Source organism: Calothrix sp. CBUCES-K 9914 (assembly GCF_059640475.1).
This window is the reverse complement of the sequence record NZ_JBXXZH010000029.1, coordinates 1-57,671: the sequence shown is the minus strand read 5'-3', so window position 1 is coordinate 57,671 and position 57,671 is coordinate 1. Positions and strand designations below refer to the sequence as shown.

Here is a 57,671-nt window from a genome sequence, read left to right as displayed (position 1 = left end):
TATATTTGAACCGCATAGTAAAGGGTTTCCTCCATCAGCGGGTTTGGTGGTTCGTAGGGATGCATGGAAGGATAATGTGCCTGCGAAGTTGTTTTTAGTTGGTAGAGTTGGTAATTCGATGATAGGTAGTGAAGATGCGGAGGCTTTATTTTATATTCATAAAGCTGGTTGGGAAATTTGGTACAACCCTGCGATGGAAGTAGACCATGTTATTCCTGCTTGGCGCCTGGAGAGGAGTTATTTAGTTAATTTAATGCGTGGAGTTGGGTTAGCACGGTTTTATTTAAGGATGCTGTTACTCAAAGCTTGGCAAAGACCTTTTGCTTGTTTTGTTTATATTGTGAATGATTTTCGGAAGTTGTTGGTGTATTTTATCCGTAATTATAAGGTGATGAGAAGTGATGTTTTAGTAGCTTGCGAGATGGAAAGGCTACTTGGTACTTTTATGAGTCCATTTTATCTGTTTAGAAATGTAATCTTGAGTTTAATCCCCCCAACCCCCCTTAATAAGGGGGGCTAAGATTTGTTTGTATACGAGGCTAATATTTTTATTTTATTATTATTATTATTTTTTATTCTTTTTCCCCCCTTATTAAGGCTGCCGTGTACACACAAGTCTCTAAAAGTTACTTTTTTCTCTTTCTTTGTGTTCTTTGTGTCTTTGTGGTTCATAAAAAGAATAAACCACAAAGGCACAAAGGGCACAAAGGAGGGATGTTGAGGAGAGTTATAAAGATGTGTGTACACGGTAGCCTTATTAAGGGGGGATTCTTTAGGATATTACAATAATTTTACAAACAAATCCGCAAATAAACTGAGCCATTTCGCGACTGATTAAAATTAGTATATCAATTATCTTGCTAAATTTAATTAATATTATATGCCTGTTATCTCAGTTGTAATTCCAGTATATAACGGCGAAAAAACTATTAAAAAAACGATTGATAGTGTTTTGAGACAGACTTTTACAGACTTTGAATTAATTGTAATTGACGCAGGTTCTACTGATTCAACATTTTCAATAGTTTCACGAATTCAAGATTCTCGACTTCGTGTATACTCATATCCAAGAGCAAATGTAGCGGTTAATCGTAACCGTGGCTTTGAACATTGTAATAGCAAGTTTGTCAGTTTTTTAGATGCAGATGATATTTGGGCGCCAGATAAGCTGGAAGCGCAGTACAATGCCTTAGTAAAAAGTAATGCTATCGTAGCTTATAGTTTTACTGATGGGATAGATGAGAATGATAATTTTCTGCGTCCATGTAGTCATGCAGCGTGGGAAGGTGATGTTTTCTCACAACTGCTATTGGATGACTTTATTGGAAGCGGTTCAAATGTAATGATACGCGCGGAGGCATTTTCTAAAGTTGGTGGTTTTGACGGTTCGCTTTCTAACGCGCAAGATACTGACTTGTGGTTTCGTTTAGCTACAGTAGGTGAATTTGTTGCCGTGAAAAAAGTCCAAATTTTATACCGTATTTCTGCAAATTCTATGTCCTCTAATGTATTGGGATTAGAAAAATCTAACTTGCAAGTTATTCAACGAGCTTATGAACATCCCAAAGCATCCCAGTACAAGCATTTAAAATCAGTCAGCATCGCAAATCTATATAAGTATCTCAGTTATAAAGCACTTTCGGCGCCACCTGGACAACATAACGCCCAAATTGTAGCAAGATTTTTAGTTACAGTGGTAAAGCATGATAAAACTTTTTTATTTAAACCTATTTTATATAAAGCTTTATTAAAACTGGCTGCAATGTCGTTTTTATCTCCGCAAGGTGCAACTGAATTACTAAATAAATTTCCTCGTCTTTCAGATACGAGTACCTTTTTTGGTTATATAAAAGTTAATGGCAACGGATGTAACAGATAGCTTACTTAACGTATTAATGGTGCGTGAAAGCACTGTATTTGGCGTTACATTGCTTGATAGTAATAGCTTTCACGCACCCTACCCAATGCGCGTTGGCGCTTCAAAATGCTTAAGTAAGTGCCATTCCACGTAGGGTGCGTGACGCTACTAAAATTTTGAAACGAAGAGCAAATCTAATAGCGTCACGCACCTTACTTTTGTTTGTAACTTCAGCACCTTACTTTTGTTTGTAACCAATAATTCATCCGTTGCAAAGCACACTTCAGACAGGCGCCAACTTTTATTAGTGCCAGTAAAGAATCTGTCATATCACTTAGCATTCAGACGTATTTCATAGTATTTTAATGCTATTAGAGCGTTGAAGTTGTTAACCAGCTACCGCTTCAGCCTCTGTGTAATGTTTCACCAGGGTGAAGAATGAAACGAGACCCAATATTTTATAAACTTTTTCAACAATCTCCAAGTGCGCTATTTCAATTACTCAAAACGGCGCCACCGAACGCAAACGCATATAGATTTGAATCAGTTGCTGTAAAAGAGCCAAAATTTGAAATCGATGGGGTATTTTTGCCACCAGAAACAAAAGAACCCGGAACTGTTTATTTTTGTGAAGTTCAGTTCCAGAAAGACGAAGTATTGTATGAAAGATTATTTGCCGAGTCTGCACAATATTTCTACCGTAACAGCGAGAAATTTAGCGACTGGCAAGCGGTTGTTATTTACCCCTCGGAAAGTATCGAGCAAAGCAAGGTTTACCCCCATCGCTCACTACTCAATGGTGGGCAGGTACATGTAATATATTTGGACAAGCTAGGAAATATTCGTAGCTTACCAATATGGGTAGCGCTGATGGTGTTAACTACACTCGGTAAAAAAGCGGCACCTGTTGAGGCAAGGCATTTGCTCGAACGATCGCAGGAAGAAACTCCAGCATTGAGTGGCGCCATAATTGATATAGTAACGTCAATAATGGCTTACAAATTTAAACAACTGAGTCGAAAGGATATAGATACTATGTTAGGCATCACACTGGAAGAAACACGAGTTTTTCAAGAAGCTATAGAGATAGGAGAAGAAAAAGGAGTTGCTAAAGTCATCTTCCGCCTGTTGAAGAAACGATTTGGTCAGGAAGTATCAGAAGAAATGCGCGCGCGAATACAGAATTTACCCTTAGCTACTCTCGAAAAGTTAACTGAAGCTTTATTAGATTTTAATTCTTTAGCTGACTTAAAGCCTTGGTTAGAGGCTCAGTAAATTTGACCCCTAACCCTTTTATTTTGGGTTAGGGATAATTGTTTACTATACGAGTGAACAACTGAATCGAAAGTCGAAAATCGAAAGGATATAGATACTATGTTAGGCATCACACTAGAATAAACACGAGTTTTTCAAGAAGCTAGAGAAGAAGGACGCGAAGAAGGACATGCTAATCTCATTGTCCGCCAGTTAAAGAAACGATTTGGGCACTCAGTATCTGAAGAAATGCGCGCGCAAATAGAGAGTTTACCCTTAGCTACTCTCGAAAATTTGGGTGAAGCTTTATTAGATTTTACTTCCTTATCTGATTTACAACCTTGGTTGGATGCTCAATAAATTTTATCCCCCAACCCCTTTATTTTGGGGTTAGGGGATAATAATTTAGTTTATATACGAACAATTTAGCAAAAAGGATGTAAATACTATGTCATACACAACATTAATAAAGCATATGCGAGTTGATCAAGAAGCTAGGGAAGAGGAAGGTGTTGATGGTATTTTGCGAGCCATTTATATCTAAAAACTATGCACGTCAAATCGAACAAAAATTAAAACAATCAAACGCCTAGATAGCATTATCTCCAAAAAAGATAGTATCAATAGCCTATGTATAATGTAAACAGCCATTAAGTGTTGTGGAATGATGAAAATTGGAACATGTTTCCACATTAAAAGCATATTTTTAACAACATAAAACTCTATTTATGCCAGTATAATCTCTGTCATAATCACTCAATATTCAAATATTTACTTATAGTATTATATTAATATTAAAGCCTTGAAAGCTTAAACCCTACCTCATAGAGGCATCAAAAATATTGTTACCAGGGTAATTCATGAAGCGAGATTCTATATTTTGCAAACTTTTCCAACAATATCCATCTGTACTGTTTCAATTACTTAAGGCACCACCAGCAAATGCGGACGGTTACAGCTTTGATTGTGTCGCAGTTAAAGAGTCAAAGTTTGAAATTGATGGTATATTCTTGCCACCGGAGAGCGAAGGTCGTGGAATTGTGTATTTTTGTGAGGCACAATTTCAGAAAGAGGAAATGTTGTATGAAAAGTTGGTTTCTGAAGCAACCCTATACTTCTACCGCAACCGCGAAAAGTTCAGTGACTGGCAAGCTGTTGTAATTTACCCGTCAAAAGGGGTAGAGCAAAGTGACATTGATGCACATCAAATGTATTTTGAGAGCGGGAAAATACATCGAGTATATTTGAATGAACTAGGAGATATACGTAAACTGCCGATATGGGTGGCATTGATGGTTCTGACTGCAAAGAGCGAAAAAACGGCGCCAGCAGAAGCGAAATATTTACTCTCACGCTCACAGCAAGAACCGGAACCATTAAGTGGCGCCATACTGGAGATGGTAACGTCGATAATGGTAAGTAAGTTTGAACAATTAAGTCGAAAGGATATAGATGCTATGTTGGGTATAACACTGAAGGAAACACGGGTTTATCGAGAAGCTAGGGAGGAGGAAGCTGCTGATGGTATCTTGCATCTGTTGAAAAAAAGATTTGGGCAGGAATTATCCGAAGAGATGCGCGCGCAAATAGAGAGTTTACCTCTAGCGACTCTGCACAATTTGAGAGAGGATTTATGGAATTTTACTTCTTTCGCCGATTTACAACCTTGGTTGGACACTAACGCGAGGGTAATCTGATTTTCCCACAGCCCCCAGTACGCTCTTCGGGGGCTTTTAATAATGGTAAGCAAGTTTGAACAATTAAGTCGAAAGGATATAGATGCTATCTTGGGTATAACAGGAAACCCGCTCATGAGCAAGTTGCTTATCTCATCGTCTGCCTTTCAAAGAAAAGATTTGGCCAGGAATTATCTAAGGAGACGCGCGTGCAAGTAGAGGGTTGACGCTTACCAGTTCTTCACAAATTAAGTGAGGATTTATTAGATTTTAGTTATGCGTGCTGATTTACGAACTTGGTTTGAGGGTCAATCAACTTGATTTTTCATGCTTGTTAAGAACCTCTCCCCCAACCCCTCTCCTAGAAGGAGAGGGGAGTAAATTTGTTCCCCCTTCCCTTGAAGGATACTGCTGGCTAATAGGGGGTGGCACCCATCATTTAAGAAAAACAGGCGTGTAGAGACGCGACATGTCGCGTCTCTACATTCGCGGAAATGACGTAAAATCGTGAGACTGAGGGGTCAGACCTACCATGAGCCAGCGGTATCCTTGAAGGGAAGGGGGTTAGGGGGTTAGGTATTTTACACATAACAACCATTATCCGGCACCCACTTGGAAAAAATAACATTACACGGCGCCTGTTTGGGAAGAATAACACTTGGGGCGCCCGTTTGGGAACAATAACAATATCCGGCGCCTGCTTAGTATATTTGATACATGTATTATTGAACAAAAATTATGAAAATGAAACTTGCCTATATTACAGAATATAACGTATTAGACAAAACATCGTGGTCAAGAAACCATCAAGGACTTTGTGCAGCAGGTAATTACATAGCACAACAATTAATAGAGCAAGATGTATCAATTGATTATATAGGCTTCCTTGCTAAAAAACATAAATTTATCACACGAGCTAAGTGGAGCTTATATAGACATATTTATAAAAAAGATTATTACCGCTGGGCAGAACCATTAGTCTGTAAAAACTATGCTTATCAAATCGAACAAAGATTAAAGTTATCAAACGCTAATATTGCGTTGTGTCCTGAAAATATAGTACCAATCGCTTATCTTGATTGTAAACAGCCATTAGTGCTGTGGACTGATGCAACAATGAGTTCGCTGATAAAGTTTTATCGGCATATGGATAATTTGTGTGATGAGAATATTGAGAATATCTATAAAATTGAAGCCGAAGCGCTCAATAGATGTGATTTAATTATGTATACATCCGATTGGGCGGCACAAAATGCAATAAAAACTTATGGCATTGATGCATCTAAAATTAAAGTAATACCTTGGGGCGCCAATTTTGAATGTAACCGCACATCAGATGATATTCGTACTTTAATCAAAGCTAAAAGCAAGCGTCCATGTAAATTACTTTTTATTGGGGTTGACTGGGTAAGAAAGGGAGGCGATACTGCACTTGGTGTAGTTAAAGAGTTAAATGAGAATGGGTTAGAGACAGAGTTGATAGTTGTTGGATGCAAGCCTCAAGTTGAGGAACCTTTACCGGGTACAGTCAAAGTTATCGAATTTATCGATAAATCCAAACCAGAGGGTATAGAACAGTTGAATCAATTATTTGCGTCAGCCCACTTTTTAATCTTACCTACTCAAGCTGATTGTACTCCCCACGTTTTTGCAGAAGCTAATTCCTTTGGTGTTCCAAGCTGTGCTACTTCGGTTGGTGGTATTGGCACCATAATCCAAGATAACCTCAATGGCAAGACTTTTTCGCTCTCATCCAGTGTCTCTGAGTACTGCGAGTACGTGCATTCATTGATGGAAAACTATGATAACTATATAGAATTAGCGTTGTCATCGTTCGAGCAGTATCAAACACGGTTAAATTGGAAAGTTGCTGTTGAGCGTGCGAAGCGTGTGATGAGCGAGTTAGTAAATTGACTATTGTATTATGGTGCGTGAAAGCACTGTATTTTGCGTGCTTATTGATTGATAGTAATAGCTTTCACGCACCCTACCCCAATTTATTGGCATCTCAAAATGCGTGAAATAGTGCCATTCGCACGTAGGGTGCGTGACGCTACGAAAAAATTTCAACGTCAATATAAGACTTGTAGCGTCACGCACCAGCTTCTGACTGTGACAATATTGTAAGTCTTGTTAAATTTCGGCATATATTTGTTTTGAGTGTTAGTTTTATAGATTTTTGGGGAACTATAGACAAAGTAACCTGCTATACAGTTAATTTGCGCGTTTAACCTTTGTTAAAAACGCACACTAAATGTTTTCAGTGTTGAACGACAAGTAAATAGTCTTATTAATAACCAAACATGCAACTAATCTCATCATTAAACCTCAAACAAGCTGAATATTTATCAAAAGACCGCTTTATTAGTTATCATCATCAGTCACGCTTGATATTTTCCCTAGGTAGTAAAGTACAAAGTATATTAGAGATAGGAATATTTAATTCATTCTTTACAGATATTTTAACCAAAATTGGTTACGACGTTACTACTGCTGATGTTGACCCGAATCTCAAACCAGATATTCTATTAGACCTAGCGTCTGATTTTTCCTTGCCATCAAATAAATTTGATGCAATCGTGCTGTTTCAAGTACTTGAACACTTACCATACGAACAGGCAGAGCAAGCTTTAAAAAAGCTAGCACAATTCTCTAAAAAATATGTTATAATTTCTATCCCTTACAACACTCTATTTTTAGGGGTACAATTGAGGTTTTCGTACAAGTATAGAGCTAGATACTTCCGAGTAGGCTTACCAAAGTTTTGGACAACAGAACCCATCTGCGATCAACACTACTGGGAAATGGGGCTGAAAGGATATCCTAAGCAAAGAATTTTAAATTCAATTGCGAGCGCAGGGTTAAAAGTCAAGCACGAATTTCTTGATCAAGTTCACCCGTACCACTACTTCTTTATTTTAGAGGCAAGGTAACTTACCGCACTGGCACCTGCAAACTTGTCTTGTTACGTAACCATTTAGGGGCGCCGGAGATGATTTTTCCGACTTACTGATATGTTCTATATAACAGGTGGGTAATATAAGTCTACTGTCTTACTAGTTTCTTCATAAAGATAGTATAAAACAAACATAATTTGAATAAAAATAAGGTAAATCTATGGCATGATTATTCTCTCTCAGCTATAAAATTATTAATTCAGCAAAAATTTTTATCAACCGAAAGATTTTTGGCAAGTAATAAAACTAGATAACTACCTTGATTATCGTTATTATTTTTCTAAGCGATTATCAAGATAGCGTTTAAAGTCTTGCGTATAAAAGCAAGTCGAAGTTTGTTTGCTTGATTAAGCAACAAAATTAAAATTACAAAGAATCAAAAAACATTTTTGAAAAAATAGCATTCAATTACTTGGCAGGGAAAGGGCTATGTCTCGAAATCGCAAGCTAGTTAAGGTTATCTGGAAATACTACAGAAAATTTGGTGCTTCTATTACTACACTCAAAAAGCGGTTTGTGTGGTTGCTACGAACTTTATTAGTTGCGAAAAACAGGCGTAGAACCGCCAATTCGGGTTTCGTTTTGCCTACGGTGGCAATGGTTTCTATAGTAGTCATATTGCTCACCGTGGCGATTATGGTTCGCTCATTTGAGCGGTCTAAGAATGCTAGTAACGTCCGTGTGAATCAAGTTGTTCTTAATGCTGCGGCACCTGCTATAGACAGAGCTAGAGCAAAATTGGATGCTTTATTTGATGATAAAACATTGCCGCGCGGAACACCGTCAGATACTTCTTTATATGCTGCTTTATTGAAAGATAAATATAGACTTGGCGATGAACAGCGTTTGAAACTGGCTTTTGAATTTAACGGAACAGCAAATATTCAGCCAGAAGAAACTCTCAAAACAGCTTGGCGGTTTGGTATTGATACAGATAACAACGGTAAGAAAGATACTTTTACCTTATATGGAATTTACTTCCGCTCACCAAGCACAAATGCGAGCGGACAAATTCTTAAAAGAAATCCTCTGAATGCAAGAACACCGCCGATGGACGTTGGTAATACAAACTCGCAGTGTGCAAATGCAGCAGGTTTTTCAACCTTAGTTGGGACTTCTAGTTGGTTTAAACTCAACGGAAATTTGAGTAAGAGTTTTTTTGTTTACGCAGTAAATATCCCAATTACAAATATTGGCACTTTATCTTCAACAGAATACGAAAATTATAAAGGTAATAAAGGTTTTAGCGCCTTAGAGTTACAACAAGATAGAACTAAAATTCCATTGCCTAATAACGCAGTGTGGTTTGAGAATGACTTAGAAATTACACCTGGTGCTGACTTAGCAATAAATGGTAGAATTCATACAAATGCAAATTTGTTAGTAGGGGGAGATGGCACACCGACTATTACTTTAAGACAAGTTAGTAGTAAGAATTCTTGTTTCTACAACCAAGAAAATGGATTCATAAGTGTTGGAGGCAATGTTGGTACTGGAAATATTGCTTCTACCACAGATAAATCCGCAGTGTACGTTGATTTGTATAAAGGTTTTGGTCAAAACATTGATCCCTTAAAAAATGGTGTAATTAACTCAAGCAATAGGTCTACTAATCAGGCAGGTGGTGTACAGATTGGATTTAACGATGCAGCATTTAATAAGCGTATTGCTAAGATGAAAGAAGTAGCAAAAGGCTTATGTCCTGGTTGTAATACAGCAACGAATGGTTTAGCTCTAAAAAATGCTGTTAATAGCAGCAGCATACCTTACCCATCTGAACTTAAGCAGACAGTTGCAGCTATAGTAAAAGATACTGATGATGCTGAAACAGCCAAAAACACTCTTTATGATCAAATAGAAATATACTTGCGAAATCGTACAAGAAGAGTACCTTTTGCTGAAGTACAAGATCCCACTGGAGCAGGTGCAGATAGTGGATTTACTAGTTTTACATATCAGCTAGACCCCCCACAAAATTGGAGAGTACCACTAGATAGCAGCAATAAGATGACTGGTACACCTGGTACACAGGTTCTAGCTGGCATAACTCCGGCGAGTGTTACTGTAGACACATCGCAGTTAGCAGCCACATATCCGGACTTGCAACAACAAAATGGTGTTCAAGATAAATTAGGTGATCGCGTCTTTGTTGGAAATAATTTACCTGCCCAATGGCTAGACAGTAGTGCATCTACATCAGCAAGTAATCCATATCTTGGTCCAAATGACAAGCAATTTATTAGCGGTGTTAACTGGACTGTACCAACCAGTTCACCTCAACAAAGATGGCGTAATACACAAATACAGGCACTTGCCGACTTAGGTATATCTGACCGGAATGGTTTCTGGGAAACAAACGCATATACGATGCCAACTGTAAACGAAGCAGATGGTGCAGGCGGAGTAAGAATTATTACAGGTGCAGGTATTTACCGTGATGATGATGGCGTTGCAGCAAAAGGAACTCCTAACTATCCGCGCAATAGTACTGCTCTATTAACAAACAATTTGTTGGTTCCAACATCAACTATCAATCTTGTAGCAGGCACCCCAGCACAATTTAACAGCCAAGACAATATATACGTGTGGCCTGATACAATGCCGATGTCTTCAATCGACCCGGCAAATACACGCAAAGGTGATTTATTAATGCGTGCGACTGCTGTTTATCACTACGCAGTTAGCTCAGGCGTTAACCAAACACCTATTGCTTGTGTAAGTAGTTATTATGACCCTACTACAAGTGATTCAGCAAAAAACCCCACAGGTTTCCCTTGGAATAGCGGAGCAAACGGGAAATCAAACAACGGAATTGTCTATAGCTTTCCAGGAAGAAGCACTTTTGATACTACTAATAGATCTTTGCTGGAGCGGCAAGCACGACTCGTGTTTCCAAATGGGCGTGTTGTAAATCAACCTTTACGAGATGCCTTATCAAAATTCACAGGTACTACTATACCAAGCACTTTACAAGCTGCTGATTACTCAGCAATTGATACAGCGCTGTGTTCAATTTATATTTTGAATAACCCAACAAGCTATGCTACTACTACTACCAGTATGCCTCCTCACGGCGCCATTCGTGAGGCATCTTTTTTAGATGGTAGAGAAGCCAAGCAGATTGGTAAATTGATTTCACCTGGCAGTAATGCAACTGTAAGTAGCGAAAGTGACTTAGCCATTGACCAACGTCAACCTTTAGAAGTTAGAGTTACAGATATTGATTTAGGACAATTAGCTAGTACTGGAATAAGCACTGACGATTTTCTATTGCCAAATAGTGGCATCGTTTACGCTAGCCGAGATGACGCGATGCGTGATAACAGTGATACAACTTCTGAATCCGAATTGCTTAGTCCAACTGACTTTAAGCTAGACCCGACTCGGCGCCCAAATGGTATACGTTTAATTAACGGTACAACATTAGCAAGAATTCCTCTGACCAGGAAGAATGTTTACAATGCTAAAGAAAAAGGTCTTATCATGGCAACAAACTTGCCAGCTTATGTAAAAGGAAGTTTTAATTTACACAAAAATACAACCAAGTCAGAAATACAAGAATTTTCAGATACTAGCAACACTTTTTATGATCGTGGTACTCCTGATACTGATTTTGCTTGCCGTGCAAACAGACCTGGTTGTCCCACCGCAGACAATAGTGGTGATTTTTGGCGCCCAGCTACAATTATTGCAGATTCAATAACACTACTATCTAATAATTTCTTAGATGGTGTCCGTAGTGAAGGCGATTTTAACCTGAACAATAACACTGGTGTTCCGGTTCCAGATTTTAAACTTTACACAACTCCTGCTGCTCCTAGTACTCCTGCAAGTCCTGTTAATGGAAGTAGTTTAGACCTAATTACAAAGCAGCGCTTGAAAAATGGCTTCTTGGAAAACGGTTTTGTTGCTAATGCAAATTGGTGGCGAACATCATTACCAACGAATAATAATGATGCTATTTACCCAAGAAACACAGGTCAAACCAATCCTCTAGGTTCCTATGCGCTAAATGGTGTTACACCAATTCAACGACGATCAATTAACGTTCCATTGTATGTAATGGAAATGTGTAGGAAGGAAGTAGTTAGCGATTGTGCATCAAGTGATTGGTATGTTGGATTTGATATCAATGGAGATAATGACATAGATGATACAGTAAACGGTATTGTTGAGAAGGATGTTAGAGCTAATCGATTGGGGTTAGCTGTTATTGCAGCAGGTGGCAGCACATCGACTTTAAGTGATTGGAATACTGCATTTGGCACTGGAAGCAAAAGTATTAGACAAAGACTTGGAGCAGGAGATACAGCTACTCAAGCATTGCAGCAAAATGACAGACTCTTCCCCCGTCGAGTCGCATTTGCGCGCGATGACAGCAATAATCTTATAACTAGCATTAGCCCTAATCCTAGTACATATCAACCGATGGGAGTTGGTTGTCCAGTGCGTACTACTGCGTACAGTACACTTCCAACTCTAGCCGAACTACGAGGAAATGGTTGTGTTTATTACGCGAGTGGCACAGCAGTACAAGGTACTAATTATGGTGCGGTAGTTAGTAACACAAGTGGTTTGTGGTTTAGAGCAACGAGTTCAGGCAGTAACCCTACTGCAATCAACAATGCTGCCTATAACAACAACAATACTCTATCTCTATTCTATTACCCTCCTATTGATGCAGATGGAGATGGCGTAGCCGATGCAGATGGACAACCAATCCTAGTACCAATTACACAGATTATTGATGCTAAACTGACATTCACCAACGGTGGCGGTTTGAGATATGATGACACACCCGGACTTCAGTCGGAATTTAGAGACAACTGGATAAATTCTGTTCCATCCGATACTATATATAATGCAACATTTGTAGTGGCAAACAGTCCTAGTAGACCAACTGAAGTCTCTGCTGGTTTTCAAAACTTTGTAAGGTTTCTAGAAATGTGGAATGGTAGAACCGCCAAAATCAGTGGAAGTTTTATTCAACTCAAGCGCAGTCAGTTTGCAACGGCACCGCTTGCTCCAATTATGGCAGCAAAAACAGCAAAAGACTCCGCAACTCTTACAACTAACCTAAGTGTATTTGACTTTTTAACTGATACTTATTCAACTCAAAACGTTTCTGGTCTTGCACCATTTTACTGGGCGCCAGCAAGACAGTGGGGGTTTGATGTTGGCTTGCTGTCTGAACAACCTGACTTATTCGCTCAAAGGTTTACATCCCCTGCAGTGGGGCGCCCAAATGAGTTCTTTAGAGAAGTCGGTCGTGATGATACTTGGGTTCAAACTTTGCTTTGCGCTGGCGTTGCAAGCGATGGAAAGGGCGAAGCTGGTGCAACGTATAGCAATGCAGTGGCAAACGAATATCGTTCAGGTTGTCAAACCATTCCAGCAGATTAAAATCCATAAACCATAAATATCCTAACTGCGCTGTTGCATACCCTCCCCTTACAAAGGGAGGGTTGAGGAAGGATACTTTATCTAAATTAAATCTAGAGAAAATTACCTAAGTTTCATAAAACTTGATTTAAATCGCTTTGTAAATAATCATGATGATAGAAAAAAAAATTAGCGACCAAAAGCTAGAACTACTTAAGTTAGTCAAGATTGCTAGATATTACAAACAATCCAAACAAAACGGCTTTACAATCATTGAAAGCTTAATGGCGATTGTTGTAGTTAGTATATTGCTCGTAGCTATTGCGCCAGTTCTTGCTCTGTCTGTAGCAAACCGTGTTCAAGCCAGACGTGTAGAGCTTGCATCTCAAGCAGCTAGAAGCTATGTTGATGCAGTTAGAACTCAGCGAATTCAAGCCCCAGCAGTAAGTAGTAGTACAAGCGTAAGAGATAGCGCTCCTACACCTTCGGGAAGCTTAAATTGTTCTGCAAACTCATACTGTACAAGCTCAGGAACATCTACTACACCGACAAATTTATACTGTATAGATGGAGATGGAGATGGTTCCTGCAATAGTAATAACACCAGAGATTTGATTGTACAAGCTATTCGATACAACCCAAGCAGCACTATTAACACAAATGGATACATTTTAGGAATACGTGTTTATAGAACTGATGCTTTTTCTGAAACTACTACACTTTTTGCTAACAGTAGTTCACAAAATCTCACACAGTCATCTTCTGGGTTTGTCAATCGTAAAGCACCTTTAGTACAAATGACAACAGAAATTAATGATATTGTGCCTAAGTACAAAGACCTTTGTACTCGAACAAATGGTAGCGCCAGTACTACTGCTGATTGTATGCAAAATTAATTTGATAAACATTTTTAACAAAAAAGGAACCTCTGTATGAGGAGTTTACTAAAATTTATCCTAAGCATTCGTTTAAAAAGCTTTAATGCACAGACTGGTAATAGTGGATTCACCTTGATTGAATTGCTAGTAGCGATGATTATAGCAGTATTGGTCATAACACCATTAATGGGTTTTATGATTGATATTTTGCGAACTGACCGTCAAGAAGAAGCTAAAGCTACTACTGAGCAGGAAATGCAAACAGCGTATGATTATATTGCACGCGATTTACAACAAGCTATCTATATTTATGATGCTGATGGAATAACAAGAATCAGGGATACTACTACTATTACTAATTCAGGTATAAAAGACCAGATTCCACCTGTAAAAAAAGCTCCTGGTTGCAATGATGCAACATGTACACCAATACTTGTTTTTTGGAAACGAGAGTTTCGTCCTAATAGTGTCGGTGTGACTTCAGCTACTGATACAAGCATAAGTAATACAAATGACGGATTTGCTTACTCATTAGTTGCATATTATTTAATTACAACATCAAATAGTAACTGGTCTCCTTCCGCGCGAATTGGTAGGTTTCAAATAACAGGTAATGTCAATATAACTAATGCCAATTCTAATGGCGATACTACTACCATTGATGCAGGATTTAATCCTCCACCGCTAGGTTCGACAATTATAGGGGCTAGTTTAAAAGCTAAAATGAATCAATGGGTGGCATCTACACCAACAACTACAAACTACACTCAACCCGTAGTTACTTTAGTTGACTATATCTATAATTTTCCTAGCGCTACTAATTCATCTTTTCAAACTTGCCCTTCTCCTAATGCTTTAGGTGATCCTAAGAGTGGTTTTTATGCTTGTGTTGATGCTAATAACACAATAGCTCAAGTTTTTTTAAGAGGAAATGCTTACGTTCGTCTCTATAACAAAAATACAATTCAGTTGGACTCCAGTAATTCAGATAAATCATATTTCCCAGTAGCAAGTGGTAGTATTCAAGGGCGTGGATTTTTATTTACGAAATAGCCTTTATCCTTTTCTAATCTGATAGTCAAAACATTGATATGAATAAGCAAATTTTAATAAATGTCAATAATTACTTTAGAAAATTGGCATTAAGAATAAATAGTCAGAGCAAATTATCAGAGAATGAGTATAAGCAAAAAAATCAAGCTGGGTTTACTCTAATAGAAATGCTTGTAGTTGTAGTAATCGTAGGTATTTTATCTGCAATTGCTGCACCATCTTGGCTTGCTTTTGTAAGTAGACAACGTGTGAATAAAGCAAACGATGCTTTATTAACTACGCTACGAGACGCGCAGCAAGAGGCAAAGAAGAAAAAAATTAACTACAGCGTTAGTTTTAAAAATAGAAATAATGTTCCTGTTGTCGCAGTTTATCAGGGTAGTACTGTACCTGCGGATACTGACTCGAGATGGAAAACTTTAGGTGAGGATATTGGATTTAAACCAGGACAAATTTTAATATACACAAACCTTGATTCTTCTACAACTAATAAAAAAGCATCTGCAAACCTAGACTTTACGGCACCAACAACTAATTCTACAACTATTACTTTTGACTATATGGGTACTTTGCCGGATGCGAATTTTGCTACAGGAGGAGGTTCAAAAGACCAATTAGGTTTTAAAGTTGCGGTTGCTGTACCTCAGTCAGCAGGTTCTACAACTGCTGGAAAATTAAAAAGATGTGTAATTGTTGACACTCTTATTGGTGGGATGCGAACAAAGAAAGACACAGAATGTAGCTAGTGATTTTTCGTGTATCACCCAATACTACTCGGTTAACGTATGTAGAGACGTTACATGTAACTTCTCTACAAGGGTTTCACATGTTGTAATTTCCTCAACCGAGCAGTATTGGTATATCACCTGTCTATTAATCTAAAAGATTCAGTAAAATAACTGAGCCGGAAGCTGCACTCAAGTTGGAAAATTAATATGTTGGGTGCAAATTTTATTTTCGTATTACTTCCCAATTCAAAAACTAGCTTATTTATATAATATGCTAGCTATTTTATGATGTCATAAATGATTTAAATACATTTAATATAAATATCTTTATTCATCATGAGTGAATATATTGACTTTACTATTGCTATTCCTACATTTAACGGTGAAACCTATTTATCGGAATTAATTAAAAGATTACAAAATCAACAAGATATTGAAAATCTTACTTTGGAAATTATTATTATAGACAACAACAGTACTGATAACACTGCCAAACTTATCAAAGATTACCAAGAACAATGGCACCACCCCTTCCCTCTAAAATATTACCTAGAAACAAAACAAGGAACTGCACACGCGCGGCAACATGCAATAGAAAAAGCGGAGGGTAAATTTATCGGTTTCCTAGACGATGATAACTACCCAGCACTCGACTGGGTAGCAGCAGCTTACAAATTTGCTCAACAAAATCCTAACGTAGGAGCATTTGGTAGTCAAGTTCATGGTGAGTATGAAATTGAACCACCAGAAAACTTTGATAAAATAGCATGTTTTTTAGCTATTAACCAGCGAGGTTCACAACCACACCGTTATGAACCCAAAAAGAAAATTCTACCTCCCGGCGCCGGTTTAGTAGTTCGTAAACAAGCTTGGTGTGAAAACGTTCCCAAACAACTGGTTTTGAACCATAAAGGTAGAGAAGCACTTTTAGCGAGTGAAGATTTAGAAGCGGTACTACACATTCAACTAGCTGGTTGGGAAGTTTGGTATAACTCAGATATGCATATCTATCACCAAATACCAGCATGGAGACTGCAAAGAGAATATTTACTTCGTCTTATACGCTGTATAGGTTTAAGTCGTCATCATCTACGTATGCTGAGAACACAACCGTTATTAAGACCTTTGGCAAGCTTGGGATATATATTCAATGATTGCCGTAAAATCTTACTTTATATTTTTAAATACCGAAGTGTATTTAGTCAAGATTTAATTGCTTGCTGTGAAAGAGAGTTGTTATTCAGTAGTTTAATTAGTCCTTTTTATCTTTTACTCATAACGAAATTTAAAAATAATTACTAAACATGATGATTAATTTAGATTTTACAGTCGCAATTCCTACATACAATGGAGAAAAACGTTTACCTCAACTATTAGAACACTTACATTACCAAGTTGGAATTGACAATATTCAATGGGAGATAATTATAATTGACAATAACAGTAGTGATCAAACTGCTGAATTAATCCAAAATTACCAATCTAACTGGAATCATAATTACCAATTAAAGTACTTTTTAGAAACAGAACAAGGCGCCGCTTTTGCGAGGTTGCGCGCTGTCCGTGAAGCAAAAGGTCATATCATCGGCTTTTTAGATGATGATAACTTACCTGCACCCGACTGGATAAAGCAAGCAATTAGCTTTGGTAATGAACATTCACAAGCAGGCGCCTGGGGAGGGCAAATACATGGTGACTATGAAGTAACTCCACCAGAAAACTTTAAAAAAATCCAAAGCTTCTTAGCAATTAGAGAACGTGGAGAAATACCAAATCAATATGACCCAGTAAATTTAAGTCTCCCTCCTGCTGCCGCAGTTGTCATTCGTAAACAAGCTTGGTGCGATAACGTACCCTCACGTCCTTCACTAAGTGGAAAGTTACCAGGGAAAATGCTACAGGGTGATGACTATGAACCATTGCTTTACATACACAAAGCTGGTTGGGAAATCTGGTATAACCCAGCAATGCATACGTACCATCAAATTCCACACTGGCGCCTAGAAAAAGATTATTTAGTAAATTTAGCGCGCGGGTGTGGTTTATGTATTTGCCAGTTAAGGCTATTAAATGCTACAAAATGGCAAAAACCGTTAATTTATACCAAGATTTTTTTAGGAAACTTACGCCGAGTATTGAAGCACTTGTTTGAAAACTTTGGAAAATTAAGGACAGATACTGTTGCACTTGTTGAGATGGAGTTTTATTTAAGTAGCATGATGAGTCCATTTTACTCATTCAAATCCTACTTATCAAAACTAACGTAAAACCCAACCTAATATTAAATTATCATATGCCACGTATATCTGTAGTTATCCCTGCTTATAATAGTGAAAAAACCATCGTAAAAACAATTGATTCTGTTTTAAAACAGTCTTTTACTGATTTTGAACTAATTGTTATAGATGATGGTTCACAAGATAAAACCTTTGATATAGTCTCGAAAATTAATGATTCTCGTATCAAAATATTCTCTTATCCAAACGCAGGTGCCAACGTTAGCCGTAACCGTGGATTATCTATTGCTGAAGGAGAATTTATTAGTTTTCTAGATGCAGATGATATTTGGACACCAGATAAATTAGCTAGCCAACTTAAAGCCTTAGAAAATAACAGTAACGCAAAAGTCGCCTATAGTTGGACTGATAATATCGATGATAACGACAAATTCTTACTTGCAGGAACTCATATTACAGCAAACGGTGATGTTTACGAACAATTATTAATTAGTAACTTTTTGGAAAATGGTTCTAACCCTTTAATTTGCAAAGAAGCTATGTTAAAATTAGGTGGCTTTGATGAGTCACTTCCAGCAGCCCAAGATTGGGATATGTGGTTACGTCTAGCTGATAAACATGATTTTGTTTGCGTACCTCAACCTCAAGTATTATACAGAATTTGCACAAATTCTCTATCTTCAAATTTTCACAGGCAAGAGAAATTTTGTTTAGAAGTATTAACAAAAGCTTATAAAACAAGACCTAATATTAGTAAGCATGTTATAAACCTCAGTCTTGCAAAGCTTTATAACTACCTTGCATGTAAAGCATTATACCAACCATATAATAGACAAAAAGGTTTATTCGCAGCGTCCTTTCTACTGAAAAATTTTATTTACGATTCCTCAAGAATAAAAAGGCTTAAGTTAACTTTAAAGCTAGTGCTAAAAATTTTAGTAATAGTTTTTCTACCTTCTACATGGTCAACAGTATTACTAACAAGTGCTAAACGCGCCAAGTCTGATAATAAGCTTGAATTTGTTAATTAAACAGAGAGTATCTATATTTTTTAATAACAAAAACTATTCAATATATTCACAGTAAGTCGGTGCGTGACACCACAAGTCTTATTACTACGTTCTAGTTTTTTCATGGTGTCACACACCCTACGATTTTTATGTGCCAGTCCCATACGGAATATACGAAGCGAAAATTCTTGTGGATATATTTATTTGAACAGAGTAAAATAAGTATAACTTTAGCTTAAATATTTAGTTGCTAGGCATTTTCCGCGCAATGAACCAAAGCTTCACCATCGCTATCCCCACCTACAACGGCGCCCATCGCCTTCCCACTCTCCTCGAACTCTTACAAAACCAAATCAACACAGAACACATAACCTGGGAAATCATAGTAGTTGACAACAACAGCACAGACGATACCGCCAAAATAGTACACAAATATCATCAAAACTGGCGCCACCCCTTCCCACTCAAATACTATCTCGAAACCCAACAAGGCGCCGCACACGCGCGTAAGCGTGCAGTATTTGAAGCGCAAGGTACACTCATAGGTTTCCTTGACGACGATAACTATCCAGAACCAGATTGGGTATATCAAGCATATACATTTAGCACACAGCATCCTAAATGTGGCGCCTATGCCAGTCAAATACATCCAGCTTGGGAAACAGAACCACCACCAAACTTTAAACGCATCACCCCATTTCTCGCCATCACCGAACGTGGTGATATACCCTTACTGTACGACAAGCGTAAAAAAATGCTGCCTCCATCAGCAGGTTTAGTTGTTCGTAAACAAGCATGGCAACAAAGCATACCAGAAAACCCAATCCTCACAGGTAGAGCCAACGGTAACATGCTTACAGGTGAAGATACTGAAATGCTCTCATATCTCCAAAAAGCCGGATGGGAAATTTGGTACAACCCAGCTATGGAAATTTACCATCAAATCCCACACTGGCGCCTGCAAAAAGAATACTTAATTCCTTTCTTTCGCGGTATCGGTTTAAGTAGATATGTAACAAGAATGGTTAATATCAAACCGCAATTAAGACCTTTTGCTTGTTTAGCTTACATGATGAATGATTTACGCAAAATCGTAACTCATCTCATTAAATACAGGCGCCGAGCTTACACAGAATTAGTAGCAGCTTGTGAAATGCAGTTGTTTGTAAGTAGTTTAGTGAGTCCTTTTTATCTGTGGAAAAATGGCTATTTGCAACGGATAGAACGGATGTAGCGAATGGTTTGTTGACGCGAAAGCATTGCTAACTGGAGTTTATGGTTGTGGGCGCCACCAATCAAAATTAACTGGAGCAGTGCTTGTTAAGGGCTTGTTACGATGTATTGGGTTCTTTCGTAGATAGCGTGCTAAATTTTAATTAAAATCTATAATTATGCTTTATTTACAAGCCTTACAGGCACTTCTAGTTTCAATTTCAGCAAAAAATACCATTTTGAAGCTAATAGTCGCTGTAAGATAATCCCAGCAATAGTTTTAATCTTATTTTCCCACAAATTTAGCACGCTAAGTACGCAAGAGCCAGTTTTTTTAGATACAGCCCCAGTTATTTACTACCTTGAGAAAACTTCTGGCTTTGCCGAGGTTGCTTATTCAATATTTAAATTGCTAACGTCTAAAATTATACTGTAGCTTTATAAAATCCCCCCAACCCCCCTTAACAAGGGCAGGGCTGTTTCATTCCCTCTCAAATCGGATTTGTCAAGATGGTTAGCTATAAAAATCATAAGTATGGGTAGCAATGAAATAGACTTTTAAGCACATAAATATAAGTGTGATTGTTTATTTTATCGGCGCCTTGGTAGCAAAATTACCAATAAAGATTTGCGCGAAACCCTTGATTTTTCAAGATTTTTAGGGAACGAATCAGCCCTGCCGCGTGGAAGGGGGGAACAAGAGCAGTTTTAAGCCCCCCTTATTAAGGGGGGTTGGGGGGATTTTATTTTCCAACACACCAAAACTATTGACACAGACCACGTGATTTAGTCCACGACCAAATTGTGGCGCCCAACACTCAACACATCATCCACTCAACACTCGTTAAGCAAATTTACGGATGTCACATAGTTTGAGGTGGGAATATAACGTAAGTAACTAGCCGTCGAAAGAAAACCATTCTTAGACAGGATGCCCTACTGCCCTATATGAGTTATGAGTAATGTTCTAACTGCTGAAAATTCTACTTTGCTAAATCAAATAGGTACTAAAGTTTGCCAAGCTATTATAGCTATTCAGGTGCAGCAGCCGGCATTACTACTCGAAAAGTATAGAGATATACCTTGGCAAAGTAGTCGTCATCAATCTGGTTTAGTAAATAAGTTAATCGAAGTACTTGCTCCAGCCAAAGACGAAAAGGTTAGACAGCAACTTTTACAGAAGTTCTTGAGAGTAGTACTTACTCCAGAGTCTTTCTCTTTACCTATATTAGATAGCTTGTTTAAGGAAGTTGCTCAACTTACGTCAACAACTAGCTCAATAACAAATAACGAACAAGCAGTAGAGTCGGTTTCATTAATAGCGAACGGGAATGGCGCCGTTCAAACTAAAGAAAACAGTCATCCTCAGATAGAAGCAGAAAACACAACTGTAGAACCTGAAGCTTCCATTACAGAAAACCCCATTTCCAGCGCTTCTCAACCCATTACTGATACCGAAACCTTAGAAGAGGCAGAAGATAATAGTGTATCCCAGGTCGAAGTAGCTGGCGCCGAGAGTGCTGAACCATCAGAGGATATTCAAAATCATACATACAATACAAATAATACAAATAATACAGGTTTAGCACAAGCTGGAGTAGCAATATTACTGTTAGATGCGGAAAACCTCCAGTTGAACAGTGAAACAGAAAAATTTTTGAGTTCAGTTTGTAATTATCCAATTCAAGTTAAAGTTGCTTTTGCTAACTGGTGTCGTAAAGGGAAATTGGACGCTGAACTGCACGCGCGTAATTATGATTTGATTCATGTTCCTTCGGGTAGAGATAATGCAGATGGAAAGATGATAACTTTTGGGTCATCGATTCATCAGCGTTTTCCAAATGCGAAAGAAGTTTTTGTTTGCTCATCAGATAATGTGATGACAAACCTGTGCAATCAAATGTTGCAAAATGGTTTAAATGTATTTAGGGTTGTAAAACACGGCAGTAATCTTACAGTCTTAAATATTCAAAGTGGTGAAACGCATGTTCATACAGTTTTACCAACGATTGAACAATTTCTCAATCAAATTAAAGATATTATTCGAGAAGAAGAATCTCGCAATGCTAATCAATGGATGAAATTGTCCAAAATCTCCAAGATATTTCACAATAAGTACCATATCGGGATTAATCACGTTGTATCACATCATTTTCGTGGTAAAACCGCTAAAGATATTTTTATTGAGAACGCGGAATTTGCAGTCCACCATTTACCTGAAGATTTAGAGACTTTCATCGCTTTATTTAAGTTGCCTCAAGCTTCAAAACAAGAAAACACCACAGAAAAAACCCGCAAGTAGGGTGCGTCAAAGCTATTAGGGTCTTCAATAAAACGAAAAATCATCTGCTTTGACGCACCATCGAGTAGTCGGTGCGTGGCGCTACAAAATTTTTCGTGAAAAGTGGAATTTTCCCGTAGCGCTACACATCCTACCATACCGTAACGGCAGGCGCCTACACACCAAAACTATTGACACAGAACAGTAGGTATAGAAGTTTGTAGAACAGGTATCCTTGCCTGTAAGAGGTTTTAGGTTAGGTGTATTCAATTATCTGAGTATTAGCTCCTTCATTAAGTAAAGGTATAAATTGACGTATTAATCCAATCGTTACTGCTGGTAATTCCAATTGCGGTGTTAAGCCAACGTTTTCTATTTTTTCAAAAATGCGGATTGCTTCTGGGTTCATTTGAGCAAAACGGCGCCCAATTTCGGGGCTTGTGAACTGAGATTTTTGTCCCCAGATTATAGCTGTAGGGGTTTTGAGTTGTTGAATATAAAGTGATAAATCAAAAGTTAAATCGCCGCGTACAAACGATAGTGCCGCATATTCAGCGTTTGGCTGCTTGGCTGATTCTAAGTATGCCTCGATAATTTCAGGAAAAATTCGGTTTTTCTCAGCAAATTGACGCTGCTCTAAAAAAGAGCGGATACCGTCTGCTGTTGCAATACCAGTAGTGTAAAGCAAACGGTCAATTATAGGTAGACTAACTATTTGAGCAAATATATTGTTACTGTAATCTTCGCCAAAATCTGCTAGTCCAGAGGGTGTTGTTAAAATTAGCGATTTGAAAAGTTCTGGATGTACGCAGGCAACTCTAATTACAAAAGCTGCTGTCAATGAAGAAGCGATTACGGTAACAGGTTCAGAAGACACTGATGTTAAAAACTCTCGAATTACCATCAAATAATCATCAACCCGGTAATTGCGTGCGGGATGCTCGGAACCTCCCCACCCAATCAAATCTGGCGCCAGTACTTGATACTCAGAGGCAAAAGCTGGATAAACTTTTGACCACTCGTAAGCTGAAGAACCACCACCAAAACCATGTAAGAATATTAAGTTTTCCTTAAGGTTTTCCTTAAGGTTTTCCTTAATATTATTTTTTTGCTCAGTCAGCCACGGAGGTGCAGCATTGGTGTAATATACCATTCTGCCAAGTGAAGTAATTATCGAACGGAGTTCAAATCCTAATGGTTGAAACATATAAATACTGGAGTGGATAACTAGAAATTGGGTTCTCAAGTACTTAAGTAACATACTTGATAGTTTAATGACCTATGCCTAATTTCTTATTCCTTGCTTAATTTGCACTTTTAAATATATTATTGCAAATATAGTTAATTAGTTATAAACTGTAGATTTTAATATATGTTAATAATGTATTTATGCAAACAAGTTAAAAATCTAGGTCGCGTAAAAGCCCAGATTCTCTACACACGTCCGAAATTAAGCGCATGTAAACGTCACCATATTGATTATGAAGTTTCAGTGATTTTTATGTCAGATATAGAGCCGATTCATAGATGTAGGCACTATGATTTTAATGCTTATACGTGTAGTACCTATTACTTATGGCACAGTCTTGGTACTAGGTTTTATGGTATTCTATCAGAAACATTACTGATAGTACACCAAGTCTGTACATAATAAGCGCTTATTTTTGTAAATCAGCCGATAACAGTTAATAACTGTGTTTTAACCTGATGAAGACCATATATTTACAAACTTTGAAATTGAAGACTTTACGCATTCTTACCGAAATTAGCGCAATTAGGTTGTATCTAAATAACATCAACAGTATTTTCTCGTTTGCAACAGAAGCGAGGGTGTCATGGTAAAACAAACTATTTTTGAATCAGATACAGATACCTTACTGAGGTTTTCTAAACATCTCGATAAGCTTACTTCCGATGATTCCATCGGTGTAGCTTCGACGACTACGCAGTCTGAATATACTTATCCTCTACAGACAGCGCCAATTAATACTTGTGTACTCAAGCAGGACACTGGGGCGCCAATTACGGGTATCGAAAGTTCGATAAACTGCACCTGTCTAAACTTAGAGACTTTGAAGTGCTTTGAAGTTGTCGAAAACCAGTATGAAGAGCTAGGAGTGACTTTTAGCAATTGCATCGCTATACAGCCATCTAACCCCGCATTTCCAACATATTCAGGCGCCGTTGTACTTATGGGGGCGCCCAAAGGTGGTTTCCTAGAAGTAGAGTTTGCACGTCCGGTCAATAGTGTCAGCGCGCGAGTAACCAGTTCGCAACGACTACTGATGTCAGCATACAACCGCGAGCAAAAAATAGTTGCCCAAGACGTGCTATCAGTCGGAAATCTTGCAAATTCTGACTCAGTGGTTGCACCGAATGCATTACTATCAGTGAAATCTGGGGAAATACATGGCATAACTTTTTGCGCGTTCGACGGACAATTTACCGTTGATAACTTTAGTTTTTGTTCTTAGCAACGAAAAATTTAACCAAGCCAAAAACTTTTACTAAACACGTAAAAAATCACTTGTTTGTTTGTATATCACATATTTTCACACGATAAATACTGAGTCGATGGTTCTCCTTAATTAAAAATTTTTGTGCATTTATACCAGAAAGTTAGTCAAATAGAATATACTTTGCAAGGTATCTCTTCTTTTAGATAGACTAGATAGCTGTATATTCTATATTGAAAGCAAAGTAATAAAGGTAAAAGCAGTGGCACAGGCTTCGTCTTTTGGACAGCAGTTACTAAACCAGATTTCTAACTGGGTGCTTTTAGTATCTAAGACAGGAGCCACAAGACAGCGTAAACAGCGAGTTCAAGAACCAGGAGGTATTCTTAGTTTCTTAACAATCGTTGTGGCGATGCTGTTGTGGAACTGGAAGTTACTACTCGCAACTAGTATTGGTGTTGGTACTATGGTATCCGTTTACTCAATGCAAAAGCGAGACTTGTCAAAGTATTGGTCACAATTAAGTCAATTTTTTGACAAGTACAATCAGCGGTTACTGATAGCTGTACTTGGTGGTGGAATTGCCACTTTCAGTAGTTACATGGCGATAGCTATCTTCCTCGGTTCAAAAAACCCTTGGATTGCAACTGGCGCCTTAATGCAAGGTGCGGGTACGCTGTTAACTTTAATTCTACTAGTATGGCTAATCACAAGCATAAATGACAATAGGCAGCAAGACCTAATTGATCAATTGTTAGAAAATTTAACTCAATCTGACCCTTTGAAGCGTCTAGTCGCGTTACGTCAACTAACAAAATTAGTAACTGTTCGTGATGTAGATGTTTCGGAACGTCAAGCTGCTGTTGATTGTTTAAAGCTTTTGTTGGTAAATGAAGAAGAAACATTGATTCGAGACGCAGCGTTTGATAGCCTCCAATTGATTGAACAGTTACAAGTTTCTAATTCAGGTGGTTCCACCCCATTAAAACCGCTTGAGATTAAAGTCAAACAAAAAGCATATTAAACGCTTGTTTCAATTTTTCCACAGCGTATTTGTACTACTCGGTGATTGCAGCGTTTTACTAGTTGCTCATCATGAGTAGTGACAATTACTGTGGCGCCAAAAGCATTTAATTTTTGAAAAATTTGTACAACTTGCCGGGAGTTATCGGGGTCAAGATTTCCAGTTGGCTCATCTGCGAGTATTAATGGTGGTGTGCTGACTATCGCGCGAGCTATCGCAACTCGCTGTTGCTCTCCTCCAGAAAGCATATAAGGAAAACTATTGGCTTTATCGAGCAAACCTACTAGTTTTAAAGTTGGTTCTAAGCGCCGTTGGATTTCTTTGCGCGTGTACCCTTGAGCTTGCAGAACTACTGTAATGTTTTCTGCTACGGTACGTTGCTGAATTAACTTATAATCTTGAAAAACAATACCAATACGGCGCCGTAGTAAAGATAAGTTGTCACCTCGCAAGCTAGATACATTACAGTCGTCAACTATAACTTCGCCATCCGTTGGTAGTTCCTCACCGTACAGCATTTTTAAAAGCGTAGATTTACCCGACCCACTAGCTCCTGTCACAAATAGGAATTCTCCTTTTTTGACTTCTAAGTTGACGTTACATAAAGCTGCGCGCGAGTTTGCGTATGTTTTTGTGACGTTACGCAGTTGCACCATATTTACTACATCTAACGTTGGCTTTTGAGAATGGGAACCGTTATTTTTTTGTTGTGGCTCTTTTAAGGTCTGATTTTGAGTTGCTGGATTTGTTAAGACGGGCATAGAGTCATTAAAAGGGGGTATTTTACTTAGAAATGTATGGTTACAAATTTAAGGATTCCCAAACAAAGCTCAACAATATCAAAATTCCAACAAATCTTTTTAAACATTGGTTTCTATATACCAACATTGTAGAGACGTTACGTGTAACGTCTCTACATTCGGTAATTACAGAGTTACTGCACTTTTTCCAGTTATAGAATATACAATTGACTTCACTGCAAATTGCGGTAAAGACATCATTCGGCGCCAACGCCAAGGTTCTTTGTATAGGCGGTATAGCCATTCAAGGTGATTATTACCCAGCCATTGAGGAGCGCGTGTTTTAATCCCCGACCAAATATCAAGACTACCACCAACACCTATCCAAATAGCTTGTGGGCAAAAGTGGCGGTTTTGGGCAATCCACATTTCTTGACGAGGTACTCCCAAACCAACAAGGATTAGCTGGGGTTGAAGCTTGGCAAGAGTTTGTTTTAATAACTGTTCTTCAGTCTCTGAATGATAACCTGAATGAGTACCTGCTACCCCTAAGTTTGGAAACTGCGATTGCCAATAGTCGGCAGCTTTTTGAGCAACTCCGGGACTTCCACCGTAGAAAAAGACTTTAGGTGTATTTACCGATACGTTTGATTGACCTAAATTTTTAAGTAACGATTCTGCTAACTCGATACCTGGGGTGCGACTCACATTTTGCTGAAGTAAGAGTTGTAAATATAAAACAACCCCAGCACCATCAGGAATCACAAGCTCGGCACGGCGAATAATATCAGCTAAAGGCTTACTACGCTCCGCTTGCATTGTCATTTCAGCATTCAGGGTGACAACATGCGCTCCCTGTCCGGATGCTAAACGTTCTTGTAACCAATTGGGGTAATTAGCCATTACATGGACTGGCAGTCCCAACACCGAAAAGGATTTAGGCAGCTTAGACATAGCCTATTTTTTATAGCCTCACACCATAGTAATCATGAAGGCTAGTTTATCAAATTTGTTCCAAATGTCATTGGTCTGAATCGTTACAAACAAAGGGTAAAATATAGTTTTTTGACGTTAAATAATATAAATTGACCTTTATAGGCGCCAAATTATATTAGGAGAGGGTTATATACTCACACGAACGTCAGCTTATTGTTCTTTTCCACAGAGAACGTCACATATATTAGTTTTGTAAAGATGTATCATCACTACATTTTGTAAAACTTTTTAGTAAACTCAACTTTACAGTCAACTACGAAACGGGCAAAAATCGACCATGAGTAAAATTCGTGTTGCTCTGATTGAAGACCATGACCTCACCCGTGTGAGTATCCGCACAGCACTACAGCAAAAAGGAGAAATTGAAGTTGTTGGAGAGGCGCCGAATGCAGCGGAAGGGTTAAAACTTCTGAGTAAGGTGCAGCCAGATGTCGCAATTGTTGATATCGGATTACCTGATAAAGATGGTATCGAATTAACGCGCGACATTAAATCGGCAGCAGGTAGCGATGAAAATAGGACTAAGGTACTGATTCTCACATTACGCGACAGTAAGGAAGCAGTCTTGGCGGCGTTTGCAGCAGGAGCAGATTCATACTGTATGAAGGATGTTAAGTACGATAATTTGCTTGAGGCAGTTCGCGTAACTTATAACGGTAACGCCTGGATTGACCCATCAATCGCCCGAATCGTTCTTCAGCAAGCGCAACAAAATCCTCCAAAAATTGAAGCTACCGAAACTAAAGAAGCAAAAGAAGCGTCCGGTGAGCAAACCGAGGAAGAACCAATTGACCCGTATACCTTAACTGAACGTGAGTTAGAGGTGTTGCAGTTGATTGTTGAAGGTTGTAGTAACGCTGTGATTGCAGAAAGACTTTATATTACCGTCGGTACCGTCAAAACCCATGTGCGTAATATTTTAAATAAGTTATGCGCGGATGACCGAACTCAGGCTGCTGTGCGCGCGTTACGTTCTGGGCTGGTAGGCTAGGTATCCGATGCCAAGCTTATTATTGGGTAGGTAAGCATTAGTATTTGTTAATTTTACTTGACTTACGCGAGTGGCGCTTTGGCATTCAAGGCGCCGTTACTCATCGCTATATGTCAACGCCTTGGCAGCCTTTTTAGTACGCAAGTTCACTTAAAAAGAGACATTAAGTTTAAATTACTGAGTATTATAAGCACTTATACGGTACTGAAAAAAATATAAAAAAGATACATTAGTAAATGTATATAAAATTAGGACAGTAAACCTATGCACTAGTATAAAATAACACATAAGTATGACTAATGAAAAACGAAAAAGATTTGTAAATTCAGCTTTGAAACTGGGTATCCTCTATATAAGTATGTAATTTACATTTCGCGATTCTGAGTGGCATCGTACCATAACACTCCGTTCACAAGCACGAAACTAAAGTCAAATATGACTGAACCAGGGTTAGATAAACTGAAGCTGATGGTGGTAGATGATGAACCGGATAATCTAGAACTACTCTACCGTACTTTTCGGCGGGATTTTCAAGTTTTCAAAGCAAGTAACGCCCTCACTGCAATCGACATTTTAGACAAAGAAGGCGAAATGGGTGTGATTATCTCAGACCAACGAATGCCTGAGATGAACGGTACGGAATTTCTTAGCCTTACGGTCGAGCGTTTCCCCGACACAATCCGAATTTTGCTAACTGGGTTTACAGATGTTGAAGACCTAGTGGATGCGATCAACTCAGGTCAGGTTTTCAAGTATATTACCAAACCTTGGAAGCCCGACCGTCTGAAAGCGTTAGTCGAACAAGCAGCCGATACGTATCGTGTTGTTAAGAAGCGAACTCAGGAATTGAGTCGCGCTCTTAGACGCGAATCATTATTTAATGCTGTCACAACAGCAGTTCGCGAGTCGCTGGACTACCGCAGTATGCTGCAAAAAATTGTTGCGACACTTGGGCAAAATTTTGATGCGTCTTACTGCTTTGTTAGGTCGGTTGAAAACGACCATTTAACGCAAGACGAATTTCATTACCAAGACCCTAAGCTCAAAGAATTTTTCTATCCGGCAGATTCAGAAGCTTTAATCGAAAAGGTCTTAGCAACCCGCAATTATCAAGTTAGCCAATCTGGTGATGAAAGTTACCCTTGTTACCAATTGGTTGTACCGCTGATTTATCAGCAGCAATTCCTTGCTGTCTTAACTTTATGCCAGTATAAACACGATTATGCTTGGCAGGAACAAGACATACAGCTAATAACAGGAGTTGCGGAACAAGCAGCACTTGCGCTTTCGCAAGCTAAGTTGTATCAGCGTCTTCAAGAGAAACAAGAGCAAATCCGTCTCGAATTGGGAGTCGCGCGACAAATTCAAAATAATTTGCTGCGTCAAAGATTACCAGCTATCGAAAATACGAAAATACAAGCCAGCTGTTTGCCCGCGCGCGAAGTTGGGGGTGATTTTTTTGAGGTGTTTGTCCACCCGAAAGGAGACTTGTGGTTAGCTGTTGGGGATGTTTCTGGAAAAGGTGTTCCAGCAGCTTTGTTTATGGCAAGCGCAATATCTGTGCTACGTCGCGAACTGTCACAAGAAACACCAGAACTACCCAACGTAGTCATGCAAAACCTTAATCACGCTTTATGTGATGATTTAATCGGCAATAATTGCTTCATAACTTTGGTTTTAGCGTGTTATCAAAGCGCGACTAAAGAGTTAGTTTACGCAAATGCCGGACATATTTACCCGTTGGTGTGGTCAAGCAAACCTTCTGTTACTGAGCCAACTTATCTTACAACACGTGGGGTTCCTTTAGGCATCTTACCGAAGTGGCAAGCTCAATATGGTCAGCTCGTTCTTGAGTCTGGGGATATATTACTGCTTGCCAGCGATGGAATCACTGAAGCAATGGTAACAAACCATCCAGATACTGAACCGTCTAAATTAGGCGCCAGTGCTAATCGCTCTATGTTAAAACAAGACGGTCTATGGAAGTTACTAAAGAAAGAGCCACGACCACTGTGTCTTGACAGTTTACTAGCTCACATCCAGGCAGACACTGATTCTCAAGAAGACGACCAAACCATACTTGCTTTGGAGGTTTTATAAAAATGATGAAAACTGAGCTTCATGTACCAAGTGACTTGAAGTTTTTGACGATTGTAGAAGACTGGCTGCTAGGATGTCTTAAGGTTGAGTTAGGGCAGTCGGTTGATTGGTCTAAACAATCTAATCGATTACGATTAGTTTTGGTTGAAGCATACTCGAATGCTGTTCGTCATGCTCATAAAGACCTTCCAAACGCTCCTATATTAATTCGTTTAGAACTTCAAGATCGAGATATTGCTTTAGAAGTTTGGGACCGTGGTGATGGTTTTGACATGTCAGACTATTTTGCTCCCACTCCTACAGACAAGCAAGAAGGTGGTTACGGTTGGCTAATAATGAATCGCTTAATGGACAAAGTTGAGTATCAATTACAGGTTAATGGTGGTAACTGTCTCAAACTTGAAGCAAAGCTTCCTGAAATTGCTTGACTTTTAGATTCTCGACTTCTTTTACGAAGTCGGGAATCTGAAATTTAACGTCGCAAATTTAATAGTTCTTGTGGCGAAGCTAAAAGTTTGACTCTGGTATAAACAATTTGGTTATGTTCGTTGAGAATAAATATCCAACTGACGTTAACACCACACCACGAAGTTTCTGCTTTCCCCGAAACTTGAACTTGGCTTTGTCCATCTTCTAATGCCTCAATAATACCTTGACGCGGGTAAGCTTTTATACCTTTAGCTTCTTGATTTAGGTAAGCTATAATTCCATCGTGTCCAGAAATATCTGACTCAAATGGTGGATGCATTATACCATCAGGAGCAAATAAAGCAACGGTAGCCTCAAAATCACCAGCATTAAGTGTTTTAAAGTAACTTAAAACTGTTGGTTGCTCAAGTCCCTCAATTTGAATTTCAGTTGCATCAAGATTATCCGTATATTCAGCAGCTGTCATAATATCACCTACACTTATTCGCTTCTTTTATTTAATTTGTCTAACATCAGAGTGAAAATTAAAGGTGATAAAGAGAGATTTGTTAGAACTGGTATAAATACTTCTGCTGATAGTTGTGAGTAGTACAGATTTTGCACTCTAATATTGTCGCAAATGATATACAATTAGGAAGCCACTGCTTTGCTAAAAAATAACACAAATGAATCAATTGCCGACACTGAGCAGCAGTGAAATAAAGCAAAAAGCCTTAGAACTTGGAGTTCATAAGGTTGGTATTACTGTACCAGATACATCACAACAAGATTTGCAAGGACTGCGCTCTTGGCTGGCATTAGGTTATCAAGCTGATATGATGTGGATGGCAAATCCAAAACGTCAGGATGTCAAACAGATAATGCCCAACGTCAAATCTATAATATGTATAGCGCTAAACTATTACACGTCGCATCAACATCAAGAAAGCAAAGAGTATGCAAAAATTTCCCGCTACGCCTGGGGAAGAGACTATCATAAAGTTCTACACAAAAAACTCAAAGCTTTAAGTAACTGGCTAGAATCCTTACATCCAGATATTGAAACGCGGTATTACGCGGATACAGGGCCTATACAAGATAAAGTTTGGGCACAAAAAGCGGGAATTGGTTGGATAGCGAAAAATGGTAACGTGATTTCTCGTGTTCATGGTTCATGGATATTTTTGGGAGAGGTGCTTACAAACTTGGAGTTAATGCCAGATACACCCCATACTTCCCATTGCGGAACTTGTACCCGCTGTATAGATGCTTGTCCTACCGGCGCCATTGTTTCGGATGGTATAGTTGATGCAAACCGTTGTATCGCTTATCACACAATTGAAAATCGTAGCGAAATACCCAAAAGTATCAAGTCAAAAATGCAGGGTTGGGTTGCAGGATGCGATATTTGTCAAGATGTTTGTCCTTGGAATCAACGGTTCGCGACAACAACAGATGTAGTAGAATTTGAACCTTACCCTGACAACTTGGCGCCATCTTTGGCACATTTAGCAGAAATATCAGATACAGAATGGGATGAACGCTTTCGAGCATCGGCTTTAAGACGTATAAAGCCTGAGATGTTGCGACGGAATGCCCGCGCTAATATAGAAGCATTCCAGGCAAACTTATGACGCAGAAAGTAATTATATTTGATTTCGATGGTACTATTGCCGATACAGTCGATGCGCTCGTTAATGTTGCAAATCGTCTAGCAATTGAGTTCGGTTATATTCAAATTACACCTGAAGAACTATGTATATTAAGAAATTTAACTTCTAGGGAAATAATAAAATATTCTGGTATATCAATTTTTAAAATACCGTTTCTAGTCAAGAAAGTAAAATCAGAGCTAAAAAATAAAATACCTGAATTAAAACCGATAGCTGGGATACACGAAGCGTTAACCGAGTTAAAAAATAGGGGACACAGATTAGGTATTATTACTTCTAATTCTCAAGAAAACGTTGTGGAGTTTCTGAGAATAAATGAGTTAGATAGTTTATTTGAGTTTGTATATTCTGGTGTAACGATATTTGGGAAGACAACAATTATCAACAATGTACTACGACAAAAACAAATTAAACCCCAAGAAGTGATTTATGTGGGTGATGAGACGCGCGATATTGAGGCATCGAAAAAGTCTAATATTAAAGTGGTTGCCGTTACTTGGGGCTTTAATTCCAGAGAAGCGCTTTCTAAACAAAAACCCGAATTCTTAATAAATCACCCTAGCGAATTATTAGATGTGGTAAACTTGTAGTAAGCACTTTAGTGTTCAAAAAGACAAGCACTGAAGTGCTTACTACGATTAATACAAATTCACTAGCCGGGTTGACCTTTTTCTAAGGCTTTTTTAACGAGGTCATCATCAACATTTCCAACGCCTTCATTTCGCGAACCAATTTCATCAGCTATGCTTTTATAATCATCAGGATTACCTGTTGCAGGCGCCTCTTTTTTAATCTCTTTAGCTTCTGGCACTTTCAAGTTTGGAGCTACTGCAGCCTCAGCAGCTTTCTGACCTTCTCCGGTGTTATCAATTGGGCTGACGCTCATCTCTTTTGCTAATTTGTAGTCAGCATCAAAATCCACTTTAGGCGCCTTCTCTACACCTTCAGCAACGTTATCTGCAAGTAACTGTGCATCATGGGTTGATGCTTCGCTGGTATTTACTTTTACTTCGTCTGCCATAAGTTTACCCAAAAAGAATTTACGTGCTGGTTTCCATAATGTCATATTACCAACGTTGAACAGAAAAGTATTGATACCTATTGATAGATTCTTACCTCTATCAAAAGATACAATTTAGGAGAATAAATTGGTTGGTGATTAAACCAAATGCAGTTGAAGCAAGCTATACAAGCTTTCCTCTACACAAAGAGAGATAAAAAAACGCGCACATAATTTCACTATTATCACTATTAGTAGTAGCTTGTAATGCCATTAATTTGTTACTCCTGATTTTAGAGTAATTTCAACACTAGGAAAATTAACAATGGTCAGCAGTTTTAATAATCAAATTCCTCAAGCCTTAGCAGAAGAATCACAAGCAGTGGTTGAAGGGTTTGATAAGCTAGATACTGATGCAAAACTTGCTTGGTTTTATCTTGTTTATAAAAAAATGGGTGATTCGGTCACTCCCGCTGCTCCTCTAGCAGCAGAACCAGAATTGGCGCCAATACTTTTACAAGACTACTTAAAATTGTCACAAGACGAGCAACTTCAAGTTATGCGCGATATCGTTGACAAAGAAAACACAGAATATTCGCGCGCTTACGGAGCATTAAAAGACAATAATCAATTACTGGTTTGGTATGCTTGGGCTGAAGGAATGGGTAAAACTATTGTTGGAATGCCTGGTGATTACCAACCAAGCGAAAAAGTAAATAGCTTGTTATCTAAAATTCAAGAACTCGAGTTTGAAGGACAAATGTCCGTATTCCGCACAATAGTAAACCAGATGGGTTATAGCAACGTTAAACCAATAGAAACACAAACTCAAACCGGAAAAACTTCAAGTCTTTAATTAAGGCGCGGAGGTAGGGTGCGTGACGCCATAACAATCGTAAACTAAAACGTCGGAACTAGTAGCGTCACGCACCTTACGAGTTATGAGTTAGCATGACACTTGTAACTTATTGCATGGCTGCAACTTGATTTAAATCAGCTGGTGTTAAATTTGAGTGAATAACTTGACCATCGCGGAACCAGACGATACGTTGAGTTTGACGTGCGACTTCTGGCTCGTGTGTCACCATAACAACTGTAATTCCGGTATTATTAAGTTCTGTGAATATGTCAAGTACTTCTTGGGTAGTACGCGAGTCTAAGGCGCCTGTTGGTTCATCAGCAAGAAGTAGAACTGGACGATTAACAATAGCGCGCGCAATAGCTACTCGCTGTTGTTGTCCTCCGGATAGTTGATTTGGTCTATTTTGTAAGCGTTTTTCTAATCCGACTTTAATTAATGCTTCGGTTGCTCTGTCTTTACGTTCCGAGTTAGGAATGCCCGCGTATACCATCGGCAGCATTACATTTTCTAAAGCTGATAGTTGCTGTAATAAGTGAAATTGTTGGAAGACAAATCCTAGTTTTTTATTACGGATATGGGCTAGCTCGCTATCGGGCATCTGAGCAACATCAATATTATCTAAGTAGTAATGTCCTGAACTAGGACGGTCTAAACAACCAATAATATTCATTGCTGTAGATTTTCCTGAGCCTGATGGTCCCATGATCGAACAGTAGTCTCCTTCTTGAATTGTCAGGTTTACGTCATTAAGCGCGCGGACTTCTGTTTCACCAATGCCGTATACTTTAAATATGTTTTCTAAGCGAATAATCGTTTTTTTTAAGTTGAAAGTGCTGAGTGCTGAGTGCTGAGTAGAGTTAGTAATAGATTGTTCGTTTATTATATTATCAATTGGTTGTTCTTCCTTCATATTTTTCTCCTGTTATAAATATAATTTTGATCTGAACTTAACTATAAACTTTTAACTCCGTTCCTCAGCACTCAGCACTCAGCACTTTTAACTCTCTTAAGCGCTTCTTAATGCCACGATAGGGTCGAGTTTGGCGGCACGACGCGCGGGAAATACACCGAAGAATAAACCAATTGCACCGGAAATACCTACAGCGGAACCTATGGCAATTGGAGAAATAGCTGCTTCTAAGGGAGTTAAGGCGCCTACTAGTACAATTCCAGAAACACCAATAGCAGTACCAATTAAACCACCTGCGGCTGAGACAATTACGGCTTCTATCATAAATTGCAACAAAATATCTTGTTCAGTGGCGCCAATAGCTTTACGTAAACCAATTTCGTGTGTACGTTCGGTAACGGAGACGAGCATAATGTTCATAATACCGATACCACCGACAAACAGTGAAATCGCCGCAATTGCAGCAAGCATGATAGTTAAGGCGCCTGAAATTTGTCCAACGGTTTGTAGTGCGTCTTTTTGAGTACGAATAGTAAAGTCGTCTTCGTTAGTGATTTTGTGACGTAAACGCAGTAAGTTCGTAATTTGGAATACTGCGGCATCAACGTTTTGACCGTCACTAGCCGAGGCGACGATATAATCTAGAGCAATACCGTATGGTGAGTTGCGACCAATTAACCGATTTGCAGAAGTTGTTAGTGGTACTATTGCTGCACTATCATAATCGGCGCCGACACTAGAACCTTTTTCTGTAAGTACACCAATAACCTCAAACCTAGAGTCTTTAACACGTACTAATTGCCCAACAGGGTTAGTTGAGCCAAATAACTTAGTCGCAAATTTACCTCCAAGAACAATTACTTGATTATTACGTTTTATGTCAACATCGCTAAAAAAGCGACCTTTAGCTGTATTAAAATCACGCACTTGTAAGAAACTAGGCGTAGTGCCAATAATATTAACATCGGTATTACGATTACCGAAACTCACTCTTTGCCTACGATTTAATTCTGGCGCCACTCCTACTACTGTTGGAACCTGGGTAGCAATAGCATCAGCATCAGCTAAAACTAAATTTCTGGGAACGTCAAATGAAATTCGCTGCGTTTCCTCGTTACCTGGAATCACAAATAACACATTGGGACCAAGTGATTCTAATTGCTTGGCAACATACTTTTGACCACCCTCCCCAATGCCAATCATCGCAATTACAGAAGCATTACCAATTACAATACCAAGCATCGTTAAGGCACTACGTAATCTATTTGACAGCAGGGTTTTCCCCGCCATTTTCATACTTTCAACAATATTCATAACAATAAGTAGTAAAAAGTGCTGAGTGCTGAGTGCTGAGTACTAGTAATGAGAAATAAGTAGTAAGTACTAACTGCTAAATGTTAAGTGTTAGATTTTAACTCCTAACTCCTAACTTTTTACTCAGCACTCAGCACTCAGCACTCTATTTATTTTTTATTCTGTTTTTCCATTTGCTTTTGCATTTGATATTCTTTGGGAGGGTTTAAGAAAATTCGCTCTCCTTGTTTGACTCCTTCCAGAATTTGGGTTTGGTTTTTGATTTGTGAACCGATGACAATGGGACGAAACTGGGGTTGATTTTTATTATCAGGTACTAATACTCCTGTATTTCCTTTCTCTGTCACAATAGCTACAGTCGGTATCATTAAAGCATTTGGAACGTCGTCACCTAAGAACGTCAAGTCAACGTTTAAGCCAGAGCGCAATTTTTCTTCACCTGTCTCAATCTGCACTCGTATTTGAAATAAAGTTACACCTTCTTCTTTGACAGCTTCAGGTGCAATTAAGCGAACACGTCCTTTAAATACTTGGTCTGGGTAAGCATCACTAGTAATTTCTACCTGCTGCCCAACTCTGATTCTACCAATATCAGCTTCGGGTACACTTGCTAAAACTTCTAAACCGCGTACTAAAGCAACTATCGAACTTGATGTTGCAGAAGCCGAAGCACTAGCGGAAGTTGTCGGCGCCACATAAGCTCCAACGTTGGCATATTTTTGTGTGACAATACCAGCAAACGGTGCCCGAATAATTGAGTCTTCTAAATTAACTAATTCTGATTGGAGTCGCGCTTGTGCTTCTGCAACTGCTGCGGTACGTTGAGCAATTTCTTCGGGACGTGAACCACTTAGGGCTAATTGTAATGCCGCGCGTGCTTCTGCAACTGCCGCAGTACGTTGGGCGATATCTTCCGAACGGCTACCGCTTTGCGATAACGATAAACGTTTTTGAGCTTCGCGTAAAGAAGCTTGAGCAGCATTATTATCGCTTATTGCTTGGTCTAATAACTGCCGTTTTTCGGCGCCTTGATCAACAAGATAACGATAGCGTCGTACTTGTTCGGCAGTATAATTAGCTCGTGCCTGTGCAGCATCAACTTGTGCTTGTGCTTGCGCTATTTCTTGCGGACGGTTTCCCGCCTTTGCTTGTGCTAACTGTGCTTCGACACTCGCTAACCTAGCGCGCGACTGAGCAATTTCTTGTGGACGACTACCTGCTTTGGCTTGGTCGAGTTGTGCTTTTGCTTGTGCAACATTTGCGCGCGCTTGCCCAATACGTGCTTGAATATCGGCACTATTCATCTTGGCGATAATTTGCCCTTGCTGCACCTTGTCACCTTGTTCGACAAGTAGCTGTGCAAGAATACCGCCATTTTTAGGACTGATATTCACACTTTGCACTGGGGTAACTCTACCACTAGCAGTAATGCGTAGCGTGACATTTTTTGATTCAACTGGAACCGTAAGCTGTGAAATATCTTCGTTTTGCCCACGTTGAGTGATAAATGTGTTGGTAACAAAAGTCCCAGCGACAAAAATACCAGTTGCCATCAAACCCAATACCCAACGGGATGGAGACTTTATCTTTTTACCAAAAATAGGAATTTGAATTTGCGTTGCCATAAAAATACGTATATATATTTAATTGATGGGTTTGATTAATAACTAGTCGCCTATTAATTACCGTAATCTACTTTGTAAAGATTTGCTTAATATGAGTTCATATTAACCGCTTGTGCGCTATGGCGCCTTCACCTAAGCGGGTGAGTTATCTGGCAACGGATGAGAGCGGATGTAACGGATGAGTTATTGGTTAGAAGTTGTAGCATATCTGTCCTCAGATGTGCAGTCATATAGTTTTTTTACCACAGAGCCACAGAGTACACGGAGAGAAGAAAAATTAACCACAAAGGCACAAAGGACACAAAGAAAGAGCTAAGAAAAAAGAACACACCAAAGTTTATGAAATGAATTAATAGTGGTTCATGTCATTAGTTCTGGTCGGCTCACGGTGTCTCGCCTGACCGGACGCACAGGCGAGACGCCTATGCTACAACACACCAAAACTATTGACACGAACAATAGTGGTTTGTGTTAATTCACGCAGTTGTCGAAGTTCTTTCAGTCGGTTTTTCATTACTTGCTCTACTCTCGTCAAGTAATACTTGACATAATCGCTGAAAAATTTGTCAAGTGCAGGTTGGCAAGTTTTGTTTTTCCAGACACTTGTACTTATTGCCTAACAGAGTAATAATTAACCATTAGTACCCAGTCTGTAGCTGGAAACGTTAAACTATCGGCGCCAGCTAGTATCAAATATCATCAAACACCACAGGTTAAAACTCATGGAGTACAACTTTCAGGAATTAGCACAACTCTACAAAAACGCTCTCCTCAACGATGTACTGCCATTTTGGGAAAAATATTCTATCGACTGGGAAAAGGGTGGTTACTTCACCTGTTTAGATAGAGAAGGTAAAGTTTACGACACCGATAAATTTATTTGGCTGCAAAACCGTCAAGTCTGGACGTTTTCAATGTTGTGCAACGAGGTAGAAAAGCGTGAAGACTGGTTACAAATAGCTGAATGTGGCGCCAAATTTCTGGCAGAACACGGACGTAATGACGAAGGTAACTGGTATTTTGCCCTTAACCGCGAAGGTCAACCGCTTGTACAACCTTATAATATATTTTCTGACTGCTTTGCAGCAATGGCTTTTAGTAAATATGCACTTGCTTCGGGTGAAGAGTGGGCGAAAGATATCGCTATACAAGCATATAATAATGTGCTGCGTCGTAAAGACAATCCTAAAGGTAAGTATACAAAAGCTTATCCCGGCACGCGCGTCATGAAATCGTTAGCAGTGCCAATGATTTTAGCGAACCTAACTTTAGAGATGGAGTGGTTGTTGCCCAGCGAAACTCTCGAACAAGTACTCGAAGCAACTGCATATGAAGTCATGGGTGACTTTCTCGACCAGGAACGGGGATTAATGTTTGAAAACGTCACACCTGAAGGCGCCCATATAGATAGTTTTGATGGTAGAGTAATTAACCCAGGTCACGGTATCGAAGCGATGTGGTTTATTATGGATATCGCTCACCGTAAAAACGACACAAAAACAATTAACCAAGCTGTTGATGTTGTACTAAATATTCTCAACTTCGCATGGGATAGAGAATACGGTGGACTTTACTACTTCATGGATAGCAAAGGACACCCACCCCAACAGTTGGAATGGGATCAAAAACTCTGGTGGGTACATTTAGAAACCTTAGTAGCACTCGCTATGGGTTATAAATTAACAGGGCGCCAACTTTGTTGGGAATGGTATAAAAAAGTTCATGAATACTCATGGTCACACTTCGCAGACCCTCAAAATGGCGAATGGTTTGGTTATTTAAACAGACGCGGAGAAGTACTACTAAACCTTAAAGGTGGTAAATGGAAAGGATGCTTCCATGTACCGCGCGCAATGTATCTATGCTGGCGCCAATTTGAAGCATTATAGCATAGGCGTCTCGCCTGTGCAGTGAGAGTAGCTATCTTTACCACAGAGGCACAGAGGCACAGAAAGGAGAAAAAGGGAGGCGTAATATTACCGATTTTGGCGCGGTTACAAAGCGTCTAAGTCAGTAAGATTTTCAGAAATCGCGCGGTTTAAAATTAAAAAAAAATTATGCATGATGGAATAGTTATGATTCCTATTGTAGCAGAAGCAGATGATAGCGAATTACTGATGAAAGTGCAGAATATTACAGAAGAAGTATCAAAAATTGTAGAAAGCTCACCGCATCCGAGTGAAACTTGGAAAAAAGCAGAAAGTATGTTAATGGAGGCAATTACTGATTTAAAGGATACATCTAAAGATTCATCTCAGTATGCAGAATTGCAGAAGCAACTTAAACAATGCGAGAAATTTTCTGTGATAGTTAGCAAGCAAGTTAAAATTGTTGAGGAATTTGAAAGCACTTATAATTATGGATAGCAGAGTCTTGTTGTAAGAAAAAATAACCCTTACAGCACTTTGATACAGACCTTGATGCAGCAATTGCGCTACTATGTCTCTCATGACAAGGGGAGTCGCGTGGACATGACAGGTAATATTAAAACAAATAATCTAACTGTAATTGCTGACCAATTTACTCAAACGGGCAAAGTTATAGATGTTCAACCATTTGGCAGTGGCAATATAAATGATACTTTTTTGGTCAAAGTAGACTCAACACAAAAGAACTTTGTTTTACAGCGCATCAATACACAGGTGTTTCGTCAACCTCAGCTTGTTATGCAAAACATGCGTACTTTTACAGAGCATGTTAGTAAGAGGTTGCAAAATACTCCTTTAAATCGTCGTTGGGAAGTACCAAATGTGTTACCAACTAAAGATACTCAAGATTATTATACTGATACCAATGGTTCATTTTGGCGCGCGATTAGTTTTATCGAAGCTTCAGAATCTTTTGATACTATGCACTCTGGGGAGCAAGCAAGAGAAATTGGTTACGCTTTGGGTATGTTCCACAACCTCATTAGCGACCTATCACCACAAAAACTTGCTGACACTCTCGAAGGGTTTCATATTACCCCACTTTATTTAAACCACTACAACTCAATTTTAGCTACTGCAACTCCGCGTCAGTCTCCCGAAGTTAATTATTGCCTAGAATTTGTCGAAAAACATTATTCACTGGCGCCCATATTAGAAAATGCCAAAGCTTCTGGTCAGCTACCACTGCGTTTAATGCACGGCGACCCCAAGATAAATAATGTCATGTTCGATACTAGTACTAAAAAAGCAGTAAGTGTTATTGACCTGGATACAGTCAAACCAGGATTAGTGCATTATGACATTGGCGACTGTCTGCGGTCTGGCTGCAACCCTGCGGGTGAAGAAACTGAAGATTGGCAAAGCATTACTTTTGACACTGATATTTGTAAAGAAATTCTCCAAGGTTATCTAGCTGTAGCAAAAGAATTTCTGACCGAGAACGACTATATATATATGTACGACGCCATCCGCTTAATAGCATTCGAGTTAGGGTTAAGATTCTTTGGCGACTACTTAGCAGGCAATGTTTACTTCAAAGTCAAACATCCAGAACATAACTTAGCACGCGCGCTCGTACAGTTTAAACTCACCGAAAGCATCGAAATACAAGAAGCAACGATTCGTAAAATTATCCAAGACGTGAAATAATCAATGCAAAATACCTTTACTCTACAACCATTTCCTTATATTGAGGCGCTTTTCAATCTGAAAATAACAGGTAATATTGCCAGATATGAGAATTTACTCACTATAAGCTATAACCTCCTTGGTGATATTGAACAAGTTAATATTGCAACACCAGAAACACCACAACGTAAACACGAACTTTGGCTTGACACCTGTTTCGAGTTTTTTCTAGGCGCCAAAAATTCTCCTGGTTACTGGGAATTTAACCTTTCCCCTGCTGGGCACTGGAATATTTATAGCTTTGATAACTACCGTCAGGGAATGCGAGAAGAAACAGCTTTTACAACACTTCCATTTTATTTAAAGCATAATTCAGATTCTTTAACCTTAACACTCAGCGTCAACTTAGATAAAATTATCCCTGTAAACCAACCAATTGAAGTAGCAATTACAACTGTAATTAAAAGCATCAATGGTGATGTAAGTTATTGGGCAGTTAGTCATAAAGGCGCCGAACCAGACTTTCACCTACGAGAAAGCTTTATTGTACAACTGTAGGATAGGCATCTCGCCTGTTCTACTATCTTCTTGTACTGTCAAGACATCAACATTACGTAATAAAAGCGCATTTGTAATTGCTCGACGTACATGTTCATCCATATATAGTGCAAGCGTCATTTGATTAAACCTTGAGTACGAAGTTTTTTAACTAACGCCGACTCTCCAGCATTTTGACGTAGTTTTTCCACATTCTCTAATCGTCGCTGCATATCCAAATCTAATTCTGTTTTATTATCCCAGTAATAAGCTAAACCTGAATGAATTTGACCCATACTTAAATATGGATGCTGGAAGTGAAGTTCCTCTGGACTCCATCCAAAAGCAATGTAGCCAGAGACTAACTCAATTACTTTCATCGTTGTTCCTGTAATATAAGGAACATTATCTGGGTCAATTTCTATGTACTTGTATTCACTAGCAGTAAAAGTCATCGTTTTGTTTTTATTAGTATGTTACTTACTTCTAATTTTAATATATAAGGCATATATTTACTCATCAATAAGCCAGCCACGTTTTATTCCTTGCTCAATACCTCCACTCCAATCAGTTGTTAAGTGTTTTCTAACTTTATAGAAAAGGTGTTTAACCACAGCTACATTAATAGGATTTTTTACATAGTCTTCTTCATATCTATATTCGCGGTCAGTATTTTTTTGCTGTCTTAATACGTAAATTTGGTCAACCTTATATTTTCGGAGATTGACATCGCTAGAAAGTTTTATCCACTCCATGACGACAATATATAAACTATTTGGGTTTCTTGCCTTCAAATCCTCTGCTGCTCGTGATGAACCTTCTAACATCGTTTTATCAAGATACGTCTTGCATTCAATTACAACAACAGGAATATCAAAAATATGAGTTTCGGTATTACCTGTTACTTTAACTTGCGAGTAATTTTCCGGTTCTTCTTTTACTAACGTAAGCTTTTCACCTGGGTTCTCATCTTGTTCTGGTGGAGGCGCCGCTTCAAATGATACTTGTATAGTTGCCCCAATTACAAAATCATGGTCTTTTTTTTCAATGCGCGCGTAAGGTCGCTTTAGCATCTCAGAATATTTTGGTGGAACGAAGAAAATATCTTTAAAGGTATGCGACTTACCAATTAAAGCATTTTCACCAAAATTACTTACCAAATCCTTAAACAAGTAGTACAAAAACTCTTCCAACACGCTGGAATGAAGGTTTGACCTAGAGTCAAACTTTTCTGCATAATGTTGCTGGTCTAGAAAATCTTTATATGTAGAAAGAAGCTCTACTCTTTGGGTAAGGATAGTATCATCGTTGTCAGTTGGTGTTGAGGTTGGACCAACTAACTTTATATTGTTTGAGTGCCATTTGTCATACTCCGCTCGAATTTCCTTAAGATACTTTTTGCTATCGCTGTCTCTATACTTTGTACGGTGAGCTTCTTTCTGTTCTAAATTTGAACCATGAACTAATGGGTTCCTGTCGCTTGTGGGCATAATTGTAATTTTTCTTTGAGGTGAGATGCAATACATTGAGCAAGGAGAGGAGGAACAGCGTTGCCTACCTGGTTATACTGGCAGAGAAATTTTTCATCTAGCCGTTCTTCTCTTTGTAGTAACTTATGGGAAACTACTGTTTTTTTCCCCATAAATCTATAGGTATCAGGAAACGACTGCACGCGCGCTCCTTCACGGGCTGTTAAATTACGATGCTGAAATGGGTGGATGAAATTGGCGTAAAATGAAGCGGCAATTGTGTGAGATGGTTTATATGGATGTAAACGCCGATTATTTTGGTCGTAGCTTATTCCTGATAAATCTCCATTACCACTACGGCGCCTTGCTCCATGTTCTTCTGGAACATCTGAACTAGATTCGCCCCATTTGATATGTTTAAAACGCTCAACCAATCGTTCTGAATGCTCCATCGCTACATGGTTGTAAAGCGTTGTGCTGTAATTTCTTATCCAGCGTTGATATTCATTTTGAGGTTTTGCTGTAAAAGCTTGCTCCTCTACACCTTCGCGCGCTTCAAGCAATGGTAAATCAGATATAGCATCCCATAAAGTAGTAGCTGGTAATAAATTTACGGTGTCAAACACAGATAATTGAATAGTTTTTTTATTAATTAAGTCTAACGAATGTGTCTTGCGAGGAGGTTTTAATTCTTTCCCCGTTTTATTGCCTACGACAAAAACACGCTCGCGAATTTGTGGCACTCCATACTCTGCTGCATTTAATAACCACAGTTCTACAAAATATCCCAACTCAGTAAATGTCTTTTTAATAATGTCTATAACTTTTTCGCCTTCTGTACTTTTACGTCTGAGTAAACCCTTGACGTTTTCCATTACAAATGCTTTAGGTTCAAAAAAGCTAATCCATTCAGCAAAGTTTTGGAATAAACTGTTTCTTGGGTCTTTTGGGTCTTTTACTGCTGGCCCAGCAATACTAAAACCTTGACACGGTGGACTACCAATAATAATATCAGGTTTAGAAGAGTAAATTTTTGTAACAGTGTTTAAACTCTTAAAATTACGTATATCTTCTTGAATAACTACCATATTTGGGTGGTTATGACGCAATGTTTCACAAGCCCAAGTGTCAATTTCCAGCGAAACCGGAACAGAAAACCCTGCCATCTTAAAGCCTAAACCGAAGCCACCCGCTCCCGCAAACAAGTCGATTGCTACAGGTTGTGTCATTGATACTTTAAATATAGATTGTGTGTAAATAATTATATTACAATAAATTATGTCAGGTTAGCACAAAGGCGCCTATAGCATTTTGCACATCATTTGTGTTTACGTGCGTTGTGGAAACGTGATATATCCCTTCGGGAAAACCTCCGGTTTACACGTCTCTACATTTAGTCAAAACTAATTAGCTCTAAATAATCAGGGTTTGCAACTAATTCCTTTGCTGCTAACAAACCTGCAATTGTCCAAGTTTGAAAACTCCTTGCTTCTTTACCAATCAAACGACCATTTCTACCGTCGTAATACTCAGGAAAATTATCAGTAATCAATCGTTTTTCTGCTACTTCTATTGCTCGTTGTGCTAATTCGACCCGACCTATTTTTTGTGCAGCAGCAGCAAACAACCAAAGTAAAACAGGCCAGTTACCGCCATTATGATAAGACCAAGGTGAATTTTTGGGATCACATCCTGTAACAACCCGCCATTCTAAACCAGTTAAAGCAGGAAAACAAATCTTCACGGGCATAAATCCGATTAAATCATACCAGCGTTGCTCGAATAAATCCATAATGCTATGTGATTCTTCTGGGCTTGCTAAAGAAACTATAATTGCTGTTAAGTTTCCTAAAGCAAAAAAGCGAAAATCCATCATCCCTGGTCCTAGATTTCCAGCTAAATACCCTCCACTTTCCGGCAACCAATTAGTTATCCAATCAGGAATAGATTCTGCAAAAATATTAAATTTGTTAGCAACTTCTTTACCAAACTCGTTGCTTTGATAGCGGTAAATTTCGTTGATGCGCTGAAGGTCTATCCAGTAATATTGACGTACATGATAATTTAAAGCATTCAATCTTTGGGCAACACGATAGAGATAATGTTTACTCGCTTCATCTGAAGGTAAAACTAATTCTTGCGCCGCGCGTAATGCTGCAAAAAATAATACTTGGATTTCTAGAGGATGTCCTGAAACTCCCATCCTACGGTCAATCATAAAGGCGCCATCAGGAACTAACAGCGTGGGAAACATATCAAACCGATGTGCCAAGCATAAATCGAGAATGAGTTTTATTGCATTTTGATACCTTTTTTGATGGGCAAAAGAAAAATCGCCTGTTACCTTACAATATGCCCTTAGTAAGAGAACCCACCATAAACAAGAATCAACAGGAGGAACGCGCGCGATAGCATGTTCTCCAAAATCAGCTTCTATAAATTCTTTATCACCATTAGATATGACTTTAAAGCTTGCAGGCATTAGACCCGGTCCAGGCTGAAAAAAGTCCATCTCTTTATGATGGCTTTGCATCTTCAAAGTGATATTCAAGAAGTTACGCACAATATCTGTTTTGCCATGCATTAAAAGTAATAATGCCGATGACACAAAATCGCGAATAAAACACTGGTCATAGTTAAGCGCTGTTACATTTGGGTCTTGAGCAGCAACATTCCCAATCGGATATCCTTCATAATAAATAGTGGCTTTTTCTAAAACTTTCCAGCATTCATCTAGCCAATCCTGATGAGCAGTAGTTGTAAAATTCATAATTATAACAATATTAAATTCACGTTAAAGGATTTGTCGCATTATCAAGCTTTATTCAACTATTTTTCCTTCGTTATGTTTTTTTTAATATAGCACTTACAGAGATAATCACATTCATACTTTTGATAGAAGCTTTATTCACCCACGGTTTTATATGTTAATATAAATATGCACGTGTAGTTATTCTTGCGTAGTTTTAATGTATTCGTAATTGTTTAACAGACATGCTCATCCATGTAAAATACAAGCGTTAATTTATTAGCTCTTGAGTACGGATTTTTTTTACTAAAGATAATCCCTCGAAGCTTTTGCTACACGGTAGCGTTTAAATTAATCTTCATGAAAATCAAGTGTAGTGAGGCGCCGTTCAAAATCGTGAAGTACCGTAATTATAACTATTACTTGGTGTATGAGATAACAAGAAATAACAAAACTGCTCTGCTATGCTATGAAACGGTTCTGGTAAAGAGCTAATAATTTTAGTTTTGTATCAAATAGATAACAAATCGCTCCCTTTATTTATAGGTCATTCAAAAAACCGACCTCGAAGTACAGGGTAAATTATTGTGGAAATTAACTATCGCGCACAGGCGGCTATCAAAAAACCTATGTCTAATTGGTATAAACATTCACAATTAATTTATCTGCAAGCCGAGCAGCAAACCCAAAAATCTGGAATGCAGGTAGCTGTTGATGTTGGAAATAGGCTGATCAAATATCGTACAGGGCAAGGAGTTGTCAAAGTTTTTTCGTCGTGGCATAAAGATTTAGAAGAATGGGATACGCCCAAACCAGACGAAAATTCAGCGATCATTACTTACTTGGGAGGAGATAATCCTGCATTAGTAGATAATAGCTGGGCTGTGGGAACAGTGGCTCAAGATTTAGGAGGAATGCCTACTTACGAATCAGAAAAAGCATTTTTGGCGCCGAAGTTGGTTTTAGCAATGATTGATCCCCAACCCGGAGTCAGTGAGTTAACCGTCAACCGTCTTGTTTGTTCTCTACCTAACGATTTACAAACAGACAAAGTTGAGCTTTTGATTCAAGGATTAATTGGAAACCACCATATTATCCGCAATGGTCAATCTCTAAATATAGAAATTCGCTCTGTAGAAGTTCAACCCGAAACCTTGGGAGCATATAAATATGCTTTGGCAAATAGATTATTTAATTTCGATACAAGAAATTCAACAAATAACCCCCGCTTTACCCCCTGCTCCCGCTCCTACTTCTACTCCTATTCAACATTATCCCGAACACAGTATTAATTTACCTAAAGACCCAGGTAAAGGATTAAAGCCAATTCAACTCTGAGCTTCTCTTCTCTATGTACTCGATAGTAAGGTGGGCAGTGCCCACCTTACAAATTAAGGACGAACCCACTAGTAGTCATTAATTTTGGGGTGTTGGAAAAACGAACCGCAAAGGACGCAAAGGGCGCAAAGGAAGAAAAAACAATAAAGAACACACCATAACTATCGTTAGTACGGAACATTGAAATTGGTGTATTACGGCGCCTAATTCGCAAATTAACCATCCGTTACATCCGTTGCCAATGCTACGGGTTTTTAATATTACCTGAGTGTAGCCCGCATTCTTTCTGAGTAGCTTCTTCCCACCACCAGCGACCTTCGCGTTCGTGTTGGTTTGGTAACACTGCTCTTGTACAGGGTTCACAGCCAATGCTAATAAACCCGCGTTCGTGAAGTTTGTTGTACGGTACTCCCAACGCGCGGATATATTCCCATACTTGTGCAGAAGACCAGTTTGCTAGGGGGTTAAACTTGATTAATTCATGGTCTGGAGTTGAGAAAGCGCCATCAACTTCGATAACAGGTATGCCATTGCGAGTACCGGGACTTTGGTCTTTACGCTGACCTGTTATCCACGCATCAAGGGTATTAAGTTTACGACGCAGTGGTCTAACTTTGCGTATACCGCAGCATTCCTTATGACCGTCCTGATAAAAACTGAACATTCCCTTTTCTTCGACTAACGCTTGCACTTCGGCTGCATCCGGGAACATGACTTCTATTTTAATACCGTAATGCTTCCTTACTTCCTCCAAAAATTGATATGTTTCTGGATGCAAACGCGCGGTGTCTAAAGTAAAAACACGGAAGTCTTTAGTGATTTTTGAAGCAATATCAATTAACACCACATCCTCGGCGCCGCTGAAAGAAATCGCGATATTATCGAAACTTTCAAGGGCAAATTTGAGTATTTCCCGTGGTGATTTTTGACTGTACTCAGCTTCGAGTGCTGCAACATCAAATTTAATCTGAGCGGCTACCATGCTTTAATTTTCCTCTCTCTAACCCTGATTCTACCTTTGTTTGGCGGCACTTGCTCATGCGATAAACCGAATCGGGATACAAGGTGCCTTTGTAACATGAAATGGTATTTTAGACGATGTTGATTGTATTTGGTTTAATATGGCTACTACTGGACGAATGTTGCTGTCACATAACTTTGATTTTTCTGATTCGGTTATTCCCCCATTGAGTCGCGAGGAATTTACACAGGTATTTATCGATGGGCTAGGCGCCGTTGCTCACTGCCGTTTGGTAAATAATCCGCATTGGATTGTTGAAGTATTATTCGATACTAGTAAACATTCTCCAGCACAAATAGGGGAACTTTGCGCTCAATCATTAGTGAATCTACGTCGCAATCAAATTAAAGATGGTCAATTACCGCATACTTTGATATTAGGCGGTATAAAAACAACACCACCAATGAGTAGTTCGCCAGATTCGTTACAACCAGGAGAATGGGGAGTTGATGTAGTGGAGACGAGTGACGCTGATAGATTTTTACAGGGTATTGGCTGGGATGCCACTATTGCCACGAAGGCGCCGGAGGATGTATTTAAAGTCGAAGTTAAAGATAATTAGTAAACTGTACGTTGTTTAACTAATTTACTATATCATCTATTCAACTACTGACACTCGTAATAAGCACTTCAGTGCTTAAATACAAGCACTGAAGTCTTACTACGGGCAATAAAAAACAGATTTGAAAATGAAAAAAAATTTTATGTTTAGTTCGGAGTCTGTAACTGAAGGACACCCGGACAAGCTTTGTGACCAAATTAGCGATGCAATAGTTGATAAATTTTTACAGCGTGACCCTTATTCAAGAGTTGTTGCAGAGTGTGCAGTTGCAACATCAATTGTATTTATTGCTGCTAGATTTGAATCTGATGCTGTTGTTGATTTTACTAAGATAGCTCGCCAAGTTATCAAACAAGTTGGTTACAATGACCCTGATTTTAATGCCAACACTTGCAGTATTATTACGACTTTGAAAGAATTACCTTCTAGTGGTTATCGATATTGGGACGCGCGTCAGTTATCGGATGAAGAGTTAGATTTAATACCTGTAAGAGACCAAGTAACAGTTTTTGGGTTTGCTTGTAATCAAACTGCGACTTTAATGCCTTTACCGATTTGTTTGGCGCATAGTTTAGCACGTAGATTGACAGCAGTACGTAATGAGAAGATATTACCCTACATTGCTCCTGACGGTAAAACTCAAGTTGGAATTGAATATAGCGACCGCAAACCTCACCGTATTCACAGTATCTCTGTTTTAGCCAGTTATAATCAACTATCAGGTCAGGCGCCACAAATTGCTAAACTTCAGCAAGAAATCAGAGAAACTGTCATTGATAATGTTTTTAAAGACGAAGATATTAAGCCCGATGATAATACTCGTATTTTCATCGATTTTGACCAGTCTTTCACGATTGGTGGACCATCAGTACATTCGGGTTTAACGGGTCGGAAAAACGCTATCGATACTTATGGCGAGTATTCACGCCATAGCGGCGCCGCATTAAGCGGTAAAGACCCAACCCGTATCGACCGAGTTGGAGCATACGCCGCACGTTACGCTGCAAAAAATATCGTTGCTGCTCAACTCGCCTCTGAATGCGAAGTACAAGTGACTTACTCAATGGGACTCGCGCGTCCAGTTAGTGTCCAGGTTGAAACTTTCGGGACTGGGAAAATACCCGATGCTGATATCGCTGGACTTATAGAAGAACACTTCGACTTCCGCTTAGGTGGTATTATTCGCAAATTTAACCTGCGCGCGCTACCTGCAATTATAGATGGCGGTTTTTACCGTAAACTCGCCGTCTATGGTCACGTTGGTAGAAATGATTTAGGCAATTTACCTTGGGAACAAGTTGATATGATTTCCGTTTTGAAAAGGTAAACTCACAACCCCGATTTCTGCAAAAAAGTTTACATAACCAAAATTTAACTTTTCCTTATATTGGTGCTAAACTAAAATTTCACAGTTCAAGGGGGTAAAAACTCATGGCAACACTCAAAATCGTGCCTGACCTTGAAAATATCACTGAAGGTCTTAGTCTTCCGGGAATCATCGCGATAGTTGTTCTACCGCTAGCAATTCCCTTAGTAGCACGTTTTGGCAAATCTTTAACCAAAACAGCTATTAAAGGTGGAATCATCGCTTATGAAAAAAGTCAAGGATTGATTTCTGGAGTTGGCGAAGCCTTCGGGGGTATAGTCGCAGAAGCTAAAGCTGAATTAGCAGAGTCAAACGTCAGACAATTAGAAGGTAGATATAGTCGATAAGTTAGCTTATCTTGACTAATTATATATCAAAGCGTAATATCTCACGGTTACGCATTTTTCCATAACACAATTCAAAGTCCTTCAGCAACGCTGGTGACAGCAACAAAGTCAGAAATGTCATCACTTAATATAATTCTTTATTGTCCAAAAGGGACATTGATGCAAACAAGGTTTAATGCAGTAGTTTTAAAAATGAAAAAATTGACTCACTGCAAACCTTTGTTTCATCACCACATCAGTCCCTGGTATTCAAAGCAATACGTAATGTTGATATAGTTCGCTACATTAACGAACCGCAAAGAAAAAGATTTTTAACCATCAACTCATGATGCAATAAATCATGGGTAAATCTTCACATGCAAAAGGGGTGTGTTATGAACAATTTGTGCGAATTGGATGTAGAGCAAATACTGAAAAAACTTCACAGTAATGCGTCTAAAGGATTAACAACATCCGAAGCACACCTGCGTCTCAAAAAATACGGTAAGAATGAGTTAATTGAGCAGTTGCGCTCTCCAAAACAGATACTTTGGGAGCAGATGAGTGCAACGTTAGTAATTGTATTAATTGTTTCTGCTATAATCACCCCGTTTTTTGGAGATTATAAGGAAGCTGTAGGTATCATCGCGATGATTGTACTGATTTGCTGCTTGGGATTTACGCAAGAATACCGCGCGCAAAAAGCAATTATGACACTCAAAAAGCTAACAGTACCAAACGTCCAAGTGCTTCGCGATGGTTATATTCAAGAAATTTCCGCGCGTGACTTAGTACCAGGAGATATCATCCATCTCGAAACTGAAGATATTGTACCTGCTGATTGTCAAATTCTAGAAAGTCAAGATTTACGAATCGAAGAAAGTACAACCATCGGAATATCTGAAGCAGTTAATGAAGACGCGAAAATTATCTACAAAAGTTCAGTAGTTATAAGCGGACAAGCTAAAGCTATTGTGACTGCAACCGGAATGAATACCGAGTTTGCACGCTTTACTATTCGTACTGCTACACAACCTGAACCGACCTCGCTTCAACTTCGTTTAGCAAAACTTGGACGAACACTAACAATCGCCGTCATTAGTATTGTCGGAATAATTTTGATTTTGGGACTCATGCGAGGCGAAGACCCAAAATTAATGCTTCTGACGGCAGTTACTTTAGTTGTTGCTGCTTTACCTGAAGGTTTAACCGCAGTTGTCACAATTTCTCTTGCTCTCGGCGCCCGTTCTTTGCTTCAAAGGCGCACGTTAGTTCGTAACCTCGGCGCCGTTGAAAGACTTGGGGAAGTTACTATAATTGGTTCGGGAAAAACAGGTACGCTGACTGAAAATCAAATGAACGTTACCGTTCTTGATGTTGCTGGTTATCGTCTTGATTTTACAACTTATATTAATTCGTGTTCGTCCGAAGTCAAAGAACAAGCGTTAACATCACAACCTCCTGCTTTATCGCTTTTACTTGCAAGCAGTGCTTTGTGTAATGATGCGCTGCTCGAATTTTCACACAATGAACCTCGTTGCCACCATACTATTGGTAACCCAACAGAAGGCGCCATCTTAATGGCAGCAGCAGATTTAGGTATTTGGAAAGCTGACTTAGAGGCATCATTACCAAGATTAACGAAATTATTAAACGCTAGTAGTCAGACAATGACTACAATTCACAAATTTCCAAAACACTTATCTAAAGTACCTTTTGCCCTTGAAAGTGTATGGCGCCATCAGGAAGAACATACACCATTAATCGCTTTTAGCAAAGGTAAAGTTAGCAGCTTGCTTGATGTATCGACTCACATCTGGGTGAACGGACGAGTTAAACCGCTTAACGAACTTTGGCACCAACATATTAATAGTAGCTACAAACAACTCGCTAGAAATGGATTGCGTGTTATTGGTACAGCTTTTAAACCGTTACATTCAGAAGAAGAATGTAACGGTGTTGAAAGAGAGTTAATCTTTATTGGCTTAATTGGTATAAACGACCCAGTACGTTCTGAAGTTCGTAATGCTGTCGTCAACTGTCAGCGCGCGGGTATTCGCCCTATCATGATTACAGGCGACCATCCGCTTACAGCTTCTCACATTGCCAAAGAAGTCAATATTACAAATAACAACCGTGTAATTACTGGCAGTGAATTAGATAATTTATTGAATGAATCCTGTAGTGAATTAATCAGCGCGCTAGACGATGTATCTGTTTATGCTAAAGTTTCATCAGCCGATAAGCTAGCAATAGTTGAATGTTTACAGCGACGCGGACATGTTGTAGCGATGACAGGTGATGGAATTAATGATACTCCAACATTACGGGCAGCAGATATTGGAATAGCAATGGGAATACGCGGTACTGATGTTGCCAAGGAAGCTGCTGATATTGTGTTATTAGATGATAACTTCGCGAGTATTGTGGCGGCAGTTAAGCAAGGGCGAGTCATCTCTGATAATATTCGTAAATTCATTAAGTACCTGTTGAGTAGTAATATTGGCGAACTATTAGTAATGCTCGTTGCTCCTTTTTTGGGAATGCCACTACCTTTACTACCACTACAAATTCTTTGGATCAACCTTGCTACCGATGGTTTACCAGCTTTAGCTTTAAGTATGGAACCAGCAGAACATAATATCATGAGTCGTCTGCCATACCCACAGAATGAAAATATATTGAGTCGGGGTATGGGTAAAGACATTCTTTGGATAGGATTATTATTGGGCGCTGTCTCGCTTGGTACTGGTTATGTTTACTTTTCGATAGGCGCCGCGAACTGGCAAACAATGTTACTAACAGTTCTAACTTTCTCACAAATGGGCAACGCTTTAGCAATACGTTCAGAGCATAACTCACTGTTTGAAATAAAATTATCTTCTAACAAACCGCTACTAATGGCAGTTGGACTTACATTGATAATGCAGCTAGTTATCATGTATGTTCCGTTTTTCGCGCAAGTCTTCTCAACACCACCATTGTCTGCTGTTGATTTAATCGTATGCTTGGGTTTGAGCAGCATCGTATTTTGGGCTATAGAACTCAAAAAATGGTTCAGTCGGCGCCATCAACACCAATCTCAAAGCGAACTTGTAACTAATACGAGGTTCCGTGTGCTGGCTTTAACACGTGCGAAACGTCGCTATGGTAAGTCCAAGGGTAAAGTTAGGCGCCACGTAGGATAGGCGTCTCGCCTGTCCTACAATATAAAATTGCAGAAAGGGAGTTTGCTTGAAGTTAGACTTTATAGCGGCCTTTCTGCATTTGTGCGTAAGTAAATAAACCCATGAGTCTACCTATTATGACACTATGTAGCTATTGACTCCACCCAATTTCAGTTGATTTGATAAGCCATTTGCAATAAACGCATTGAAATGATGCAATAATTGCAATTGGATAAATATGTTACCAAAGCAAAATCCAAATCTTCTCATTGGTTAGTTGTTAATTGTTTAATGTTAATGGTTAATTGTTATTTATCTAGTCTCTATAATCTGTAGTATTATTTTCTGACCGATGAAAATTTTGACCGATAACCGAGTTCCCTTTCCACGCCCAATTGTGTACACAACCTATCGAGATAAGCTAGCCGAACTGGCTCGCTATGTGCCCGATATCCGTAGTATTAATGTAAAATCGCGACGCGAGGCAGACGGAATAATTTATACAGTTAATGAATGGCACGGTGGCGGTGAAATTCCATTGGCAGCAAGAGCATTACTAAGCGAGGAAATGCTGTCTTGGCTGGAATATGATACATGGAACGAGTCTAACTACACACTCGACTGGCGCCTTGAAACGCGCGCTTTTACCGAAGCTGTTTCTTGTATAGGTAAAAATACTTTTATTGAAGACGGTAACTCAACTATTATTCAAAGCCGAGGTGAACTCAAAATTGACCCAGAAAAGATTCATGGGGCACCTTCATTTCTTACAGGTCAAATAGCGCGCGTCGTCGAAGAATTTCTTGGTACTAAAATTCAACCGAGTTTGGTTCAAATGAGTGAGGGTGTACGTAAGTACCTAGAAAAAGTAGGCGTATGAACCGATAGTAGTCACTTGTAGCAAAATCTGTAACGACTGAATAATATTCAGTGTAAGCCGCGTAGATTAAGACAACAACATGACTAGCATAGTGTGAAGTGGCGGGCAATGTACTTTAAAGATCCACGTGATTATCAAATCCTGTTCCTTAGTTTGTTTCTAATATTGGGAATTGGCGCCAGAGATTGGTCACTGAGACCTCAATTAATTTGTGTAGCTATTGGCACATGTGTCGTTACACAATTATTGATGTCTTTTTTTAATGGAGACGAATCCAAAGTCGAGACATCAATAAAAAGTGCCTTAATTACCTCTTTAGGATTAAGTTTACTGCTGCGTGCAGACCATTGGACAACGATGGCAATTGCTGCAACTTGTGCTATTGCAAGCAAATTTGTTTTTAAAGTCGGTGAAAAGCACTTTTTTAACCCGGCCAACTTTGGCATTATTACAGCTTTAGTATTTACGAATGATGCTTGGGTATCACCTGGACAATGGGGTGAGGATTGGTGGTACGCAGTTCTTTTTGCTGGATGTGGGGGTCTGATTCTTAAGCGTGTTGGTCGTTGGGATACTACTGCTGCATTTTTAGGCGCCTATAGTTTACTCGAAGCTGGTCGTAATTTCTGGCTTGAATGGACTTGGGATGTATACTGGCACCGTTTGATGAGTGGGTCTTTACTATTATTTGCTTTATTCATGGTAACAGACCCTCGCTCAATACCCAATACTCGCATTGGTAGAATTATTTGGGCATTATCCATTGCTGTACTGACGTTTATCTTACGTAACTACTTTTATCTATCTACCGCAGTCTTCTGGGCATTATTTGCACTCGCACCAATAACTATATTATTTGACACTTGGTGGCAAGGGCGCCTTTTTAAGTGGAAAGTAGAAAGTGCCTCTTAAAGTAAAAAGTGCTGAGTGCTGAGTGCTGAGTAGGATACAACGTTCTTTACGAGCGCACTCATTACGAGCGTACTCATCACTTATCACTCAGCACTCAGCACTCAGCACTCAGCACTCAGCACTCATCACTCATCACTCAGCACTCATCACTCATCACTCATCACTCATCACTCATCACTCATCACTCATCACTCAGCACTCAGCACTCAGCACTCATCACTCAGCACTCAGCACTCTCAAGCTCTACTCTTCAAAAACCCGACTAAATTTTGTAAGAAAGAAGTACTAACTTTAAGTGGTTGTGATTTAGTCGCATTTTGAGTTGCTAAATAACCCTCAAAATCGTGTGAATACGATAGTAGCGGAACCTCTTCAACTAAACCAGCTACCATTAACCGGAAAGCAACTTGCTGGATAGTTGCAACGGGTTGATTAAGTTGAGATGCTAAAGCGTTTAAACTGACATTTCCATCAGCAAATTCCCATACCTGCCATTCGAGCGGGTGTAGATGAAGTTGCGGATTTGTTTGTATAATTCCTTCAATCGCAGAACTAGCTTCTGGCAAAGCATCTGCCAAAGCTGCCCAATTTTTTATGACTCGTAAAGCCATTAAAGCTACTTCGGTAGCGCGTAAACTAATGCCAGTCATTTCACTCTTTGGTAAAACTGCTTTACAATCAAGCTTGAATACACCCTTTTGAATTTCAAATAACTGTCTAACTTGCTGTAATTGGCTAGCGAACAACAGATTTAACTGCTCTGAGTTTAAAATCTCAAGGGTTTTGAGATATACACCTAGAGGAGTATCTGTCGCTGCTTGCAAACGAAGTCTTCTTAAAGTTTGTGCGTTTACCCAACCTCGCTGCACAATTTTCTCGATTAACCCTTGTCCATTCAATTTATTTGCCGCCGCAATCACACGTCCTTGTCGAAACCATATGTAATAGTACTGCGATTTCGAGCCAATAATTTTTAAGTTAGGTAAAGTGCAAACCGTTAAGCAACCGGACTTTCTTCCTTGGTCAATTAGCTGAAATAGTTCAGCTAAAGAAAAATCTGTGAAAGAACTAGATAAAGTCATTGTTTATAGCTACTGTATATAAATTTATACGAAGCTGCACCTTAATCATACTTGGCTCGCTACAAGTTTTTTTATAACTA

At 39.0% G+C, this 57,671-nt stretch carries 49 protein-coding genes and 1 pseudogene (1 of these 50 running past the window's edge); 36 read left to right on the top strand and 14 right to left on the bottom strand.

What is annotated here, in order from left to right; genetic code table 11:
• From hpsE (AC2JBO_RS09415) to AC2JBO_RS09340, 16 genes and pseudogenes are all read left to right on the top strand, one after another.
• A protein-coding gene (hpsE, locus tag AC2JBO_RS09415) for a hormogonium polysaccharide biosynthesis glycosyltransferase HpsE (protein WP_496953376.1) crosses the window boundary here: on the top strand, positions 1-520 show its 3' portion. Its footprint begins 464 nt before the window's first position; 520 of the gene's 984 nt are visible here — the last part of the coding sequence; its start codon lies beyond the left edge, outside the window; the stop codon is at positions 518-520.
• Positions 521-880: 360 nt separating this feature from the next.
• The gene (locus AC2JBO_RS09410; protein ID WP_496953375.1) at positions 881-1,879 is read left to right on the top strand and encodes a glycosyltransferase; all 999 of its coding nucleotides are present in this window, start codon (positions 881-883) and stop codon (positions 1,877-1,879) included.
• A gap of 417 nt (positions 1,880-2,296) precedes the next feature.
• A complete protein-coding gene (locus AC2JBO_RS09405) occupies positions 2,297-3,133 on the top strand; it encodes an Rpn family recombination-promoting nuclease/putative transposase (protein WP_496953374.1) in 837 nt (278 codons plus the stop codon).
• Between the two features lie 159 nt (positions 3,134-3,292).
• Positions 3,293-3,472: pseudogene (locus AC2JBO_RS09400) on the top strand (DUF4351 domain-containing protein); the annotation flags it as partial.
• Positions 3,473-3,972: 500 nt separating this feature from the next.
• Positions 3,973-4,809, top strand: a complete 837-nt coding sequence (locus AC2JBO_RS09395; protein ID WP_496953373.1) for a DUF2887 domain-containing protein — start codon at positions 3,973-3,975, stop codon at positions 4,807-4,809.
• Positions 4,810-5,532: 723 nt separating this feature from the next.
• Positions 5,533-6,702: a glycosyltransferase family 4 protein gene (locus tag AC2JBO_RS09390; RefSeq protein WP_496953379.1), complete on the top strand. Its 1,170-nt coding sequence runs from the start codon at positions 5,533-5,535 to the stop codon at positions 6,700-6,702.
• 389 nt (positions 6,703-7,091) lie between these two features.
• Positions 7,092-7,721, top strand: coding sequence for a class I SAM-dependent methyltransferase (locus AC2JBO_RS09385; protein ID WP_496953372.1), 630 nt, complete (start codon positions 7,092-7,094; stop codon positions 7,719-7,721).
• 453 nt (positions 7,722-8,174) lie between these two features.
• On the top strand, positions 8,175-13,148 hold the full coding sequence (hpsA, locus tag AC2JBO_RS09380) for a hormogonium polysaccharide biosynthesis protein HpsA (RefSeq protein ID WP_496953371.1): 4,974 nt from the start codon (positions 8,175-8,177) through the stop codon (positions 13,146-13,148).
• A 149-nt stretch (positions 13,149-13,297) separates the two neighbouring features.
• Complete coding sequence (hpsB, locus tag AC2JBO_RS09375) at positions 13,298-14,023, top strand: hormogonium polysaccharide secretion pseudopilin HpsB (protein WP_496953370.1); 726 nt, start codon at positions 13,298-13,300, stop codon at positions 14,021-14,023.
• Positions 14,024-14,059: 36 nt separating this feature from the next.
• Positions 14,060-15,058, top strand: coding sequence for a hormogonium polysaccharide secretion pseudopilin HpsC (gene hpsC, locus AC2JBO_RS09370; RefSeq protein WP_496953369.1), 999 nt, complete (start codon positions 14,060-14,062; stop codon positions 15,056-15,058).
• 38 nt (positions 15,059-15,096) lie between these two features.
• Positions 15,097-15,804: a prepilin-type N-terminal cleavage/methylation domain-containing protein gene (locus AC2JBO_RS09365; protein ID WP_496953368.1), complete on the top strand. Its 708-nt coding sequence runs from the start codon at positions 15,097-15,099 to the stop codon at positions 15,802-15,804.
• A 318-nt stretch (positions 15,805-16,122) separates the two neighbouring features.
• Positions 16,123-17,088 (top strand): hormogonium polysaccharide biosynthesis glycosyltransferase HpsE, encoded by a 966-nt coding sequence (gene hpsE, locus AC2JBO_RS09360; RefSeq protein ID WP_496953367.1) that lies wholly within the window; start codon positions 16,123-16,125, stop codon positions 17,086-17,088.
• 2 nt (positions 17,089-17,090) lie between these two features.
• On the top strand, positions 17,091-18,053 hold the full coding sequence (hpsE, locus tag AC2JBO_RS09355; protein WP_496953366.1) for a hormogonium polysaccharide biosynthesis glycosyltransferase HpsE: 963 nt from the start codon (positions 17,091-17,093) through the stop codon (positions 18,051-18,053).
• 26 nt (positions 18,054-18,079) lie between these two features.
• Entirely contained in the window at positions 18,080-19,054 is a 975-nt protein-coding gene (locus AC2JBO_RS09350) for a glycosyltransferase (RefSeq protein WP_496953365.1), read from the top strand.
• Between the two features lie 247 nt (positions 19,055-19,301).
• A complete protein-coding gene (gene hpsE, locus AC2JBO_RS09345) occupies positions 19,302-20,267 on the top strand; it encodes a hormogonium polysaccharide biosynthesis glycosyltransferase HpsE (RefSeq protein ID WP_496953364.1) in 966 nt (321 codons plus the stop codon).
• A 933-nt stretch (positions 20,268-21,200) separates the two neighbouring features.
• Entirely contained in the window at positions 21,201-22,547 is a 1,347-nt protein-coding gene (locus AC2JBO_RS09340) for an NYN domain-containing protein (protein WP_496953363.1), read from the top strand.
• Between the two features lie 235 nt (positions 22,548-22,782).
• On the opposite strand, the gene AC2JBO_RS09335 is transcribed toward AC2JBO_RS09340, so the two are convergent.
• Positions 22,783-23,733 (bottom strand): alpha/beta fold hydrolase, encoded by a 951-nt coding sequence (locus tag AC2JBO_RS09335; protein WP_496953362.1) that lies wholly within the window; start codon positions 23,731-23,733, stop codon positions 22,783-22,785.
• A gap of 628 nt (positions 23,734-24,361) precedes the next feature.
• On the opposite strand from AC2JBO_RS09335, the gene AC2JBO_RS09330 reads away from it, so the two are divergent.
• On the top strand, positions 24,362-25,000 hold the full coding sequence (locus AC2JBO_RS09330; RefSeq protein WP_496953361.1) for a hypothetical protein: 639 nt from the start codon (positions 24,362-24,364) through the stop codon (positions 24,998-25,000).
• 244 nt (positions 25,001-25,244) lie between these two features.
• Complete coding sequence (locus AC2JBO_RS09325; RefSeq protein WP_496953360.1) at positions 25,245-26,006, top strand: armadillo-type fold-containing protein; 762 nt, start codon at positions 25,245-25,247, stop codon at positions 26,004-26,006.
• Here the strand turns inward: AC2JBO_RS09325 and ftsE are convergent.
• Both ftsE and AC2JBO_RS09315 read right to left on the bottom strand, forming a co-directional pair.
• Positions 26,003-26,767 carry a cell division ATP-binding protein FtsE gene (gene ftsE, locus AC2JBO_RS09320; RefSeq protein WP_496953359.1) on the bottom strand — a complete coding sequence of 255 codons (765 nt, stop codon included), beginning with the start codon at positions 26,765-26,767 and terminating at the stop codon, positions 26,003-26,005. The genes AC2JBO_RS09325 and ftsE overlap by 4 nt on opposite strands.
• Positions 26,768-26,932: 165 nt before the next feature.
• Entirely contained in the window at positions 26,933-27,700 is a 768-nt protein-coding gene (locus AC2JBO_RS09315; RefSeq protein ID WP_496953358.1) for a WecB/TagA/CpsF family glycosyltransferase, read from the bottom strand.
• 319 nt (positions 27,701-28,019) lie between these two features.
• Here AC2JBO_RS09315 and AC2JBO_RS09310 point away from each other — a divergent pair, with 319 nt between their 5' ends.
• The 3 genes from AC2JBO_RS09310 (at position 28,020) to AC2JBO_RS09300 (ending at position 31,261) form a co-directional block, all read left to right on the top strand.
• A complete protein-coding gene (locus tag AC2JBO_RS09310; RefSeq protein WP_496953357.1) occupies positions 28,020-28,733 on the top strand; it encodes a response regulator in 714 nt (237 codons plus the stop codon).
• 435 nt (positions 28,734-29,168) lie between these two features.
• Positions 29,169-30,833 carry a SpoIIE family protein phosphatase gene (locus AC2JBO_RS09305; protein WP_496953356.1) on the top strand — a complete coding sequence of 555 codons (1,665 nt, stop codon included), beginning with the start codon at positions 29,169-29,171 and terminating at the stop codon, positions 30,831-30,833.
• Between the two features lie 5 nt (positions 30,834-30,838).
• Positions 30,839-31,261, top strand: a complete 423-nt coding sequence (locus tag AC2JBO_RS09300; RefSeq protein WP_496953378.1) for an ATP-binding protein — start codon at positions 30,839-30,841, stop codon at positions 31,259-31,261.
• Between the two features lie 44 nt (positions 31,262-31,305).
• Here the strand turns inward: AC2JBO_RS09300 and AC2JBO_RS09295 are convergent, their stop codons facing one another.
• The gene (locus tag AC2JBO_RS09295; protein WP_496953355.1) at positions 31,306-31,728 is read right to left on the bottom strand and encodes a nuclear transport factor 2 family protein; all 423 of its coding nucleotides are present in this window, start codon (positions 31,726-31,728) and stop codon (positions 31,306-31,308) included.
• Between the two features lie 199 nt (positions 31,729-31,927).
• Here AC2JBO_RS09295 and queG point away from each other — a divergent pair, with 199 nt between their 5' ends.
• Together queG and AC2JBO_RS09285 are read left to right on the top strand one after the other, a co-directional pair.
• Complete coding sequence (queG, locus tag AC2JBO_RS09290) at positions 31,928-32,875, top strand: tRNA epoxyqueuosine(34) reductase QueG (RefSeq protein WP_496953354.1); 948 nt, start codon at positions 31,928-31,930, stop codon at positions 32,873-32,875.
• The gene (locus AC2JBO_RS09285) at positions 32,872-33,504 is read left to right on the top strand and encodes an HAD-IA family hydrolase (RefSeq protein WP_496953353.1); all 633 of its coding nucleotides are present in this window, start codon (positions 32,872-32,874) and stop codon (positions 33,502-33,504) included. Before queG ends, AC2JBO_RS09285 begins: the two co-directional genes overlap by 4 nt.
• Positions 33,505-33,566: 62 nt before the next feature.
• On the opposite strand, the gene AC2JBO_RS09280 is transcribed toward AC2JBO_RS09285, so the two are convergent.
• Entirely contained in the window at positions 33,567-33,935 is a 369-nt protein-coding gene (locus AC2JBO_RS09280; RefSeq protein WP_496953377.1) for a hypothetical protein, read from the bottom strand.
• Between the two features lie 304 nt (positions 33,936-34,239).
• Between AC2JBO_RS09280 and AC2JBO_RS09275 the strand changes: the two genes are divergently transcribed.
• Entirely contained in the window at positions 34,240-34,770 is a 531-nt protein-coding gene (locus tag AC2JBO_RS09275) for an orange carotenoid protein N-terminal domain-containing protein (RefSeq protein ID WP_496953352.1), read from the top strand.
• Between the two features lie 109 nt (positions 34,771-34,879).
• On the opposite strand, the gene AC2JBO_RS09270 is transcribed toward AC2JBO_RS09275, so the two are convergent.
• The 3 genes from AC2JBO_RS09270 to AC2JBO_RS09260 all read right to left on the bottom strand — a co-directional run bounded on the left by AC2JBO_RS09270 (position 34,880) and on the right by AC2JBO_RS09260 (position 38,625).
• A complete protein-coding gene (locus tag AC2JBO_RS09270; protein ID WP_496953351.1) occupies positions 34,880-35,686 on the bottom strand; it encodes an ABC transporter ATP-binding protein in 807 nt (268 codons plus the stop codon).
• A 96-nt stretch (positions 35,687-35,782) separates the two neighbouring features.
• Complete coding sequence (locus tag AC2JBO_RS09265; protein ID WP_496953350.1) at positions 35,783-37,000, bottom strand: ABC transporter permease; 1,218 nt, start codon at positions 36,998-37,000, stop codon at positions 35,783-35,785.
• Positions 37,001-37,149: 149 nt separating this feature from the next.
• The gene (locus AC2JBO_RS09260; protein ID WP_496953349.1) at positions 37,150-38,625 is read right to left on the bottom strand and encodes an efflux RND transporter periplasmic adaptor subunit; all 1,476 of its coding nucleotides are present in this window, start codon (positions 38,623-38,625) and stop codon (positions 37,150-37,152) included.
• 722 nt (positions 38,626-39,347) lie between these two features.
• Between AC2JBO_RS09260 and AC2JBO_RS09255 the strand changes: the two genes are divergently transcribed.
• From AC2JBO_RS09255 to AC2JBO_RS09240, 4 genes are all read left to right on the top strand, one after another.
• On the top strand, positions 39,348-40,514 hold the full coding sequence (locus AC2JBO_RS09255) for a n-acyl-d-glucosamine 2-epimerase (RefSeq protein WP_496953348.1): 1,167 nt from the start codon (positions 39,348-39,350) through the stop codon (positions 40,512-40,514).
• Between the two features lie 186 nt (positions 40,515-40,700).
• Entirely contained in the window at positions 40,701-40,991 is a 291-nt protein-coding gene (locus AC2JBO_RS09250) for a hypothetical protein (protein WP_496953347.1), read from the top strand.
• A 105-nt stretch (positions 40,992-41,096) separates the two neighbouring features.
• Entirely contained in the window at positions 41,097-42,203 is a 1,107-nt protein-coding gene (locus AC2JBO_RS09245; RefSeq protein WP_496953346.1) for a phosphotransferase enzyme family protein, read from the top strand.
• A 3-nt stretch (positions 42,204-42,206) separates the two neighbouring features.
• A complete protein-coding gene (locus tag AC2JBO_RS09240) occupies positions 42,207-42,740 on the top strand; it encodes a DOMON-like domain-containing protein (RefSeq protein ID WP_496953345.1) in 534 nt (177 codons plus the stop codon).
• 116 nt (positions 42,741-42,856) lie between these two features.
• Here the strand turns inward: AC2JBO_RS09240 and AC2JBO_RS09235 are convergent, their stop codons facing one another.
• The 4 genes from AC2JBO_RS09235 to AC2JBO_RS09220 form a co-directional block, all read right to left on the bottom strand.
• Complete coding sequence (locus tag AC2JBO_RS09235) at positions 42,857-43,174, bottom strand: DUF433 domain-containing protein (protein WP_496953344.1); 318 nt, start codon at positions 43,172-43,174, stop codon at positions 42,857-42,859.
• A 57-nt stretch (positions 43,175-43,231) separates the two neighbouring features.
• Positions 43,232-44,209, bottom strand: a complete 978-nt coding sequence (locus AC2JBO_RS09230) for a Bpu10I family restriction endonuclease (RefSeq protein WP_496953343.1) — start codon at positions 44,207-44,209, stop codon at positions 43,232-43,234.
• The gene (locus AC2JBO_RS09225; protein WP_496953342.1) at positions 44,182-45,417 is read right to left on the bottom strand and encodes a DNA cytosine methyltransferase; all 1,236 of its coding nucleotides are present in this window, start codon (positions 45,415-45,417) and stop codon (positions 44,182-44,184) included. Before AC2JBO_RS09225 ends, AC2JBO_RS09230 begins: the two co-directional genes overlap by 28 nt.
• A 164-nt stretch (positions 45,418-45,581) precedes the next feature.
• Positions 45,582-46,958 carry a glycoside hydrolase 100 family protein gene (locus AC2JBO_RS09220; RefSeq protein WP_496953341.1) on the bottom strand — a complete coding sequence of 459 codons (1,377 nt, stop codon included), beginning with the start codon at positions 46,956-46,958 and terminating at the stop codon, positions 45,582-45,584.
• A gap of 608 nt (positions 46,959-47,566) precedes the next feature.
• Here AC2JBO_RS09220 and AC2JBO_RS09215 point away from each other — a divergent pair.
• Positions 47,567-48,229 (top strand): ParM/StbA family protein, encoded by a 663-nt coding sequence (locus AC2JBO_RS09215; RefSeq protein WP_496953340.1) that lies wholly within the window; start codon positions 47,567-47,569, stop codon positions 48,227-48,229.
• Between the two features lie 290 nt (positions 48,230-48,519).
• On the opposite strand, the gene AC2JBO_RS09210 is transcribed toward AC2JBO_RS09215, so the two are convergent.
• Positions 48,520-49,257: a phosphoadenylyl-sulfate reductase gene (locus AC2JBO_RS09210; RefSeq protein WP_496953339.1), complete on the bottom strand. Its 738-nt coding sequence runs from the start codon at positions 49,255-49,257 to the stop codon at positions 48,520-48,522.
• Positions 49,258-49,396: 139 nt separating this feature from the next.
• On the opposite strand from AC2JBO_RS09210, the gene AC2JBO_RS09205 reads away from it, so the two are divergent.
• From AC2JBO_RS09205 to AC2JBO_RS09175, 7 genes are all read left to right on the top strand, one after another.
• Positions 49,397-49,858, top strand: coding sequence for a DUF2656 domain-containing protein (locus AC2JBO_RS09205; protein WP_496953338.1), 462 nt, complete (start codon positions 49,397-49,399; stop codon positions 49,856-49,858).
• A 127-nt stretch (positions 49,859-49,985) separates the two neighbouring features.
• A complete protein-coding gene (metK, locus tag AC2JBO_RS09200; protein WP_496953337.1) occupies positions 49,986-51,185 on the top strand; it encodes a methionine adenosyltransferase in 1,200 nt (399 codons plus the stop codon).
• Between the two features lie 104 nt (positions 51,186-51,289).
• Positions 51,290-51,571: a DUF5132 domain-containing protein gene (locus AC2JBO_RS09195; protein WP_496953336.1), complete on the top strand. Its 282-nt coding sequence runs from the start codon at positions 51,290-51,292 to the stop codon at positions 51,569-51,571.
• 374 nt (positions 51,572-51,945) lie between these two features.
• Complete coding sequence (locus AC2JBO_RS09190) at positions 51,946-54,738, top strand: cation-translocating P-type ATPase (protein WP_496953335.1); 2,793 nt, start codon at positions 51,946-51,948, stop codon at positions 54,736-54,738.
• Positions 54,739-55,069: 331 nt separating this feature from the next.
• Positions 55,070-55,597, top strand: coding sequence for a hypothetical protein (locus AC2JBO_RS09185; RefSeq protein WP_496953334.1), 528 nt, complete (start codon positions 55,070-55,072; stop codon positions 55,595-55,597).
• A gap of 108 nt (positions 55,598-55,705) precedes the next feature.
• On the top strand, positions 55,706-56,509 hold the full coding sequence (locus AC2JBO_RS09180) for an RnfABCDGE type electron transport complex subunit D (protein ID WP_496953333.1): 804 nt from the start codon (positions 55,706-55,708) through the stop codon (positions 56,507-56,509).
• Between the two features lie 22 nt (positions 56,510-56,531).
• Entirely contained in the window at positions 56,532-56,798 is a 267-nt protein-coding gene (locus AC2JBO_RS09175) for a hypothetical protein (protein ID WP_496953332.1), read from the top strand.
• Here AC2JBO_RS09175 and AC2JBO_RS09170 read toward each other — a convergent pair.
• Positions 56,746-57,591: a DUF4388 domain-containing protein gene (locus AC2JBO_RS09170; protein ID WP_496953331.1), complete on the bottom strand. Its 846-nt coding sequence runs from the start codon at positions 57,589-57,591 to the stop codon at positions 56,746-56,748. The genes AC2JBO_RS09175 and AC2JBO_RS09170 overlap by 53 nt on opposite strands.
• Between the last annotated feature and the right edge of the window lie 80 nt (positions 57,592-57,671).

Bases quoted from the DNA above. Each gene is read 5' to 3' on its own strand.
- hpsE (WP_496953364.1), top strand. From the start codon at position 19,302: ATGAACCAAAGCTTCACCATCGCTATCCCCACCTACAACGGCGCCCAT.
- AC2JBO_RS09410 (WP_496953375.1), top strand. From the start codon at position 881: ATGCCTGTTATCTCAGTTGTAATTCCAGTATATAACGGCGAAAAAACT.
- AC2JBO_RS09390 (WP_496953379.1), top strand. From the start codon at position 5,533: ATGAAACTTGCCTATATTACAGAATATAACGTATTAGACAAAACATCG.
- AC2JBO_RS09210 (WP_496953339.1), bottom strand. From the start codon at position 49,257: ATGGTAGCCGCTCAGATTAAATTTGATGTTGCAGCACTCGAAGCTGAG.
- AC2JBO_RS09335 (WP_496953362.1), bottom strand. From the start codon at position 23,733: ATGTTTCAACCATTAGGATTTGAACTCCGTTCGATAATTACTTCACTT.
- AC2JBO_RS09170 (WP_496953331.1), bottom strand. From the start codon at position 57,591: ATGACTTTATCTAGTTCTTTCACAGATTTTTCTTTAGCTGAACTATTT.
- AC2JBO_RS09195 (WP_496953336.1), top strand. From the start codon at position 51,290: ATGGCAACACTCAAAATCGTGCCTGACCTTGAAAATATCACTGAAGGT.
- hpsB (WP_496953370.1), top strand. From the start codon at position 13,298: ATGATGATAGAAAAAAAAATTAGCGACCAAAAGCTAGAACTACTTAAG.
- AC2JBO_RS09235 (WP_496953344.1), bottom strand. From the start codon at position 43,174: ATGACTTTTACTGCTAGTGAATACAAGTACATAGAAATTGACCCAGAT.
- AC2JBO_RS09260 (WP_496953349.1), bottom strand. From the start codon at position 38,625: ATGGCAACGCAAATTCAAATTCCTATTTTTGGTAAAAAGATAAAGTCT.
- AC2JBO_RS09385 (WP_496953372.1), top strand. From the start codon at position 7,092: ATGCAACTAATCTCATCATTAAACCTCAAACAAGCTGAATATTTATCA.
- hpsA (WP_496953371.1), top strand. From the start codon at position 8,175: ATGTCTCGAAATCGCAAGCTAGTTAAGGTTATCTGGAAATACTACAGA.
- AC2JBO_RS09295 (WP_496953355.1), bottom strand. From the start codon at position 31,728: ATGACAGCTGCTGAATATACGGATAATCTTGATGCAACTGAAATTCAA.
- metK (WP_496953337.1), top strand. From the start codon at position 49,986: ATGAAAAAAAATTTTATGTTTAGTTCGGAGTCTGTAACTGAAGGACAC.
- AC2JBO_RS09405 (WP_496953374.1), top strand. From the start codon at position 2,297: ATGAAACGAGACCCAATATTTTATAAACTTTTTCAACAATCTCCAAGT.
- AC2JBO_RS09310 (WP_496953357.1), top strand. From the start codon at position 28,020: ATGAGTAAAATTCGTGTTGCTCTGATTGAAGACCATGACCTCACCCGT.
- AC2JBO_RS09365 (WP_496953368.1), top strand. From the start codon at position 15,097: ATGAATAAGCAAATTTTAATAAATGTCAATAATTACTTTAGAAAATTG.
- AC2JBO_RS09285 (WP_496953353.1), top strand. From the start codon at position 32,872: ATGACGCAGAAAGTAATTATATTTGATTTCGATGGTACTATTGCCGAT.
- AC2JBO_RS09280 (WP_496953377.1), bottom strand. From the start codon at position 33,935: ATGGCAGACGAAGTAAAAGTAAATACCAGCGAAGCATCAACCCATGAT.
- hpsE (WP_496953367.1), top strand. From the start codon at position 16,123: ATGAGTGAATATATTGACTTTACTATTGCTATTCCTACATTTAACGGT.
- AC2JBO_RS09245 (WP_496953346.1), top strand. From the start codon at position 41,097: ATGACAGGTAATATTAAAACAAATAATCTAACTGTAATTGCTGACCAA.
- AC2JBO_RS09190 (WP_496953335.1), top strand. From the start codon at position 51,946: ATGAACAATTTGTGCGAATTGGATGTAGAGCAAATACTGAAAAAACTT.
- AC2JBO_RS09340 (WP_496953363.1), top strand. From the start codon at position 21,201: ATGAGTAATGTTCTAACTGCTGAAAATTCTACTTTGCTAAATCAAATA.
- AC2JBO_RS09255 (WP_496953348.1), top strand. From the start codon at position 39,348: ATGGAGTACAACTTTCAGGAATTAGCACAACTCTACAAAAACGCTCTC.
- AC2JBO_RS09180 (WP_496953333.1), top strand. From the start codon at position 55,706: ATGTACTTTAAAGATCCACGTGATTATCAAATCCTGTTCCTTAGTTTG.
- AC2JBO_RS09185 (WP_496953334.1), top strand. From the start codon at position 55,070: ATGAAAATTTTGACCGATAACCGAGTTCCCTTTCCACGCCCAATTGTG.
- AC2JBO_RS09230 (WP_496953343.1), bottom strand. From the start codon at position 44,209: ATGCCCACAAGCGACAGGAACCCATTAGTTCATGGTTCAAATTTAGAA.
- AC2JBO_RS09215 (WP_496953340.1), top strand. From the start codon at position 47,567: ATGTCTAATTGGTATAAACATTCACAATTAATTTATCTGCAAGCCGAG.
- AC2JBO_RS09270 (WP_496953351.1), bottom strand. From the start codon at position 35,686: ATGAAGGAAGAACAACCAATTGATAATATAATAAACGAACAATCTATT.
- AC2JBO_RS09205 (WP_496953338.1), top strand. From the start codon at position 49,397: ATGGCTACTACTGGACGAATGTTGCTGTCACATAACTTTGATTTTTCT.
- AC2JBO_RS09265 (WP_496953350.1), bottom strand. From the start codon at position 37,000: ATGAATATTGTTGAAAGTATGAAAATGGCGGGGAAAACCCTGCTGTCA.
- AC2JBO_RS09330 (WP_496953361.1), top strand. From the start codon at position 24,362: ATGGTAAAACAAACTATTTTTGAATCAGATACAGATACCTTACTGAGG.
- queG (WP_496953354.1), top strand. From the start codon at position 31,928: ATGAATCAATTGCCGACACTGAGCAGCAGTGAAATAAAGCAAAAAGCC.
- AC2JBO_RS09250 (WP_496953347.1), top strand. From the start codon at position 40,701: ATGATTCCTATTGTAGCAGAAGCAGATGATAGCGAATTACTGATGAAA.
- AC2JBO_RS09395 (WP_496953373.1), top strand. From the start codon at position 3,973: ATGAAGCGAGATTCTATATTTTGCAAACTTTTCCAACAATATCCATCT.
- AC2JBO_RS09225 (WP_496953342.1), bottom strand. From the start codon at position 45,417: ATGACACAACCTGTAGCAATCGACTTGTTTGCGGGAGCGGGTGGCTTC.
- AC2JBO_RS09220 (WP_496953341.1), bottom strand. From the start codon at position 46,958: ATGAATTTTACAACTACTGCTCATCAGGATTGGCTAGATGAATGCTGG.
- AC2JBO_RS09350 (WP_496953365.1), top strand. From the start codon at position 18,080: ATGCCACGTATATCTGTAGTTATCCCTGCTTATAATAGTGAAAAAACC.
- hpsE (WP_496953366.1), top strand. From the start codon at position 17,091: ATGATGATTAATTTAGATTTTACAGTCGCAATTCCTACATACAATGGA.
- AC2JBO_RS09315 (WP_496953358.1), bottom strand. From the start codon at position 27,700: ATGTCTAAGCTGCCTAAATCCTTTTCGGTGTTGGGACTGCCAGTCCAT.
- AC2JBO_RS09275 (WP_496953352.1), top strand. From the start codon at position 34,240: ATGGTCAGCAGTTTTAATAATCAAATTCCTCAAGCCTTAGCAGAAGAA.
- AC2JBO_RS09240 (WP_496953345.1), top strand. From the start codon at position 42,207: ATGCAAAATACCTTTACTCTACAACCATTTCCTTATATTGAGGCGCTT.
- AC2JBO_RS09305 (WP_496953356.1), top strand. From the start codon at position 29,169: ATGACTGAACCAGGGTTAGATAAACTGAAGCTGATGGTGGTAGATGAT.
- AC2JBO_RS09300 (WP_496953378.1), top strand. From the start codon at position 30,839: ATGAAAACTGAGCTTCATGTACCAAGTGACTTGAAGTTTTTGACGATT.
- hpsC (WP_496953369.1), top strand. From the start codon at position 14,060: ATGAGGAGTTTACTAAAATTTATCCTAAGCATTCGTTTAAAAAGCTTT.
- ftsE (WP_496953359.1), bottom strand. From the start codon at position 26,767: ATGCCCGTCTTAACAAATCCAGCAACTCAAAATCAGACCTTAAAAGAG.